At 50.6% G+C, this 57,671-nt stretch carries 46 protein-coding genes (1 of these 46 running past the window's edge); 29 read left to right on the plus strand and 17 right to left on the minus strand.

All coding sequences use genetic code 11. The annotated features are described in order from the left end of the window. The 3 genes from EXY25_RS10865 to EXY25_RS10875 all read left to right on the plus strand — a co-directional run. Positions 1 to 595, plus strand: a 595-nt coding sequence (locus tag EXY25_RS10865; protein ID WP_207232152.1) for a DUF6795 domain-containing protein, incomplete at its 5' end; no start/stop codon positions are given. 394 nt (positions 596 to 989) lie between these two features. Beyond that, the gene (locus EXY25_RS10870; protein WP_130566792.1) at positions 990 to 1,565 is read left to right on the plus strand and encodes a DUF6795 domain-containing protein; all 576 of its coding nucleotides are present in this window, start codon (positions 990 to 992) and stop codon (positions 1,563 to 1,565) included. Positions 1,566 to 1,590: 25 nt separating this feature from the next. Continuing rightward, positions 1,591 to 2,742, plus strand: a complete 1,152-nt coding sequence (locus EXY25_RS10875) for a lipase family protein (RefSeq protein ID WP_130566793.1) — start codon at positions 1,591 to 1,593, stop codon at positions 2,740 to 2,742. A gap of 69 nt (positions 2,743 to 2,811) precedes the next feature. On the opposite strand, the gene EXY25_RS10880 is transcribed toward EXY25_RS10875, so the two are convergent. Beyond that, positions 2,812 to 3,672: a putative selenate ABC transporter substrate-binding protein gene (locus tag EXY25_RS10880; protein WP_130566794.1), complete on the minus strand. Its 861-nt coding sequence runs from the start codon at positions 3,670 to 3,672 to the stop codon at positions 2,812 to 2,814. A 47-nt stretch (positions 3,673 to 3,719) separates the two neighbouring features. After that, positions 3,720 to 4,838: a tRNA 2-selenouridine(34) synthase MnmH gene (gene mnmH, locus EXY25_RS10885; RefSeq protein ID WP_246019543.1), complete on the minus strand. Its 1,119-nt coding sequence runs from the start codon at positions 4,836 to 4,838 to the stop codon at positions 3,720 to 3,722. A gap of 215 nt (positions 4,839 to 5,053) precedes the next feature. Between mnmH and EXY25_RS10890 the strand changes: the two genes are divergently transcribed. The 12 genes from EXY25_RS10890 to EXY25_RS10945 all read left to right on the plus strand — a co-directional run bounded on the left by EXY25_RS10890 (position 5,054) and on the right by EXY25_RS10945 (position 20,647). Beyond that, positions 5,054 to 5,326, plus strand: a complete 273-nt coding sequence (locus EXY25_RS10890; RefSeq protein WP_130566796.1) for a hypothetical protein — start codon at positions 5,054 to 5,056, stop codon at positions 5,324 to 5,326. A 195-nt stretch (positions 5,327 to 5,521) separates the two neighbouring features. Next, entirely contained in the window at positions 5,522 to 7,117 is a 1,596-nt protein-coding gene (locus EXY25_RS10895) for a phytoene desaturase family protein (RefSeq protein ID WP_130566797.1), read from the plus strand. Positions 7,118 to 7,328: 211 nt separating this feature from the next. Further along, positions 7,329 to 7,928, plus strand: a complete 600-nt coding sequence (locus tag EXY25_RS10900; RefSeq protein WP_130566798.1) for a glutathione S-transferase family protein — start codon at positions 7,329 to 7,331, stop codon at positions 7,926 to 7,928. Between the two features lie 94 nt (positions 7,929 to 8,022). After that, a complete protein-coding gene (locus EXY25_RS10905) occupies positions 8,023 to 9,294 on the plus strand; it encodes an O-acetylhomoserine aminocarboxypropyltransferase/cysteine synthase family protein (protein WP_130566799.1) in 1,272 nt (423 codons plus the stop codon). A gap of 115 nt (positions 9,295 to 9,409) precedes the next feature. Then, positions 9,410 to 9,991, plus strand: a complete 582-nt coding sequence (locus EXY25_RS10910) for an outer membrane beta-barrel protein (RefSeq protein ID WP_130566800.1) — start codon at positions 9,410 to 9,412, stop codon at positions 9,989 to 9,991. Positions 9,992 to 10,425: 434 nt separating this feature from the next. Next, a complete protein-coding gene (locus EXY25_RS10915) occupies positions 10,426 to 10,956 on the plus strand; it encodes a GNAT family N-acetyltransferase (protein WP_130566801.1) in 531 nt (176 codons plus the stop codon). A gap of 115 nt (positions 10,957 to 11,071) precedes the next feature. After that, a complete protein-coding gene (locus EXY25_RS10920; RefSeq protein ID WP_130566802.1) occupies positions 11,072 to 14,188 on the plus strand; it encodes an efflux RND transporter permease subunit in 3,117 nt (1,038 codons plus the stop codon). Between the two features lie 4 nt (positions 14,189 to 14,192). Next, entirely contained in the window at positions 14,193 to 15,266 is a 1,074-nt protein-coding gene (locus EXY25_RS10925; RefSeq protein WP_114337503.1) for an efflux RND transporter periplasmic adaptor subunit, read from the plus strand. Between the two features lie 112 nt (positions 15,267 to 15,378). Continuing rightward, the gene (fabV, locus tag EXY25_RS10930) at positions 15,379 to 16,563 is read left to right on the plus strand and encodes an enoyl-ACP reductase FabV (protein ID WP_114337504.1); all 1,185 of its coding nucleotides are present in this window, start codon (positions 15,379 to 15,381) and stop codon (positions 16,561 to 16,563) included. 152 nt (positions 16,564 to 16,715) lie between these two features. Beyond that, the gene (locus EXY25_RS10935; protein WP_130566803.1) at positions 16,716 to 18,029 is read left to right on the plus strand and encodes a coiled-coil domain-containing protein; all 1,314 of its coding nucleotides are present in this window, start codon (positions 16,716 to 16,718) and stop codon (positions 18,027 to 18,029) included. 29 nt (positions 18,030 to 18,058) lie between these two features. Next, the gene (locus EXY25_RS10940; RefSeq protein ID WP_165419336.1) at positions 18,059 to 18,724 is read left to right on the plus strand and encodes an SIMPL domain-containing protein; all 666 of its coding nucleotides are present in this window, start codon (positions 18,059 to 18,061) and stop codon (positions 18,722 to 18,724) included. Between the two features lie 240 nt (positions 18,725 to 18,964). Next, on the plus strand, positions 18,965 to 20,647 hold the full coding sequence (locus tag EXY25_RS10945; protein ID WP_130566972.1) for a dipeptidyl-peptidase 3 family protein: 1,683 nt from the start codon (positions 18,965 to 18,967) through the stop codon (positions 20,645 to 20,647). Positions 20,648 to 20,884: 237 nt separating this feature from the next. Here EXY25_RS10945 and EXY25_RS10950 read toward each other — a convergent pair whose 3' ends face one another. Continuing rightward, positions 20,885 to 21,934, minus strand: coding sequence for a metal-dependent hydrolase (locus EXY25_RS10950; protein ID WP_130566805.1), 1,050 nt, complete (start codon positions 21,932 to 21,934; stop codon positions 20,885 to 20,887). A gap of 173 nt (positions 21,935 to 22,107) precedes the next feature. Between EXY25_RS10950 and EXY25_RS10955 the strand changes: the two genes are divergently transcribed. Genes EXY25_RS10955 through EXY25_RS10970 form a run of 4 tightly spaced genes read left to right on the plus strand, consistent with a single transcriptional unit; the run spans position 22,108 to position 27,189 of the window. Next, positions 22,108 to 23,544, plus strand: coding sequence for a sigma-54-dependent transcriptional regulator (locus tag EXY25_RS10955; RefSeq protein ID WP_130566806.1), 1,437 nt, complete (start codon positions 22,108 to 22,110; stop codon positions 23,542 to 23,544). Beyond that, positions 23,522 to 23,869: an Hpt domain-containing protein gene (locus EXY25_RS10960; RefSeq protein WP_130566807.1), complete on the plus strand. Its 348-nt coding sequence runs from the start codon at positions 23,522 to 23,524 to the stop codon at positions 23,867 to 23,869. The genes EXY25_RS10955 and EXY25_RS10960 overlap by 23 nt, the downstream gene beginning before the upstream one ends. Then, positions 23,869 to 25,065 carry an FIST signal transduction protein gene (locus EXY25_RS10965; protein ID WP_130566808.1) on the plus strand — a complete coding sequence of 399 codons (1,197 nt, stop codon included), beginning with the start codon at positions 23,869 to 23,871 and terminating at the stop codon, positions 25,063 to 25,065. Before EXY25_RS10960 ends, EXY25_RS10965 begins: the two co-directional genes overlap by 1 nt. Beyond that, complete coding sequence (locus EXY25_RS10970; RefSeq protein WP_130566809.1) at positions 25,066 to 27,189, plus strand: PAS domain-containing sensor histidine kinase; 2,124 nt, start codon at positions 25,066 to 25,068, stop codon at positions 27,187 to 27,189. Between the two features lie 375 nt (positions 27,190 to 27,564). Here the strand turns inward: EXY25_RS10970 and EXY25_RS10980 are convergent, their stop codons facing one another. Next, positions 27,565 to 27,972, minus strand: coding sequence for a hypothetical protein (locus EXY25_RS10980; protein ID WP_130566811.1), 408 nt, complete (start codon positions 27,970 to 27,972; stop codon positions 27,565 to 27,567). 1 nt (position 27,973) lies between these two features. Next, the gene (locus tag EXY25_RS10985) at positions 27,974 to 28,792 is read right to left on the minus strand and encodes a DUF1194 domain-containing protein (RefSeq protein ID WP_130566812.1); all 819 of its coding nucleotides are present in this window, start codon (positions 28,790 to 28,792) and stop codon (positions 27,974 to 27,976) included. A 326-nt stretch (positions 28,793 to 29,118) separates the two neighbouring features. Between EXY25_RS10985 and EXY25_RS10990 the strand changes: the two genes are divergently transcribed. From EXY25_RS10990 to EXY25_RS11000, 3 genes are all read left to right on the plus strand, one after another. Then, positions 29,119 to 30,051 (plus strand): hypothetical protein, encoded by a 933-nt coding sequence (locus tag EXY25_RS10990; RefSeq protein ID WP_130566813.1) that lies wholly within the window; start codon positions 29,119 to 29,121, stop codon positions 30,049 to 30,051. Positions 30,052 to 30,660: 609 nt separating this feature from the next. Further along, complete coding sequence (locus EXY25_RS10995) at positions 30,661 to 31,869, plus strand: RtcB family protein (protein WP_130566814.1); 1,209 nt, start codon at positions 30,661 to 30,663, stop codon at positions 31,867 to 31,869. 60 nt (positions 31,870 to 31,929) lie between these two features. Next, positions 31,930 to 32,166, plus strand: a complete 237-nt coding sequence (locus tag EXY25_RS11000; protein WP_130566815.1) for a hypothetical protein — start codon at positions 31,930 to 31,932, stop codon at positions 32,164 to 32,166. 28 nt (positions 32,167 to 32,194) lie between these two features. Here the strand turns inward: EXY25_RS11000 and fabV (EXY25_RS11005) are convergent, their stop codons facing one another. Next, the gene (gene fabV, locus EXY25_RS11005) at positions 32,195 to 33,385 is read right to left on the minus strand and encodes an enoyl-ACP reductase FabV (protein WP_130566816.1); all 1,191 of its coding nucleotides are present in this window, start codon (positions 33,383 to 33,385) and stop codon (positions 32,195 to 32,197) included. A gap of 216 nt (positions 33,386 to 33,601) precedes the next feature. Here fabV (EXY25_RS11005) and ftnA point away from each other — a divergent pair, with 216 nt between their 5' ends. Further along, positions 33,602 to 34,129, plus strand: coding sequence for a non-heme ferritin (gene ftnA / locus EXY25_RS11010; RefSeq protein WP_114337760.1), 528 nt, complete (start codon positions 33,602 to 33,604; stop codon positions 34,127 to 34,129). Positions 34,130 to 34,202: 73 nt separating this feature from the next. Here ftnA and EXY25_RS11015 read toward each other — a convergent pair whose 3' ends face one another. From EXY25_RS11015 to EXY25_RS11055, 9 genes are all read right to left on the minus strand, one after another. Further along, positions 34,203 to 35,825, minus strand: coding sequence for a S1 family peptidase (locus EXY25_RS11015; protein WP_130566817.1), 1,623 nt, complete (start codon positions 35,823 to 35,825; stop codon positions 34,203 to 34,205). 223 nt (positions 35,826 to 36,048) lie between these two features. Then, complete coding sequence (locus EXY25_RS11020; RefSeq protein WP_130566818.1) at positions 36,049 to 36,975, minus strand: vWA domain-containing protein; 927 nt, start codon at positions 36,973 to 36,975, stop codon at positions 36,049 to 36,051. 6 nt (positions 36,976 to 36,981) lie between these two features. Then, positions 36,982 to 38,412: a trypsin-like peptidase domain-containing protein gene (locus tag EXY25_RS11025; protein WP_130566819.1), complete on the minus strand. Its 1,431-nt coding sequence runs from the start codon at positions 38,410 to 38,412 to the stop codon at positions 36,982 to 36,984. A gap of 4 nt (positions 38,413 to 38,416) precedes the next feature. Beyond that, a complete protein-coding gene (locus tag EXY25_RS11030; protein WP_130566820.1) occupies positions 38,417 to 39,967 on the minus strand; it encodes an FHA domain-containing protein in 1,551 nt (516 codons plus the stop codon). Positions 39,968 to 39,977: 10 nt separating this feature from the next. Next, positions 39,978 to 41,159 carry a PP2C family protein-serine/threonine phosphatase gene (locus EXY25_RS11035; RefSeq protein WP_130566821.1) on the minus strand — a complete coding sequence of 394 codons (1,182 nt, stop codon included), beginning with the start codon at positions 41,157 to 41,159 and terminating at the stop codon, positions 39,978 to 39,980. Positions 41,160 to 41,161: 2 nt separating this feature from the next. Next, entirely contained in the window at positions 41,162 to 41,896 is a 735-nt protein-coding gene (locus EXY25_RS18815) for an FHA domain-containing protein (protein WP_207232154.1), read from the minus strand. Position 41,897: 1 nt separating this feature from the next. After that, positions 41,898 to 42,656: a MotA/TolQ/ExbB proton channel family protein gene (locus tag EXY25_RS11045; RefSeq protein ID WP_114337521.1), complete on the minus strand. Its 759-nt coding sequence runs from the start codon at positions 42,654 to 42,656 to the stop codon at positions 41,898 to 41,900. Then, entirely contained in the window at positions 42,653 to 42,964 is a 312-nt protein-coding gene (locus tag EXY25_RS11050) for an FHA domain-containing protein (RefSeq protein ID WP_114337522.1), read from the minus strand. Before EXY25_RS11050 ends, EXY25_RS11045 begins: the two co-directional genes overlap by 4 nt. A 15-nt stretch (positions 42,965 to 42,979) precedes the next feature. Next, a complete protein-coding gene (locus tag EXY25_RS11055; RefSeq protein WP_130566822.1) occupies positions 42,980 to 45,697 on the minus strand; it encodes a protein kinase domain-containing protein in 2,718 nt (905 codons plus the stop codon). A 497-nt stretch (positions 45,698 to 46,194) separates the two neighbouring features. Here EXY25_RS11055 and EXY25_RS11060 point away from each other — a divergent pair, with 497 nt between their 5' ends. From EXY25_RS11060 to EXY25_RS18955, 3 genes are all read left to right on the plus strand, one after another. Further along, positions 46,195 to 47,379 (plus strand): BaiN/RdsA family NAD(P)/FAD-dependent oxidoreductase, encoded by a 1,185-nt coding sequence (locus EXY25_RS11060; protein ID WP_165419347.1) that lies wholly within the window; start codon positions 46,195 to 46,197, stop codon positions 47,377 to 47,379. A gap of 77 nt (positions 47,380 to 47,456) precedes the next feature. Then, positions 47,457 to 48,623 carry a DUF4124 domain-containing protein gene (locus tag EXY25_RS11065; protein WP_130566824.1) on the plus strand — a complete coding sequence of 389 codons (1,167 nt, stop codon included), beginning with the start codon at positions 47,457 to 47,459 and terminating at the stop codon, positions 48,621 to 48,623. Positions 48,624 to 48,762: 139 nt separating this feature from the next. Continuing rightward, a complete protein-coding gene (locus EXY25_RS18955) occupies positions 48,763 to 49,278 on the plus strand; it encodes a type II secretion system protein (RefSeq protein ID WP_130566825.1) in 516 nt (171 codons plus the stop codon). Between the two features lie 106 nt (positions 49,279 to 49,384). Here EXY25_RS18955 and EXY25_RS11075 read toward each other — a convergent pair whose 3' ends face one another. Then, positions 49,385 to 51,958 (minus strand): DUF294 nucleotidyltransferase-like domain-containing protein, encoded by a 2,574-nt coding sequence (locus tag EXY25_RS11075; RefSeq protein WP_130566826.1) that lies wholly within the window; start codon positions 51,956 to 51,958, stop codon positions 49,385 to 49,387. Positions 51,959 to 52,367: 409 nt separating this feature from the next. Here EXY25_RS11075 and EXY25_RS11080 point away from each other — a divergent pair, with 409 nt between their 5' ends. The 3 genes from EXY25_RS11080 to EXY25_RS11090 all read left to right on the plus strand — a co-directional run bounded on the left by EXY25_RS11080 (position 52,368) and on the right by EXY25_RS11090 (position 56,974). After that, positions 52,368 to 53,828, plus strand: coding sequence for a DUF3360 family protein (locus EXY25_RS11080; RefSeq protein WP_114337531.1), 1,461 nt, complete (start codon positions 52,368 to 52,370; stop codon positions 53,826 to 53,828). A 313-nt stretch (positions 53,829 to 54,141) separates the two neighbouring features. After that, on the plus strand, positions 54,142 to 55,170 hold the full coding sequence (locus tag EXY25_RS11085; RefSeq protein WP_130566827.1) for an ABC transporter substrate-binding protein: 1,029 nt from the start codon (positions 54,142 to 54,144) through the stop codon (positions 55,168 to 55,170). A 130-nt stretch (positions 55,171 to 55,300) separates the two neighbouring features. After that, a complete protein-coding gene (locus EXY25_RS11090) occupies positions 55,301 to 56,974 on the plus strand; it encodes a methyl-accepting chemotaxis protein (RefSeq protein WP_130566828.1) in 1,674 nt (557 codons plus the stop codon). A 69-nt stretch (positions 56,975 to 57,043) separates the two neighbouring features. On the opposite strand, the gene EXY25_RS11095 is transcribed toward EXY25_RS11090, so the two are convergent. Next, on the minus strand, positions 57,044 to 57,671 hold the 3' end of the coding sequence (locus EXY25_RS11095; protein ID WP_246019544.1) for a DUF885 domain-containing protein. The gene runs 1,190 nt beyond the window's last position; the window shows 628 of its 1,818 coding nt (coding positions 1,191-1,818); the start codon falls outside the window, past its right edge — the gene reads right to left on this strand; the stop codon is at positions 57,044 to 57,046.

Below are 57,671 nucleotides of genomic sequence, written 5' to 3' on the forward strand. Positions count from 1 at the left end.
TTTAAAGGAGCATTCAATGGCTGTTAACCCCACCCTGTTTACCCCTTTGCGCTTATCTTTTGCGGGCGTATTCGTTCTGCTGCTGTTTTGTTTTTCCACCATGGTCGAGGGCGATATGTTTGGACTGTTTAAAACTTATGACGTGCACCTGTGCCCGGAAGTGAAAGGACGGCTGACGCTGAAAGGTGAGCCAGTGGCGGGTGTGATGATCACCCGCAATTTGACGTTCTGGGACGAAGCACCGCGCGTAGACACCACGGTTAGCGATGAGAATGGTTATTTCTCTTTTTCTGACGTCGTTATCCAGTCAAAGAAACCTGGCGATATGTTTGTTCAGGAGTTCAGAGATCAAGAGATCTACGTAGAATTTCAGCAGCAAAAATATCTTCTTTGGTTTTCAAGTGTTAGAGGTTATGAGCCGCGTAGCGAGTATTCAAAGAAGTTATCTTCACTAAACTGCGCACTGGAACAGAGTCTTGCCAAGTTTGAATTTCAAGATAAGCAACAAGAAAACCTAAAGTTTACCGCTGTTAGTTTGTGTCGGTGGGACGAAGATTACTTATTATTTAAAGAGTACGACGAAAAGTATTTGTAAGAAAATTTTGGTAAAGGATGACCTATTTTGAATATGTGTGCCTTAACGCCCTCGTTGGCGTCTGAACCGGCAGATTTTGCCTATAGAATTCAAGATACACCTGCAAGTAATTTACTCCGAAGAGTACCCGTTAGTTTAGAGCGAGACTTTGATTTTCAGAATGGACTCGTAACTGGCATCAGTGGCACAGTGTTTGACCGCATGTTTGATCACCGAACAAGTCTTGCTGAGTTCGGTGAGGGTCGACCCAATACCCCCTATGAAGGCATCACTTGCCAATATATTAGTCAGTTATGCATTAGCGGTTGCCCTGTTGATAAACATTATCTGATGATCTAACCTATCCCGATTCATGGGAACGGATACCCAATAACGGCGCTTAAAGGAGCATTCAATGGCTGTTAACCCCACCCTGTTTACCCCTTTGCGCTTATCTTTTGCGGGCGTATTCGTTCTGCTGCTGTTTTGTTTTTCCACCATGGTCGAGGGCGATATGTTTGGACTGTTTAAAACTTATGATGTGCACCTGTGCCCGGAAGTGAAAGGACGGCTGACGCTGAAAGGTGAGCCAGTGGCGGGTGTGATGATCACCCGAAGTTTGACGTTCTGGGACGAAGCACCGCGCGTAGACACCACGGTTAGCGATGAGAATGGTCATTTCTCTTTTCCTGACGTCGTTATCCAGTCAAAGAAACCTGGCGATATGTTTGTTCAGGAGCGCACAGAGCAAGAGATATTTGCTGAATTGGATAACCAAAAATATAAGCTATGGTTTTCTACCCTTCCAGGCTTTAAGCCTCGGTTGGAGTATGAAAAGAAATTAGCTTCTCTTGATTGTGAACTTAATAACAAGCTTGCGACGTTTATGTTCAAGAATGATCAGGATAGTAATGTGAATTTTACCGCTGTGAGTCTATGTCAGTGGGATAATGACTATATCTTTGTATTGGATTACGAAGACAAATACTAGTTTCAACATGTAAAGGATTACGCTTATGACAATGTATCAACTGACTCCATTGTTGGCTGCTAGAGCTGCAGACTATTCGTATAGCTCACGCCAAGCTGATGCGAAACGCTTCCATCAAAATGTCCCTGGTGAGCTTCTCAGGGAGTTTGATTTTGAAGGCGGTTTGGTCTCCGGCATCAGTGGCACCGTGCTTGACCGTATGTTTGATCGCCGAACAGGTTTTGCTGTGATAGGGCAGGGTCGACCGAACACGCCCTACGATGGCCATCATATTGTGGCTATTCGCGGCACGGCGACATTGAAAGACGCCGTGACTGATGCCCATTGTGGTGTCACTAATGCACCGAACAACCATCCTTGTCATGCTGGCTTTTTCCGCACATTTGATAGTATGGCTGGGTCGTTGGAGGAATATTTCTTAGCAGCGAAAAGAAATACTGGGCCATTAAAAGTGCATTGTGTTGGGCATAGCCTCGGAGGCGCATTGGCTAACCTCACGGCCAATATGTTAACGCAACCGCCTTACTCTGCTGAAGTCAATTTATATACGTTTGGCTCACCTCGTGTAGGGGTCGCTGCTTATCCTGGCGCGACGGAATCTTCCACCAAGAAAATATATCGCAGCACCAATGGCTCGGATCCTGTGGCGTTAGTGCCTGTTTGGCCATTTCGGCATGCGGGCAGTGAGTTGTGCCTTGATGGTGCCTGCCTGATTAACCCGATGGCGCATAAGATGGCCCGTTATATCCAGAACGCGGCGGTTTATCAGGATTATGATCAGATCTCTAATTATTCTGCGGCATTGGATCCTGCGCCTCTGCGCCTTAAGGAGCAAGATAGGCATCAGGTGCAGTGTTCAACATTGTGGGAAAAGCGGCTGTTTCGTGCACTTCGTACCTACATTATTGATGCGGGTTTATCGCGGCTGCAAATGGGAGTTTCTGCAGCGTTGACCTTCTATGATGTGCTGGCGAAGCAGATGGAAGATACGGCCAAAACCTCGGATACGCTTGCGGCGCAGCAGCGTGGTTTATTAGCTTGCATGCTCAACTTTGTTGGCAAGTCTGCCGTTGCTGTCGGCGATCTCAGTTACAAGTTTATTCGTAGTGTTTTTCAAATGGTACTGGATAAATTGGCTTCGTTGGCTAAAACGGCCCTTGGCATGTTGAGCGATTAGCTTAAATCCAATCCCATAAAACACACCCGCTTGGTAGCGGGTGTGTTAGTTGCTTGTATAGCCTAGATTTTACTCTAGCAGTCCAATCGCTTTGCCAGTCTGCACGATCGGTTCATAGTCAGCATTGCTGGCTGGGACGAAAGATTGACGTGGGAAGCTTGCCAACAGCTCGGGATCTTTCATGTTCAGTAAGGCGGCTTTCACCTTAGCTTTGAAGCCTTCGCCATAGCGACCATCGACATCACCGCGGATGCTCCATTGATAGTCGGGGTAGGTGGGGGTTTCCCAGATCACGCTGACCTTGTTTGCATCGATTTTGCCTGCGGCCAACTCACTCTCCCACACTTTATAATTTACCGCACCAACTTGGTAAGCACCTGACTGTACCTGAGCGATGGTGCGACTGTGATCACCGGAGAAGCCGACGCGGCTAAACAGTTGCTCTGGCGACTTTTCGCTGAGCAGACGTAGGTAGAACTCAGGCATTAAGCGGCCAGAGGTAGAGCCTTTGGAGCCGAAGGTGAAGGTCTTACCCGCCACGTTGTGTGGAAACTCAGCCGCAGCAGTGAGTTCAGCTTGGTGATGGGCGATAAAGTAGGTTTTGAAGAATTGGTCTTCATAGCCTTGAGCAAGCGCTTCTGAATCAGGTACCAGTGCCCGTGCACGAACGCCAGATAAACCGCCAAACCAAGCCAGCTGCACTTGATCATTTCGAAAAGCTGTCACCGCTGCCGCGTAAGATTTCACCGGAATATAACGTACCTCGACACCGAGTTGTTCACTGAGATAGACCGCAACTTTGTTAAAGCGCTCCTGCAGGCGGCTTTCATCTTCATCGGGTATGGCGGTGAAGGTAAATACAGTGGCAAAGCTGCTACTGGTAGCGAGGAGGGCGGTTAGCGCCAGCAGGGATTTCCAAATGAACTTCATCTTGTTTTTGTCCTTAAAATAGTCGGTGTTGTCGAAAGTTAAAGTGGTTAGGTAAATGAAGGCAGCCGCTTGAGGGTGGCTTCATCTCTTAAGTAATCGTTGACTGCTTCCGTATCGCCACGAAACACAATACGGTGCTGCTTTTTGGTCAGCTGATAGTCGTACATGGGATCGTAATACTCAGCGAACAGCGGGGCGATCCAGGCTTTGTGACTTTCCGGTCGCCCCTGGAGGTGGTCATTGAAGCCATGCTCCAACAGAGCCAATAACTCCCGGTAGCGAAGATCACCCAAGCGGCGTTTTAATTTGCTCATCGCCAGGCGCAAGCCATCGGCAAAGTGGCTAAAGCCTTCCTCCTCTCCCCATTTTTGCTGAGACGCCGCCAAATTATCGAGAATATAGTCGCGATAGCTAGTCTCAATACGTTGTTCTAACGAGGTTTCTACCAATACTAGCGGTGCTTGTTGCATCTCATTTTGTAGGCATAGTGGCAGAGCACAGCGGCCAATCAGATGGCTTTCATCCTCTAGCACAAGCGGCTGGTAACCGTGCTGATGACGATATTTTAATAGGTCGATCGTCAGAGCATTTTCAAAGCCTATTTGTGCAGGCTGGCCACCGATACGTTTGCCAAAAGCGCTACCTCGATGATTTGCTAAACCTTCCAGATCGATAAAACGTGGTAAGCCGGTGAGCAAGTGAGTTTTAGCACAGCCGGTACGCCCCCCCAGAATGACCAGTGGTACCTTAGGTAATTGCTGCTCTAGCTCGTCGATTAAGAAGCGGCGCATTGCTTTATAGCCGCCGCTAATTCGGGGGTAGGGGGTGCCTGTTTCTGTCAGCCATTGTTGACTGATCTGCGAGCGCAAGCCGCCGCGAAAACAGTAGAGGTAACCCTCTGGATGTTGCTCGGCAAAGCGCTGCCAAGCGGCCACTCGCGCCTCTTTGGTAGCCCCTTTCACCAGTTGGTGGCCGAGCTTTATTGCGGCATCTTGGCCATGCTTTTTGTAGCAGGTGCCCACTTTGGCGCGCTCTTGATCTGTCATTAGGGGCAGATTAACTGCGGTAGGGAAGGCGCCTTTGGCAAACTCCAGTGGTGCACGAGTGTCGATCAGTGGCCTGTCATGGAGAAAAATATCGGTAAAATCGGCACTGTCTTTACGCACGTTTGCTATCCGGTTGTCACAATTGGGCGTCATTATAGCGAGTTAATTACTGAATGGATGTAGTTGGTTATCGACAAGCAGCCTGAATGGGGCGCTGTTTTTGATCACATTTTTTTAACAATGTGAGAGTGTTCGTTTTTTAATCGTAAATTCAGTGGCATTCTTCTTTGCTTAATTAGCAAAGTGATTGGTTGAAGTCACGGCAGAGGAACCCAATGACGTCCAGTATCAAACAAAACCTGATTGGCGCCGCAGTATTGGCATTTGCATACGCATCTTCGGCGACAGCGTCGGAATTGACACCTGAGCAGTGTCAGGAGTTTAAGCTGATCGCAGAGGTGTCGTTGACGGAATCACAACAGCAACAGGTGACCGACAGTTGTAAGCAACGCTATAACAGCCAGGATGGGTTAAGCCAGTGCGCTTATGAAGAGGGTGAAGCATTGCGAGTGAAGCTGATGGACGTCGCAACGACAGAGTGTCAGTAATTCCCTATTAGCTTCTGGTAAGTGCGTCTGTGTGGTTTAAGATGTGTACATGGCGAGTGTATTGTCGGTCGTCTTGTTACTGTATTTGATAATAAAACCCACACATTGATCGTGCACCTAGTAATTAATGTGTAGCTGTATATGTTGTGGTGACGCCTTTCCAAATAGATCGTTCACTAGGACATTTCAGACAACATGGTAGTTGCAAACAAGGCATTAATAGACAAGTTGCAAACGTATGACGTTCACGTCATCGGCTCAGGCATTGGTGGTCTCTGTGTCGCCTTGTTGTTGGCAAAGGTGTTTGCTAAAAAAGTTTGTCTATTAGAACAGCATTGGACTGCGGGTGGTCAAACGCATACCTTTGGGCGCAAAGGTGGCCAATATGAATGGGACGTAGGTATCCACTATGTTGGTAACCCTGAAGATGAAAAATTGCCTTCTAGGTTGTTACGTTTTCTGTCAAACGACCGACTGAAGTGGCGAAAGCTTGATCAGGCCTATGATCGTATTCGTTATCAAGATCTCAGTTTTGATTTCATCGCTGGAAAGGCAGAGTTGATCGCCAGCTTGGTGGATAAATTTCCTCACGAAGAAAAGGCGATCAAGGGCTACTTCAAAGATATTCAGAAGGCCAGCCAATGGCTGATCAAAAAAAACATTATAAATATTGTTCCATCGCTAATTGCCTATCCTCTGCGTTGGCTGCGCCACCTCAATAACAAGCTGGGAAGGCAGACCACTGCTGAGTATTTGGCGTGTCACTTTAAAGATAAGGCGCTGCGTAACTTGCTCGCGAGTCAGTGGGGCGATTATGGCTTGCCACCTGAACAGAGTATGTTCGCGATACATGCGCTGGTGATGAACAGTTATCTTGACGGTGGTTGGTACCCCGAGGGGGGAAGCGGCCAGATTGCCCAGGTGTTACTTGATGAGCTGGAAAAGTGTGACGGCACCTGCCTGACCAATGTGAAGATAGAGAAAATCATTACCGGCAAAGAACAGGGAGCAGCTCAGGTTGTTGCGCTGGATGTCACCATAGATCACCATAAGCCTAGCGCGTATTCCTTTACGTTACCTATCAAACAGCTGTTCTCGAGTTCAGGGGCTTACAATACCTATCGTAAACTTTTAGATAAGCCGATATATCCAGATTTAGAAAAGATCCCTTGGCGCACTAGTCTTATGACGCTGTACTTTTCGCTGAATAGAGACCCTCGTGAGCTGGGCTTTACCAGCAGCAATTATTGGCTATTTGATCAAAAAGCCGATGGGCCATTTTTGACTCAGGAAAGTCGTGGCGTATTTCTTTCATTTCCGACATTAAAGCAGGGCGAGAATAGCAATTTTTGCGGTGAGATTGTCGCACATATTGACCCCGCACGGTTTAGCCAGTGGCGAGATACTGTTTGGAAAAAGCGCGGTAAGGATTACCGAGCGATGAAAGATGAGTTGATTAGTCAGCTTATCGATGCCGTCAGTCAGCATTATCCAGAGTTGAGAGCAGCGATTGACTATAAAGAGTTATCCACACCGCTCAGCTTGGCCTTTTTTACCCAGCATCCTCACGGCAATATGTACGGTGTCCCCTTTATTGCTGGCCGCGATAGCTTTGAATTCTGTCAAGCCAAGACACCCTACAGTAATCTATATTTATGTGGCCAAGATGTGCTCAGTATGGGATTTTTTGGTGCGCTGTCGGGCAGTATGTTTAGTGCTTTGGAAAGTCAGGGAAGTAAAGGCTTTCCCACTATGATGGGGGCAATTAAGGTGTTTGAAAAAGTTAACTAGCTTACCGTTTTAGGCTGCTGTCTATCTATGGCTATTCTATTTGTTAAGTCACTGATTTAGTTGCTTTGGGTGGCGATGGTTGGTTAATTTGATCAGTGGCTTATTTTGCTGGTATTTATCCGTCTTTAGCTGGTATTGCTCGCCTGCCCCTGCCATGCTTATCGACCGATTGGCTGCCTATTTAATCATGGCTGAGTTCATAGGAGGAACCATGTACCGCCTCTTCGAAATGCCAGCTTCTGGTAACTGCTATAAAGTGCGCTTAATGATGTCTCATCTGGATATTCCCTATGAGCGGTATTCTATTGACATTATTCGCGGTGAATCGCGAACTCCTGAGTTTTTGAATTTAAACTGCAATGGCAAGGTGCCGGTATTGCAGCTTCCAGATGGGCGTACATTGCCGGAATCAAATGCGATACTGTGGTTCCTGGCAGAGAATACTGCTTACCTGCCGCAGGACTCGTTCGAGCGGGCGCAGGTCTTACAGTGGATGTTCTTCGAACAATACAGTCATGAGCCCTATATCGCGACCAGTCGATTCTGGCGGGTGTTTGCTGATCCGAGTAAACATGAGTCAGAACTGGCGGCGGCTCATCCGAAAGGGGAAAAAGCGCTGCGCGTATTGGAACGCCACCTGAGCACCCGGCGTTTTATGGTGGCAGATAGCTATACCATTGCTGACATTGCGCTCTATGCCTATACCCATGTGGCCGATGAAGGCGGTTTTAATCTGGAATGCTATCCGGCTATCAGGCGCTGGTTGCAGGAAGTTGCCAGCCAACCTGGTCATGTCACTATCTGTGGATGACCCCAATTCGGTACTGATAACAAAATTGTTGTTAACCCACTTCAAAACCTAATTCGGCGTAGTTTTCACGTCTAATGACAAAGGATCGATCTGAATGAAAGATGCAACCAAGGCGATACATGCTGGTTATCAAACTGACCCGACGACCAAATCGGTTGCCGTGCCTATTTATCAAACTGTGGCGTATGAATTTGATAACGCTCAGCATGGCGCCGATCTATTTAATCTGGAAGTGCCTGGGAATATCTACACCCGTATTATGAATCCGACCACAGATGTGTTGGAGCAGCGCTGCGCTGCGTTGGAAGGAGGCGTTGCGGCGCTTGCTTTATCAGCCGGTAGTTCAGCTATTCATTATGCGATTATTACCTTGGCCAGTGCTGGCGCGAATATCGTATCGCCGCCACAACTGTACGGTGGCACGTATACCCTGTTTGCTCACATGCTGCCGTCGATGGGAATTGAGGTTAAGTTCGCAGCGGATGATAGCGCTGAGGCGATCGCTGCCTGTATTGATGAGAATACCCGTGCGGTATTCTGCGAGACGATTGGCAACCCCGCAGGCAACATTATTGATCTGGAGGCTGTTGCGAAAGTGGCCCATGACGGCGGAGTACCGTTGGTGGTCGATAACACGGTGGCAACCCCGGTATTGTGTAAACCGATCGAGCATGGTGCTGATATTGTGGTGCACTCATTGACTAAATATATGGGTGGACACGGCACTGCGCTAGGCGGTGTGATTGTGGATGGCGGCACTTTCCCCTGGGCCGACTATCCGGAAAAATACCCTATGCTGACCCAACCGGAGCCGGCTTATCATGGTGTGGTGTATACCGAAGCGTTTGGTCCTGCGGCCTTCGCCGGCCGTGCCCGTACGGTGCCGCTACGTAATACCGGTGCGGCAATATCACCAATGAATGCTTTTTTAATCCTGCAAGGGATAGAAACCTTAGCGTTGCGGATGGAGCGTCATTGCGACAACGCCCTCGCGGTGGCGAGTTATCTGAAACAGCATGAAAAAGTCGAGTGGGTTAGCTTTGCCGGCTTGGAGGAGGACCCTCGCTATCCCTTAGCGCAGAAGTACTTTAATGGTAAACCTTCATCACTGCTCACCTTCGGTATTAAAGGCGGTTTGGAAGCGGGAGTGAAGTTTTACGATGCGCTTGGTTTGTTTAAGCGTTTGGTGAATATTGGTGATGCGAAATCACTGGCGTGCCATCCGGCCAGTACCACTCACCGTCAACTCTCTGGTGAGGAGCTGGCAGCCGCTGGCGTGACTCCTGAGATGCTCCGTCTATGTGTCGGTATCGAACATATCGACGACATTCTCGCCGACCTGGAACAGGCGTTGGCACTTGCCTAACGGGGATCGGTTGCGTTAGCGCAAACAATGATTGGCCACCGCTTTGTCGGTGGCTTTTTTTATTGTATATTCAGATGGTTACTATAACTCAGTATTTGCTTAAGGATGAGTGGCTATGAAAGCTTCCGCGGTTGTTCTCTCTGCCTTTTTACTTGCCTGTTCCACGTCCGTTTTCGCTGAAAGCGAAGGCCCGAGTTTCTCCATTGGCGCTACGGGTGTAAAAACCTATTTTGATGAAAGCTGGGATTTATGTCTCTATGATTGCGGCTTCCAACCGAATCTTGATGACGATACCGATGCCGGTTTTGAGCTGTTTGCTAAGGTCCAATACAGTCCGTTATGGACCTGGAAAGTAGGCTATATGGATCAGGGGGAGTTTAGTTTTAAGGGACGCAACAGCAATGAGTTCGTGACCGGTACAGGCGACGTGAGTATTGCTTATGCGGCGTGGGCACCTCAATGGTTGGTTACCGAGAGTTTCTCATTGACAGCAGGTCTGGGCTTGGGTATTCAAAATATTGACCTGGATGTTCAAGGTGGTGAGGCCGATATTGATGACGGCAGCGTATTTTATAGCTCTCTAGGCGCTGAATATCGTTTCACCGAGCAGTTTGCGATGCACGCTGAGGCGGGTTATAGCTTGGGTGATGATATCGATGTTGGTTGGATTGGCCTCGGCGGTAGCTACTTCTTCTAGTCACACACCAAGACAAGTTAAGTGTTCTCAAACGCTTAACTTGTCTAATGCATAGCCTCAGTTTCATTTAGGCGCTCTACCCGCCCCAGTAAATATAAGCACATCTAAGCTTTGCAATCGCCATGGTTGTGCCGGTTGGCGTAGTCATATGAGTGGCTCTCTTCCCTACAGATCAGCAGCACAAAGCGCACTGTTTAGGTGTCTAGGCGTCGCAAAGACTTTAATAACGAGGGCGGGTTTGTTGCTTCTATTGTTTTGGCGTGAACTGTCCGGTGTTGCGTGGCTTCACATGCATTGTTGAAGGAGTTGCAGCTCAACTACTTAGGGACTATATCTACTTTGCATTGGCGTTTTCTTTCGCGGTCAAGCTGCATCATTCCACTAAGGCAAAGCTCATGGCAGAGGCTAGGGCTGAAGTCGAGTAGGGAGTCATCATGGGTACCTTATGTTGCTCAACACGCATCAATTATCACCCTGCGAATGAGCAGCATCTGCATGCTTTGGTCGCTCTGGACAGTGACCCTGAAGTGATGCGTTATATCAACGGTGGTAATCCGACGCCAGCTCAGCACTATCGTGAGCGGGTGTTGCCCCGTTGGCAGGCATTGGCTGAAAGAGCATCGCATCTGGGCTTCTTTGTGATGGAGCATCAGGAGGATGGACGGATATTGGGCTGGGTACATAATCGCCCGTTTGTTGATGCTAAGGGGGATGAGACCGGCGAACTTGAGTTGGGCTACCGGTTGTTTCGTTGTGAATGGGGGCAGGGTTACGCTAAAGAGGCTGCCGCCTGGGTGTTGAACAATAGTAAGCAGCGTAAAGAAGCCAGCAAATTAGTGGCCATTGCTATGCCTGATAACCTCGCATCGATTGCTGTGATGCGTCATGTCGGTATGTCTAAAGAACATAGCTACACCCATGCCACGGGGGTTGAAGTGGTTAAGTACAGTTGTCAGCTCGATTGAGATTTGCACAGACAAACAGATCAGCATTAATGTTAATAATTTGTAACCCTTTGCCTAGGCGTTAACCTCTTTTCCCTCATATACTCATTGTCAATATTATCAGTGTGACAAGGTTATGGTCCTTACTTCCAGTTCATTGAAGAACCCCGCCGGTGTTTTAATCATGGTTGCCATGGTGGCTTTGCTAGGACTATACAGCCTGCATCAGCTGCCAGTACAACTCTTCCCCTCGATTGAGCGTCCGCAAATCTCGGTGATGACCAGTTGGCGCGCGGCTTCACCGCGGGAGATTGAATCGGAGATCCTTGAGCCACAAGAAGAGGTGTTGCAGGGGCTGCCGGGTGTTGAAGAGATGTCCGCCTGGGCGAATCGCGGTACCAGCTGGATCAATCTGACATTCGGTTTAGAAACCGATATGCAGAAGACGCTGATTGAGGTGATTGCGCGGATGAACCGCTTGCCATTGATGCCTCGCGATTCTGATCCACCCACCATCATGTTGGGCGGTTGGGGTGGAGACACTCCTGCGTTGACCTACTTCTTCATTCAGGCGTTGCCGGAGAATGAACACCCAGTTAGTGACTACCTGACTTTCTTTGAAGATGTGGTGCGCCCCCGTTTGGAGTCTGTGCCCGGTGTCAGTCGTGCGCGTTTAGAAAGTGGGGGCGGTTCGCCGGAAGAGTTACAGGTTCGTTTCGATCCGTTTCTTGCTGCCGATCTGGGAATCGATCTGAGTGCTATCGGTAGCTTGCTCGGCAGTGGCAATGACATATCTGGCGGTTTTGTCGATGTGGGGCGGCGTCAGTACACCTTGCGCTTTGCTGGGCGTTACCAGCCGGAGCAGTTGGGTGAGTTAATTCTTGAATGGCGTGATGGTCGGCCGGTGTATCTGCGGGACATCGCAGAGATCACGGTGAAACGTGGCGATCGCCAGGGGTTGGCGATCCAGAATGGCAATCCAGCGATATCGGTGCGTATCGATCGCCAAAGTGGCGCAAATGTTTTGGCAACCTTGTCGTTAGTGAAAGCGGAAGTAGAGAAACTGCGGCAGACGGTATTGGCAGAAAAACAGCTCACCATGGAGCAGTCTTTTGATGCGTCGATTTTCATTCTGCGAGCGATCAACCTGCTCACAGGCAATTTGAGTATTGGCATCTTGCTCGCCATTGGCGTGTTGTGGTGGTTTATGCGCCAGACTCGCGCCACCTTGCTGGTGGCATTGGCGATCCCGATCTCGCTGCTGTCCACTTTTGTGGTACTTAAGCTCACTGGGCGCTCACTGAATGTGATCTCTTTGGCCGGTTTGGCCTTTGCGGTGGGTATGGTGTTGGATGCGGCCATTGTTGTGCTGGAAAATATCGTTCGTCATCGCCAACAAGGCGAGACCGGCTTGCGAGCTGCGGAAGTCGGTGCCACTGAGGTATGGGGGGCGCTGTTGGCGTCCACAGCTACCACGGTGGCCATTTTCATCCCGGTGATTTTCCTTAAGGATGTCGAAGGTCAACTGTTTGCTGATTTGGCGCTGACCATCGCCATCGCAGTGTCCATCTCTTTACTTGTTGCGGTCACTATTTTACCCGCTGCTGCCAGCCGCTGGTTGGTACGTGATGCGATCCCAGATCGGTTGGCAGGTTTATGGCTCCGCATTACCGAGAGAATTATGCGAATAACGGCATCCGCTAAGCGGCGCTGGCTTTTAATTGTCAGCATGATGACAGTGCCGATTGCAGTGACTGTATTGATGTTGCCATCGATCGATTATCTGCCGCCAGTGAAACGGGATGCGGTTGATGCCTGGTTTAATTTTCCCCCAGGTGCATCTATCGATACGTTAGATAAAGAGATCGTGCAGACCATAGTTCAACGCTTAGATCCTTACATGAAGGGCGAGCAGCAACCCGCCTTGAAAAACTACTACATCATCCTCTGGCCCAACGGTGGCACCATGGGCGTCAGGGTGAAAGAGCAAGAGCAAGTCGGAGAGATGGAAACCTTGATGCGGGAGCAGATCTTGGTAGGTCTGCCAGACACCATGGCTTTTGCCCGGCAAGGCAACCTGTTTGGTGGTTTTGGGGGGGGACGCCATATTGCTGTGCACCTGAAATCGCGAGACACCGACGCTCTGCTACAAGTGGCACGTTTTGGTGTCGAGCGGCTAAATGAAGTGATGCCGGAAGCGAATGTACGGCCAAATCCCGGCTTAGAGATGGCGGAACCAGAACTCCGGGTGGTGCCAAATGACAGACGGATGTTGGAAGTGGGTTGGGATCGCAGCGATCTTGGCAGGCTGATACGGTCGTTTGGTGATGGCCTTTACGTTGGCGAGTACTTTGATGGTGATAAGCGGATGAATATTATCTTCCGCAGTGACCAATGGCAGTCACCTGAGCAGCTTTCCGCCATGCCGTTGGCAACGCCTCAAGGTGGTCAGGTGACCTTGGGCGAACTCGTAGATATTGAGCGTACCGTAGGGCCCAGTCAGGTTCAGCGCATTGATCGCCGCCGTACCATTACGTTAGGTGTAACGCCCCCTGAGGGGATGACGCTGCAGCAAGCGATTGATCTGATAAAAACTGAGGTTGAGCCGCAATTGCAAGCGCGTATGCCTGCCGATGGTGCCATCGGTTATGGCGGAAGTGCAGATAGTCTAAAGAGCGCACTGAGTAACATGGCGGAGAACTTCGTTGTTGCTTTACTGCTGTTGTTTTTGCTCATGGCCGGACTGTTTCGCTCAGCCAAGGACAGCTTGCTGGTGGTGCTATCAATACCGTTAGCGACGGTGGGTGGCGTGTTAGCGTTACGTTTATTGCATCTAGTCAGCTTTCAGCCGCTGGATCTATTGACCATGATCGGCTTTGTGATCTTACTGGGTTTGGTGGTGAACAACGCGATCCTGTTAGTGCACCAGACCCGTTCCGCAGAGCGCCATGGCGAAGATCGTGCTGAAGCTGTCCGGCAGGCATTGTTGTTGCGGATGCGGCCTATCTTTATGAGTACCTTGACCAGTATTTTCGGCATGTTGCCGCTGGTGCTGATGCCTGGTACGGGCAGTGTTATCTATCGTGGCCTGGCGACGGTCATTGTCGGCGGCATGTCGGTGAGTACGTTATTTACCCTGCTGTTGTTACCGGCATTACTGCGCCTAGGTGAAGGTCAACAGAGGCAAGCCGAAGTCGTGGATATGCCGGAGCGTTTTCCAATGGCCAGTGGCAACAAAGGCAACCGGAGTTAGTGAGATGAGATTTGTGAAGTGGTTTATCAGTGTTGGCCTAGTCTGCCTATCATCTAGCGCTGTTGCGGAAACGCCACCGGCGTCGGTGTGGGTGGCCACCTCCGTAAGCCAACAGATGCAGGCGCAGCTGTGGTTGCCCGGCACCGTAGCCTCGCGCCATGATGCAGAGATTGCCGCAGAGATCAGTGGCCGTTTGACCTGGATCGCGGAAGTGGGGACGCAGGTTGCAGCCGGAGATGTGTTGGCGCGTATTGATGATAGCTATTTGGCGTTGGAGCTAGCCGCGGCTGAGTCGGCCATCGTGCGTTTGCAGGCGCAACTGACCTTTTTGGATAAGAAACTGGAGCGCTTCACCGAAGTGGCTCGCAGTCAGGGTACATCCCAGAATGAATTGGATGAGTTAACCTCGTCGCGGGACATGGCCGTACAGGAGTTGGTGGAGGCCAATATTAGCCGGGAGCAAATTAAGCATCGACTGGCACGCACGCAGGTGAAAGCCCCTTACGATGGTTTGGTGGTGAGTCGGGTACAGCAGCCCGGTGAATATACGGAGATTGGTGAAGATCTTCTGCGCTTAGTGCAGATCTCTACGCGCGAGGTGCGCATACAGGCACCATTGAGTGTGGCTGCCTACCTCAAAGTTGGCGATCAGGTGGAGGTTTCCTATCTCAACCAATCCGCAATGTTTGCTGTACGAACCTTGATCCCTGTGGGCGACCAGCGCTCTCGTACCATGGAGTTGAGGTTGCAGATGAACGACACGGATTGGCCGGTGGGCGCTGCGGTCAAAGTCGCGCTGCCCAACAGTCAACCGATGCAGGTGATCGCCGTGCCTCGTGATGCATTGGTATTGCGCGGCAAGCAGCGCTATGTCTTTAGCATCGATGAAGAGGGTGCTGCTAGCCGTATTGAGGTAAGCACAGGTATTGCCCAAGGCGATCTGATCCAGGTGGTCGGTGAGCTATCCGCAGGGCAGGCGGTGGTGGTTCGAGGTGCTGAGCGTTTGCAGCCTGGGCAGAAGGTAAAAGTAGAGAATCGACTGGCACAAGCGGAAAAGGTTGCCAATATAGAAGGTTAACCAACTCCGACCACTGCGTGTTGGTTTGGTCAACGCTCACTATTCGGACATAATAGGCGCAGCTTATCATTGGGCTAGCGTTTATTTGCTCGCCAACAGACAGGAATGACTCATGGTTATCAAGCCAAAAATTCGCGGTTTTATCTGTACCAATTCCCATCCCGCTGGCTGTGCGGCCAACGTGCAGGAGCAGATCGCCTTTACCAAAGCACAGGGTGCTATCGCTAATGGTCCCAAGAAGGTGTTAGTGATCGGTGCCTCTACTGGATATGGCATGGCGTCGCGTATCACTGCCGCGTTTGGTTGCGGTGCTGCCACCCTCGGTATTTTCTTTGAAAAGCCAGGTACGGTGAAGCGGACGGCCAGTGCGGGTTGGTATAACTCTGCGGCGTTCCAAAGTGCTGCTGATGAAGCTGGCTTGTATAGCAAGAACATCAATGGCGATGCTTTTTCTGATGAGATTAAGCAGAAGACCATTGAGGTGATTAAGCAAGATCTTGGTCAGGTTGATATGGTGGTTTACAGCTTGGCATCGCCTCGCCGTACGGATCCTAAAACTGGCGAAACTTTCACTTCAACATTGAAGCCGATCGGTCAGGCGTATACCGCGCGTACGTTGAATACAGACAAGCTTGAAGTGCATGAGATGACGCTGGAGCCAGCGACCGAGCAAGAGATCGCCGATACCGTGAAAGTGATGGGCGGTGAAGATTGGGAGCTATGGCTTGATGCACTGAGTGAAGCGGGTGTGTTAGCAGAAAACGTGGAAACAGTTGCCTACAGCTACATCGGTAAAGAATTGACCTGGCCTATTTATGGCAAAGCGACCATTGGTAAAGCGAAAGAAGATCTTGATCGTGCTGCTGCCGCGATCACAGGCAAGTTAAGTGGGCTCAAGGGTCAGGCCCGTGTGAGCGTGTTAAAGGCGTTGGTGACGCAAGCAAGTTCCGCCATTCCAATTATGCCGCTGTATATTTCATTGCTATATAAAGTGATGAAGGAAGAGGGCAGCCACGAAGGTTGTATCGAACAGATCCAACGTTTGTTCCAACAGGTCTATGTCGGCCCTGAAAACCTAGATGAAGATAATCGTTTGCGTGTTGATGACAAAGAGCTTGCGCCTCATGTTCAGGCTGCTGTTGCCGATGTTTGGCCGGAAGTCACCACTGAGAACTATAACGAGTTAACAGATTATCGCGGCTACCACGCCGACTTCCTGAAGCTGTTTGGTTTCGGGGTGACGGGCGTGGATTACGAAGCGGATGCGGATCCAGAAGTGGAAATGCCGTTGGCTTAATATCGCATATATCTAAGAAAGGGCGCCTGATTGGCGCCTTTTTACGTTGTAGATAGTGGATTTTTTGACTCTTGCCGCTGACACCGCCGTGACAACCCCATAAACTCTGTCAGGTTTGATTGATTGTTTTCTTCGAAATGGATCCCGTGGGTATGGTAAATAAATTACTTGTTCTAATGTTTGGCAGTCTGTTGTTAATGACGGGCTGTAGTGATGCCCCCGATTCAGCTGAAGTGCAAAAGGCGATTGAGCGCCATATCGTTTGGCAACCATGGCAGGTTGGCTCGGTAAAGCTGGACAGTGAATCTGTAGTCGGCGATAGCGCAGTGCAATATCGTTTTACGGCGAAACTCTCGCCGAAAGAGGATCTTTATCAACCACTGTTTGTTCTCGGTGACGTTCAAGTGGTCGCCGTTGGACGCCAGCGTGGAGAAAGTAAAGCCGTGCTGGGCGTGGCCGATGCGAAGAAGGGCGGTCATGGCTGGGAGATAGAGATTGCATTTGAGAACGATCCGTTCACTGATGAGGGGATGCCACAGAAAGACAATGATGTGGTGATCAGTTCTGCAGAATTTAACAGTGCGTTGAAACTTGCCAGTGCGGAGCTCTCACAGGTCAATATTGAAGTCGCAGAGTTGACAGAGAAGCTTAGCGGTTCGCGGGTGCGCCATCAGGAAGTACTGGTGCAATTGAGTGCCCTGAGGGATTCTAACCGATACAAGGTGGACCGGCTCAAGCAACAGTTTGAAAGCCAACGCCAAGCAGTTGAAGAACGTTATGCTGCTAAGTCTCGGCAAAGTCAGGCCAACTTGAATGAGCAGCGTAAACAGCAGCTCATCGCCTTGAATGTAAAGTTTGAAGACCGTTTTACTCGGGCCGAGCACGCGTTTGCCAGTAAACGTCGCGCTTTGGATAAAGCCATGGTCGACAACGATCGTAACTACAATATCTTGGTACAGGATGTGCACAAGGCGTACAAGGCTGATATCAGCGGCCTGGATCCCGATTCCATTTCGTCCGATGAATATCGTGCCTATCTTGATGCCCGCGTGAAAGCGCGTGATAAAGCGCTGGAGCAGACCAAAGAGGAGCATCAGCAGATGCGAGAGCAACTGCGGGTCGAAAAAGAGGAGTTGGTGGTCAACCATCGAAGCAATATGGATCTGCTAAGGCAGGAGAAGCGTAGCACGCTTGAAGAAGCCCGACGTCAGCAAACAGATCAGAAGCAATCTATGTTTGGCGAAGTGCAGGTACAGATGGATGCCGCTTTAGCTGAGCTTGATAAAAGCTATGAAGCACGCCGTGCAGAGCTGCTGGCAGAAGAGAAAGCGTTGAACCGAGAACTGAAAGATTTAGCGCAGAGCTTGAATGAACTGGAGACGTTAAACGCCAGTAAATTGAATCGGCGAGATGCGTTGACCAAGGGGATCGAAGCGGCTGGAGCTGCGGGCGCTACAATCAGCTAGCTGTTTGAATCATGACAAGGAGAGGAAAGATGCAGAGAGTATTGATGCTTGTTGGCCTCTATCTGATGTTGTTGATGGGGTCGGCCACGGCTGGCACCATCAGCGTGATGGGAACGGCGACGCTGGAACAGATACCCGATCAGGTGCTGGTACGGCTGCAGGTGGTGAAAACTGCGACCACGGCAACACAGGCTAAAAGTGCAGCAGATGAGTCGGTTACCGCAATTTTGGACAGCGTTAGAGGTTTGGGGTTGGCAGATAACCAGATCGACGCAGCTGATCTGCGATTATCCCCCCGTTACGATTATCAAAATCGCGTGCGTACCTATATCGGTATTGAAGCTTCTCGTCAGATCGTCCTGATCTTAAAGGACCCAACGCTGCTAGCGCCGCTGCTGGATAAAGTGGTGAGTGCGGGTGCTGATGAGGTGCAGGGCGTTAATTGGCACTTCAGCCAGTTAAAGTCGTTACAACATCAGGCGCGTATCGCCGCATTAAAAGATGCCCGTAAGCAGGCGCAAGAGCTTGCCGCTGTTTATGGTGCCAAACTAGGCGAGGTTGAGCGTATCGACACCGTCAACCAGGCGTCTCCGATGCCCCGGTTGCGGATGGCGATGGCGGATGAAAGTGCAGGTTATCAAGCACCGACGCAGCAGATCAGTGTGCAGGTCTGGGTAGAATTTGAACTGGACTAAGTGATGCGTTGCATTTGGCTGCGGTGATTGTTATCGCGGCAGCTGGCATCGCAGCAGGCGTTCTTGCCGTTGTAAATTATTTCGTAAATAAATATGTACAAAAAGCTGACATAGCTGCTTCTACTATTTTGATCTTCACTTTGGTTTTTTTATACCACTTCAGTATTACTATACGCAGCGCAGGGCAGGTAGTATTCCTGCCCATACTAAAACAAACAATATAATAATGAGGATCCTATGATGACCCTCTCCCCCATCTCCAGAGGGGTTGTACTCGGAGTGTCGTTAGGACTGGTTGCTTGCCAACCAGCCGAGCAAAAGGCACCCGAGTCATCTGCACAAACCAAAAAACAACAAGTGCAGCTTAAAGCCGACTTCAATAGAAGTCGGCTTTCTATTTATCAACCCGTGTCGCTGACCGCTGATCTATCTGCTTATTCTGAACAGCAAAAACAGATGCTTGCGCTTCTGATTGATGCCTCAGAAATTATGGATGATCTGTTTTGGCGCCAAGCATTTGGTGAGGACAAAACCACCTTTCTTCAAGCTATCGAAGATCCTGAAGTTCGCCATTTTGCCGCCATCAACTACGGTCCATGGGACAGGCTAAATGGTGACAAGCCGTTTTTGACCGGATATGACGACAAGCCTCTCGGTGCGGAGTTCTATCCCCATGATATGACAAAGGTCGAGTTTGAAGCGGCTAGCTTTGCAGATAAGGATGGACTCTATTCCGTCGTGGTTCGTGAAAGCGATGGTGGTTTTAAAGCGGTTGACTATGCCTCGCACTACCAAACTGAACTGACTCAAGCCGCCGATTTGCTGCGTCAGGCGTCAGCGCTTGCGAAAGACGGTGAGTTTGCCAATTACCTTAAGCTGCGAGCCGACGCGCTATTAAGCAACGATTATTATCCTTCCGACATGGCGTGGATGGATATGAAGAATAATCCGATTGATCTGGTTTTTGGGCCCATTGAGACTTATGAAGACCAGCTCTATGGCTATCGTGCGGCATTTGAATCTTATGTGCTGTTAAAGGATATGGCGTGGAGCGAGCGCTTAGCACGTTTTGCGCAGTTTTTGCCTGAGCTACAAACCGGTTTACCGGTAGATGCAGCATATAAAGCTGAAGTGCCTGGTTCCGATGCGGATCTTAATGCCTATGAGGTGATCTACTATGCCGGTCACTCCAATGCAGGCAGCAAGACCATCGCGATTAACTTGCCCAATGATGAACGGGTGCAGTTGGAAAAAGGTACGCGTCGTCTGCAGTTGAAGAACGCGATGCGGGCGAAGTTTGATCAGATCTTGTTGCCCATCGCTGATGTGCTGATTGCGCCAGACCAACGTCAACACATCACCTTTGATGCTTTCTTTGCCAACACCATGTTCCATGAAGTGGCCCATGGTTTAGGTATCAAGAATACCCTGAACGGCAATGGCACTGTACGGCATGCCTTGAAAGAACATGCCTCGCCATTGGAAGAGGGTAAAGCAGATATCTTGGGCCTGTATATGGTGCGAGAACTGTTTAATAAAGGTGAGATCACCGAAGGTGTGCTGGAAGATTATTACACCACCTTCCTCGCGGGTATTTTCCGTAGTGTGCGCTTTGGTGCCTCCAGTGCCCACGGTAAAGCCAATATGATGCGTTTTAACTACTTTGCCGAGCAAGGCGCGTTTAGCCGTGACAGCGAAGGGTTTTATCGAGTGAATTTCGACAAGTTCACCCAAGCCACTAACGATCTCTCCAAGTTGATCCTCACTCTGCAAGGTGACGGTGACTATGCGGGGGTTGATCAGTTGTTGGCTACGAAAGGGGTGATTGGCGAACAGTTAGCCGCTGACCTGGCTAGATTGGAAGCTGCAAAGATCCCAGTCGACGTAGAGTTCAAACAGGGCAAGCAGATCCTGGGTTTATAACTGCTGACTCTGAACTCGAGAAAACGGCACCTTCGGGTGCCGTTTTTTTATACCCACAACGCTACGCGGGGCACGCTGTGTACAGGATGTACGGTACACCCACTACGCTACGCGGGGTGAGCTTTGTCGCGGGTGCATGGCACCCAAGGCACTTCGTGGGGTGTGCTAATGCACAAGAGCGACGATGCCCACAACGCTGGGCGGAGTGAGCTTATTCGCCGCCCGCCAGTATCGCCTTCAAGGGGCGTTACTTGCAGCAGGTGTTGCTGGAATATCAATGGCATATTGTGTTGAATGTGCCACCGCTTGTCCTTTGATTAGCTGTAGTAACTCGGGTAAAAGCTCCAATCCTGCTGGGTTCGCCGGCAGCAAAACAGCCGGTATCGCCTGCCATCCTGCCGTTGTATGCTCGGCAAGGATATATCTGAAGGGCAGGTAAGGTTCGACTCCGAGCCTTAAATCAACAAATTTCAGCTGGCCGTTGGCTTCTTGTAGTTGGTAGAAGCCCTGAGTAAACCAATCCAGACGCTTAAGGTTGTCTAGCTGCGCGGCATCAGCCAGTTGGTGCCCATTGGGATAACTGACAAAGACCGGCGTTTTGGGGTTTAGCCAACTGTAATAGCCGATCATTGTATTGTCGTGGTGATTTGCGACGATACGCCAGCTCAAAATATTGAATGGTGTGGGCGAGAGGAAGGTGTTGGCTTCTATCCCTTGCCGTCTTAGTTCAGCAGTTGCTTCGCTTTTCGCTCCAAGCATCAGCACCACACTTAGCGCTAGATAGAGTTGACTGACCAGCAGTCCACCATAGGTAGGTCTCAGGGCTGATGAATCCTGTCTGCGCCTTAACAGCCAAAGGCTAACGCCGATGCCAATCAACAAGGGTAAGGTATATAGCGGATCGATGATAAAGATGGTTGACCAAGCGATCGGCGGTGAGGCTAACGGCCAAAACAGCTGGGTGCCGTAACTGGTGAAGCAGTCAAGCAGTGGATGAGTCACTAAGCACAACCAAGCCATCAAAGTGGCGCCCCAAAACCGCCATCGGTGTAGTTTGGCAATCAGCAGGCCTAGCACAGGTGAGAGCGCCGTCAGTACAAAGATCGAGTGGCTAAAACCACGGTGCTTAGTGACTTGGTCGACGGCGTCGGGGTAATGGATGAAGACATCCATATCGGGGAGTGTGCCTAAGCCCGCGCCCCAGACGAACGCGCGCCAGCCTAACTGTCGCCCCCCGATAGCACCGCCGACAGCGGCACCGAGTGCGGCTTGGGTAACTGAGTCCAAATTTGTACCTCGATAAATGGCAGATAATAGTAAAGGCTAATAATCTTTACTCTTTACTGCTGTTTTGCGTTATTCATTTCTAGTTGTGCCTCATAATCAAGTCAAACAGCTTGAATTAGCAAGGTATTACGACTAGCTGTAAGGGTTAGACCAGTGTTTTTTAAGGAGGTTTGATGGCTAGCATAATGATCGTTGAAGATAGCCAGTCTTTGGCGCTCGTCTATCAAAGCTACTTAAAGCAAGAGGGTTATCGCGTCAGCCATCATGCCAGTGGTAAGTCAGCCTTGGCTGCGCTCGATCGTCAGGTGCCCGACTTGATGTTGCTGGATCTAAAACTGCCGGACATGGATGGTCAGAGTATCCTCGAATTTGTCGCTGAACAGAAACTTAATGTCGCCGTGGTGGTGATCACAGCGCATGGCTCTCTGGAAAATGCGATCGAGGCGATGCGACTTGGGGCAAGAGATTTTCTGCTGAAACCTGTCTCAAAAGCGCGCCTGCTGGTGACAGTAGAGAACACCCTTCGTTTGTCTGAGCTCGGAGCCCTCGTTGAGTCACTACACCAAACTTTTGTTGTTGAAAGTTTCGAAGGCTTAATCGGAAAGTCACTGCCGATGCAGCAGATTTACCGGATCATTGAAAGTGCCGCAACCAGTAAGGCCACGGTATTTATCACTGGAGAAAGTGGTACAGGTAAAGAGCTGTGTGCCCAAGCACTGCATCAACGTAGTCCTCGGAGTAAAGCGCCTTTTGTCGCTATAAACTGTGCCGCTATCCCTCGAGAACTGATGGAAAGTGAGATCTTTGGTCACGTGAAAGGGGCGTTCACCGGTGCAGTTACACACCGAGAGGGCGCAGCTGAACAGGCGCAAGGTGGAACGCTGTTTCTTGACGAGCTGTGTGAGATGGATCTGGATCTGCAGAGCAAGCTGTTACGATTTTTACAAACGGGACAATTTTCTCGTGTGGGAAGTGGCAAGCTGCAGACCGCGGATGTTCGTATCGTGTGTGCGACTAATCGCGATCCTCTAACGGAAGTGGGTGCGGGGCGTTTTCGGGAAGACCTTTACTATCGGCTGCACGTTATTCCCTTGGTGTTACCGCCGTTGCGTGACCGCGGCGACGATGTTTTGCTGATAGCTGATGCTCTGTTGGCAAAAATCTGTGCGGAGGAGCAGCGCAGATTCAGTGGATTCAGTGCCGAAGTGCAAGTCTGGATGCGCCAATATCCCTGGCCGGGCAATGTCCGCGAGTTGGAAAACGTACTGCGAAATGTGGCGGTACTCCACGATGGTGATCTGGTTGAACTGTCAATGTTACCTGATATTCAAGCGCGTTCTGAGCGAGCCTTTGCTGAGCCTGAAATTGACATATCCCACCATCCCGTTAGTCGGCACGCACAGCCAGGAAGCGGAGATGGCTGGTTACCCAATTCGGTCGAGGCCGTTAACGCTTACGAGGTCTATGAGCGATGCTTGATTGAGCATGTGGTTGAGTTGCATCAGGGTAAAGTTGGTGAGGCGGCGAAGAAGCTAGGGCTTAATCCTTCGACGCTATACCGCAAAATTAAGCAATGGAAGGGGCAGGATGAACAACAGCTGCTTGTCTGAGGAGACATTGGAGAAACTATTAGCAGATACGGGCATCGCGCTTTGGCCGCAGCTGCGAACCTGTTTTATTGATGAAGCGCAATCCCGTGTAGAAGCGCTGTCGAATTGCTCAAATGACCGCCAATTGCTGTTACGTGAAAGCCATACGCTCTGCACTAGTGGCGCAACATTTGGGGCAATAGTGTTAAGTGAGTGTGCTGGTCGGATAGAGGGTTTGGCGCTTGCGGGTAGTCCGGAAGAGATCAATGAATTGATTGCCCAGCTCAAACGGCTTTGGCAACAAACCCAGTCTGAGTTATTAGCTTACCAGCCGAAGGAGCCGTAATGCAGATCGCAACCGCGTTTAGCACGCAACCTAATTCCCTTAAGGCGGTCGATGAAACGGTTGAACAGCTATCGGCGAGGCTCGATGCTAACCCTGACCTGATACTGATATACGTCACTAGCGATATGGACGTGAAGCTGGTGCAGAGCGAACTGCTTGCGCATTATCCGGATACACAACAGATGTTGTGCACATCATGTCAGGGGGCAATGACAGAGCTTGGCTACCACGGTGTTAGCGGCTATGGCTTGGTGGTATGGGCGTGTCAGGACGCCCATGGCAGCTTTGGTTGTGCTGTCGAGCCCTTCGTTGGCAATGTTGATGCGTCTGTAAAGGCTGCTTTGTATCAGGCGATGTTGGCTGCAGATCGCGTCGGTGAACTTCCTGCTCTGGTGTGGCTGCACGGTACACCGGGACAAGAGGAGCGGATACTGCACACTATTGAGGGGGTGTTTGGTCGTTCCACGCCGGTTATTGGTGGGAGCGCTGCCGATAACAAGGTGGCGCAGCAATGGCTGATAGGGGCCAATGGCACCCTGTGCGATGACGGCATCGCATTCACTCTGTTTTATCCCTCCTGTGAATTAGGCTTTAGCTTTCATTCTGGCTACCTACCAACGTCACTGAAAGCAACCGTAACCGCTGCCAGTAGTCGTCATCTGGAGCGGTTAGATGATCTGCCTGCTGCTCAGCTTTACAACCGTTGGACTGAGGGGCTGATCCAGTCTCATATCAAACGAGACGACAGTATTCTGGCCGCAACGACGCTCAGCCCTTTAGGCCGTTACGTTGGGCAGGTTAACGGTGTGCCCTATTACAAATTGGCGCACCCCGAACATGTTTCCGATCAGGGAGGGTTGAATCTTTTTGCCGAAGTTCAGGTAGGTGAAGAGATTGTTCTGATGCAAGGTACAACGGAGAGCCTGATTGGTCGGGCTGGCCGCGTGGCGCAGGAAGCAAAGGAGACGTTAGACGCAGAGCGGTACCGGATTATTGGTGGCTTAAATATCTATTGTGCCGGTTGTATGTTGACGGTGCAGCGCCAGATGCCTGATGTGGTTGCGTCTATTAATCAGGTATTAAAGGGTGCCCCATTTGCTGGCGCATTTACATTTGGCGAACAGGGCCAGTTTATTGGTGGGGAATTCGCTCATGGTAATTTGATGATCGCCAGTGTGCTATTCATGGAGGGCTAAGTGAACCAAGACGATAAGCTGGAGCAGGCTGAATCTTCCCATGAGTTAGCGCAGCAATTGGTTAGAGCCAGAAGTCAGGCGCATAAATTACAAGCGGAGAATGACGCTCTGTTGCAGGGGTTGCAGCGACTGTCTGCCGCCGCCGATCCGGCAAAACTTATTGACGCATTAATCGAGATGCTTAAGCCCTTCACGGCGTTAGAGCATGCACTTATCGTTGAGTTTGAGAGCGGTGAGTATGCGCCGCTGGTTGCCAGTAGTGAGGTACTGATGGCTGCGCGCTGGCCCGCAGCGACGTCATTTAGCCGGGCACTTTCCGGAGATACGTTACTGCTGTTTGATACCACCTTATTGCCTGAATGGCAGGCTTTGCCCGAACAGGTTCGGGGCATGGCACACAGTGCTATCATCACTTCCATTGCAGATAACCGACGTCAGGTGTTGTTGATCTGCCTCCACAGTCGGCCCCATGTTTTTGATCATGAAGCGCGTCGGTTAGTCTCCCGTTTTCGACCTTTCCTGTCGCAATTGATGATTAACTTGGGGTTCCGACATCATCTGGAAACCCTGGTAGAGCAGCGCACGCAAGCCCACAAAGAGAGTGAACTCCGATTCAAAGCGTTTGCCAGCAGTGCCAGTGACTGGTTTTGGGAAACCGATGATCGTCTGCGACTAACCTATTTAACTCAGCCAGATCGCATTGCTAAGCAGACTTCGGAGTTCGATCTTTTGAGTCGGCGCTGGCTGCGATTACGTAGCCCCAATGAGCAGAAACAGGGGCGCTGGCGTAGCTTGCTGAAACAGTTGTCTGCCAGATCGCCGTTTCAGAAGCTGCGCTTCGAAATAGAGCCTGTGCCAGGCAAACTGCGCTGGATTGAAGTCAGTGGCGAGCCTCGATTTGAAGCCGAATGTTTCATTGGCTATCGCGGTACCGCACGGGATATCACGGATATTAAGCGTAAGCAGTTAGCGCTTGAGCAAGCATGGCGAGACGCCGAGCAGGCAGCAGAAGCGAAAAGCGCATTCTTGGCGATGATGCAGCATGAGTTGATGACACCGATTAATGGCATTGTTGGTGGTTTGGAGTTATTGAGTAACGAGCCGATGACGCCATCGCAAAAAGAGCATCTCGCCATGACATCCCAATCATCAGCTTTGCTTGAATCTCTGTTAAGAGATCTACTAACGCTGAGTCAGGTGCGGGGTGATCTGAATGAGTCGATGGCGTTGCCAGCGTCCAACAGCGCTTCAATTCATACGGTCACGGCACTGACTACCCATGCATTGGAGCTTTGGCGTTCACAAGCGACGTCGAAGGGGCTGAAGTTAGACTGCGTTGTTGCCACTACGCTGGCGAATCTATCATTAGTGCAGGGCGATCTCATTGCTCAGGTGCTGTTTCACTTGCTAGGTAATGCGGTGAAATTTAGTGATTCAGGAACGATTCGGCTAGAGGTTTCTGCGGATGATAGCCATATTACTTTTGCGATCCTGGATCAGGGGCCGGGGTTTGACGAAAACGAATCATCACAGCTGTTTGGGCTATTTGAACAGCGCGACAACAGCCAGACCCGTACTCATCAAGGCAGTGGTTTGGGTTTGACATTAAGTCAGCGCATTGTTGAGTCGATGGCGGGCACAATTGGTATCGAGTCAAAGCAAAAGGCACAGCCGTGGAGTGCAAAGGTTTGGTTCAGCCTGCCGTTGGTGAGCGTGCCTGAAGATAACTACATACCGGAATTGGATACGGCTAATCAATCACTGCAAGTGCTGGTAGCTGAAGACAGCAAAAGCAATCAGATGGTGATGAAGTTGATGCTGCAGCAACTTGGGCACGATGTCAGCCTAGTTGATAATGGTGCGGAAGCCGTGCAGGCTGTCAGCAGCAGCCAGTTTGACCTGGTGCTGATGGACTTGCGGATGCCTGTCATGGATGGCCTAGAAGCCAGTCGTCGGATCCGTGAGTTAGCAACGCCTATGTGTGACGTGCCAATTTTTGCGCTAACTGCGAATAGCGGGCTGAAAGAAGCGCAACAATTTGCCGCGATTGGGGTCAATAAGGTGCTGGTAAAACCATTGCGGTCGGAGCAGCTTCAAGACAGTCTGAGTGACCTTCGCGGCTGAGCTGGGGCACCTTGGTGGGCTCGAGTTGGTTTGATGCCTGCGATCAGCCGCTGCAGTAAGGCTGTGTGGTCCACTAATTTTGCACCGCAATAGAAGCTGCTTCCTACCTGATCGACGCGGACAATACGCACATGGCATTGTTGTTGGTCACCAACCCCGAGGATCATGGCGTAGCATGTACCGACGATAAACATGTGGCGACTTTTGAAGCCAATACCGTCATTCGAGATATTTAGCAGGGTCGTGTGTTGCCAACCGCTCAGCAAATAACGCCAGCCCTTTGGTTTCAGTCGCAGCCTGAGTCTCTGTACACGCATCGAGACGCGTGGATGGACTCGACTATTATGTTCGTCAGGATGATATTTACTCATCAGCTTAGTGTACCTTATACAACTCATATTCGATGGTGGTTACCAGGCGCAGATCGACGTAAACCTCCATCATGTATATCCCCGTAGGATCGTCTTGTAGCGGTTTGAGCCACACGGCGCTGCTACCGATTGCTTCGACCATGCGACTAGCGACCTTATTGAACTCACCGCTACCATCCTGTCGAGGGATGAAATGGATAGTGCTTAAAGTAAAAGGGGTGGCGGAAGGCTTTTCAACAACCAGGCCGTAGAGTGTCTCAGGAGTAATGGCGAATCGGTTTTGTTCTAAAAATACCGGTTTGGTGCCAGGGCTTTCTGCCAGAACTTCTCCAAAACGTATCTTGGGTTGTTCATCGGCGATGGCGTATCCAATCAGCAGTGCGGATAGGCAAAGCAGGAGAATTAATCGCATTTTAGTGCTCCTTTCGACGTTTTAGACTGATCGCCAGAAATAGTAAGCCGAGGGCGCTTAAGGATAACGAACCCGTGACTGGCACGATGACGCGAGTGGCCTCAGGTGGGATGCCATCGCCACTGATTTCATAACTGAGTTTTTGCTGGATCGCATCGCCAAACTGTTCGAATCGATCGACCTGCATCAGGAAAGCATTCTCACCGCCGACCACCTCATCCATGTAGAAGTCGTTAACTGATTGGTAGGGGCTGATTACAATGCCGTTGATAGTATCGACTTTGGTCAGGGCATCGCCGCGGGCCTGTAGCGTATCTCTGCCACTATTTTCTATGCCGTCACCTGACACATCAATGATTTGGCGTGTGCCATTAAAGCCATTGTCTTCGAACTGCGCTACACCGAAGTCGATGGCGTCGCCAACCCCTGTCATGTGCCAAAAAGGGCGAGCTAGCTCGGCAAGAGACGCTGAAAAATCCAGTGCCGAAGTGACTGAATCGATCAGTGTCCAATCGGCCATCACGCTCTGTTGGTTTTGGCCGCTCCACATAACCAACTGCACCGCTACCTTACCGAGTTCACCCTGTAAAATTGATTGTTGCACTTGATCATTGCTAAATGCCTGAGCGTAGCCATCCCGTTGCAGTAGGTATTCCTGATGGTTGACGCTACCTGATATATCCATTAACAACTGCAGCTCTACATCGACATCTAATTCGACTATCTCTATGGCATGACTTTGCGCCGATAAAGCAATCCAACTGCTCAAAGTAAAACTGACACTCTTCATAAAGAAAGCGACTTTTCTTCTGTTTTGCATTCTTCCGCTCCTTAACCCGAATTTGGCAAGTAACGACCTGCCACGTCAGTTGATACGTTTTCAAAACCTGTGCCGAACTCGTTGAGAGAGAATTTACCTATTAATTATCAATTAGATAGATAGTTCTTGAGCGCTGGGGAAGTCGATTGGTTGAGGATTGCAAAATGCGAACAGTTGCATTTTGCAACTCTATCCTTGTTGCATTATGCGACTAGATGCCGCGATACATCAGCCGACAATTAGGGCTAACCTTTTGATAAAAATGAAGTAAATCCTTGTGGCATAACAATTGATTCAGTTGGATTAGTCGGACGGAGGAGTTTGCAATGGCTAATCTAAATAGCAATAAACGTCGCAGCCAGAGCGCTGCCAAATATGTGGTGTCACTTTCAGTAATTAGTTTAGTACTCGTATTCCTGGGGGGAACCTGGGCCTGTATGCGCTATCAACAGGTAAAGAAACAGGTCAATCAACTCAATACTAACTTTCAGCAGCTGCAGGGTGAGGTTGATGTGCTCCGAACCTTGGAGCCAGGTGCCCGCAGTGACAATCTGTTTTCCCATGCGGCTAGCAGCATGCGATTACAGCCCGGTTGGGTGGTGCGAGTGCACAAGAGCCCTGATTTCAGAAAGGCTGTACCTGAACTGGTCGGTTCAGATTTAGGTAGCTTTGTGATGGACGAATCGCGTTTCCATTTAGCGCGCCACCGCTATAACCAGATAGAACGCCCACCCGTGGGGGCGTATCAAATGAATGGTGTTTATCCCAGTCTACATAAAGGTCGTCACCAATTTGTGTTGTCATTCAATGTTAACCGTTTGTCGATGCAGCGCAGCAATGAGCCTAAAGTGGCCACACGTTGTTTTGCATCGTTACGCGTTAATGGCCGAGAGTTGTTTTCTGACAGCGTTAATCTCTATCAGGGGTTTCGTGATGAAGCCCTGCTAAATGGCGAGATCTCGCTGGAAAAAGGGATGCATCCTATCGCTGCGGTCATCTTTTGCGACATCTCAGCTTCACTGCGCGGTGAAGATGTTGAAGTGGTCTTCAAGAGTCGTGCCCCCGGTGACGCTACGGCACAGATCAATCGAAATTCAGTCTTTCATGTGGCAAGACCCCAGCATGAACTGGCTAGACTGATGCAGCTAATGGAGTCGCAGCGTGACGATTCTCTTGAAACAGAGTTGTCGCAGCATCGTGAGCCGAAGGAGCTGATTACACCTAGCATAACGCCTGCCTCAATTAACTCAGCATTGTAGGTAGGGGGCGGTATGGTCGAGCAGTTTCAGGCGTTCCGGATGGTTATTTGGCTTTTACTGATCGTGGTGGGGGCTGCCATTTTCCTCTGAGCTTTGCTTAAACACACTTTTCATCTCCACCCGAAGCAAGGACGCGTTGCCGACAAAGAGGGCCCAGATGGGCCCTCTTTTATTTTAATTCCGAATGCTAGGCATTAGTTTTGTGATCTAATTTATTGGTTAATAAATTAATTGTTATATTGTGAATGAAAATTCATTTTTTATGTAATATGTCGAGATTCTATTTACTTTGGATATGATGTAAGGCTTTTACATTATAAAAATTATGTTTTATTTGTTTTTCATTATTTCTTGACAAAAAAATATTAGTCACTAATATCTCCACAGCTTATCCATTCATCAATTTAGAGGAGTACTTGAAATGACAGAGGTTACCTATATCAGCCATTAACTATGGTCTTTCAAGTACTTGTGCTTGCAAGGCCTTTGTTGGGGACTTGCAAGCCAGGAAGCATAAACACTAGCCCTGGCCATACGCCGGGGCTTTTAGTATCTGGCAGTCTCCCAAAGAATAATATATTCGCGATTTATATTGCGAAGGGGATTTTTATGCCTGTTAAAATAGAATTAAATAGCGGCGAAAAAAATAAAGATATGCCAGTGAAGATATTCACTGATGACATAGACCATGCTGCTATTAATCAATTAAAAAATATAGCTAAGTTGCCTATTATTCATCGTCATATAGCGGCGATGCCAGATGTGCATATGGGGATCGGTGCTACTGTTGGCGCGGTTATTCCGACCCATAAAGCGATTATTCCTGCCGCTGTGGGTGTGGATATCGGCTGTGGTATGAATGCGCTGCGGCTGTCGCTTAAGGCATCACAGTTACCGGATAACTTAAAGCCGGTACGTGAAGCGATTGAGCGCGCCGTGCCGGTGGGTGCCGCCTGCCATAAGCAGGTGTCAGTGCGCAGCCAGGCATGTGCGGGGCTACAAGCTGGCATTGACCAGTTGTTTGAGCGCCATCCGACGCTGCTGAAAATGCTGAAAAACCCACAACAAACATGGGCGACTCAGATGGGGACGTTGGGCTCGGGTAACCACTTTGTTGAGCTGTGTGTCGATGACAGTGGCGATGTTTGGGTCATGCTGCACTCTGGCAGTCGTGGGATCGGTAATGCCATTGGCCGCTACTTTATCCAGCAAGCCAAGCGAGATATGGAGGGGCATATGCATCACCTACCAGACAAAGACCTGGCTTACTTTAGTGAGGGCAGCGATCATTTTGCTGCGTATGTGGGGGCGGTGGATTGGGCGCAGGAGTATGCGCGTATCAATCGTCAGGAGATGATGGCGTTGGTGCTGCGAGCGATTGCACCTTTGCTGCCAAGGTTTGAAATAACCCAGGAAGCGATTAACTGTCATCATAACTACGTGCAGCAGGAGCATCATTTTGGTGCCGATGTATTTGTGACCCGCAAGGGCGCGATATCAGCCCGTGCCGGTGAGCTGGGCATTATTCCTGGCTCGATGGGAACTCGTTCTTACATTGTTCGCGGTAAGGGCAGTGCGGAAAGCTTTTGCTCATGCTCCCACGGAGCGGGGAGAAAGATGAGTCGTGCCAAAGCCAAGCAACGCTTTAGTCGTGCAGATCTGGAGCAGCAAACCCGCGGCGTTGAGTGCCGCAAGGACAAAGGGGTGATCGATGAGATCCCCGGCGCCTATAAGGATATTGACCAAGTGATGGCACACCAAAGCGATTTGGTGGAGGTGGTACATACCTTGAAGCAATTGGTTTGTGTGAAGGGGTAACAGAGCCCGCCGTGTTGGCAACGGCGGGTTCATATATAAGTAAGCTAACGGAGCATTAGGATGAAAACAAAACGGCAGCACAAGCCACGTAATTTACATGCGATATCACCGCTGATGAATAAAGGCGGTGCCCATGGTAAAAGCCAAAAGGCTCAGCGTTCGGCGGATAAGTTGTCTTATCAGCAAGAATGGTTAGATTGGGAAACGGAACGGCTATCTGAACAGTGTTTGGGGAGTCTAAAAGAGACCGAGGGTGATACACCCTCGGATCACTATTGTTGTCGTTTGGCGAGCTAAGTCATGGCCGTTTTGCTATCGCTATTGATTAAGGCTTGAGTGCCGCCATCTCCGTCATATCGACCTCTGCAGAATAATCTACACCCGCCAAATCAAAACCATTCAGTGCCATGAAGTCATGCAGGTAGCCGTCAAAATCGGTTAACGCTTTAAAGTTATCTCCATTAATTGTTGGATAGATCTTGGCAATCTCTGCTTGCAGTGATGGTGCCAGTTCATAGTCATCCAAGCGTAATTGGCGATCTTCATCTAATACAGGCTGTTGTCCGGCACCTTTAGTGGCGAACAGGCGATAACATTGTTCGATACAACCCTCATGGGTGCCGTTGGCTTTCATCTGTTTCATCAGAAGTGCCAAGTACACGGACATGACCGGAATAAACACACTTGCTTTGGTAACCAGTGCTTTCGCCACCACAGGGTAGGCTATGCCGCCGACCGTCTGCTGTAACTGTTCATTGAGATGATTGGCGGTGGCATGCAGGTGTTCTTTGGCGACGCCGATGGTGCCAAAACGATACACTGGTGCCGACAGTTCGGGGCCGAGATAGCTAAATGCCAGCGTCTGTGCGCCGGGTGCAAGTAGATCGGCAGCCAGCAAGGCCTCAATCCATTCTTGCCACCCTTCACCGCCCATCACTTTGGTGGTGTGAGTGATCTCTTCGCTGGTGGCGGTTGGGATGGAGGTCCATTCTAACGCTTGGGCTTCAAGATTGATGGTGTTGCCTTCGACCGGTGCGCCTGTGGTTTTCAATACTGAGCGGAAGCTTTCTCCTGTGGCAGGAATATCTCGGCGTCCAGTGGCGAGTGAGTAGATAACCATATCTATCTGGCCAAAGTCCGCTTTCAGATCGGCGATCACTTTCTCCTGCACTTTGGGACTAAAGGCATCACCAATGGTGTTGGCCGCTTGCAGACCCGCGGCTTCGGCAGCCTGGCGGAAATAGCAGTTGTTATACCAACCTGCGGAACCAACGCCTTTTTCTGACGGCCCACGTTCAAAGGATACGCCATAGGTATCCGCGCCACCGCCAAAAGCTAATGCAACACGGGCTGCTAAGCCAAAACCAGAGGAGGCACCGAGGATTAATACTCGCTTGGGCGTGGTGATCGCTCCTTGGGCTCGCACATAATCGATCTGTGCCTGCAGTGCTTGCTGACAGCCAATAGGGTGACAGCTACGGGCAACGTTACCTGCAAGTTGTGGGGTGATAATCATGGTTATCTCCGGCATTAAAAGCTGATCCAAGCATATGCGGGCTTTGCTTATTTCGCCTAATTTAAACGGCGGGTGGGTCATCGAACCGCAATGCGAGCTATTCGTATTATCAAGGATTTGAATTATAAGAAAATATTATTACAGCGCATTGATCTGAAAAGCTATCCACCGGAGAATAAGACTATAGCGGTACAGAATAATGACAGGAGCTTAGCTGTGTTAGCGAAACCGATGATCGAAAAGCTGAACGAACAGATTAATCTGGAATTCTTTTCTTCTAACCTCTATCTGCAGATGAGTGCATGGTGTGAAGATAAGGGCTTTGAGGGTGCTGCTGAGTTTCTGCGGGAGCATGCTACCGAAGAGATGGAGCACATGAACCGTCTGTTTACCTATGTGAGTGAAACAGGTGCCATGCCTATCATTGGCGGCATTGCTTCACCGGCCCATGAGTTTGAATCGCTGAAAGATCTGTTTGAGAAGATCTATGAGCATGAGTGTTTAGTCACGAGCGCTATTAACGAGCTGGCTCACGTGGCCTTTACCAGTCATGACTACAGCACCTTTAACTTCCTGCAGTGGTATGTGGCAGAGCAGCATGAAGAAGAGAAGCTGTTTAAAGGTATTCTGGATAAAATCGATCTGCTGGATAACGATCGTAAGCTACTGTTCTTTATTGATAAAGATCTTCAGGCGATGGCCCGCGGTGGTAAGCCGGGTTCAATTATGGAACCGGGTGCTTAAACCGTATTTTGCGAAGAATGACGGAATGAAAAAAAGGAGCCATTGGGCTCCTTTTTTATGTTGGGGAATGTTCTTATCGACGTCTTAGCAAACGCATGACAAAGAGTGGCAACAGTGATAACCACCCTAAACTACTACTGCCACCAGAGTTTTCGATGACGATATCATCTTCACTTACTGGGAAATATTCTGGCTTCACGTAATGGCATGTCAGGGAGCCTGTTGCGGATGCCTGATCGTTAAATACCAAGTCGGAGAGGACAATACTTCCATTGTTCATGAACTGGTTGGTACCCTCATAATCAAAGGTGATCTGATGCGTACCTTCTGGCACCGCTACTGCTATTTGTTCAGCTTGGCATTCACCGTTCATTTGTAATACCACTGCGTCATCAAGCCGCACCTGAAGTCGACCATCGCCGCTGGCGGTTAAGCTTTGTGATGAAAATTGCAGTACGCCCGGCCCGGTTAGCTCGCCCTGAAGAAATTGAAAAGTTTCGATAATTTCAGGCACCATGATCCCGCGATCTTCGAATGCGCTCCAAGGGTACTTGCCGCCTGCTAACCAGCTTTGAAATTCACTCTGCCAATTCGCTATGCCTGGGATGTCGCCCATGGCAACGGTTGTGAGGCGAACGCCGGTATATGTGATACCTGAACTTAGTTCGATATCTAAAAAAGCGTTGCCGTAGCTGTTTTCGGGCTGTTGCGCCGCGATGGATACTTCACAACTCTTATTGGGGTTAAGCGTGCCGCAGTTATGGGAGATCAGTGTGACTGACGCATCGCCGCGGATCTCAATGGCGACAATATCTACCGCTTCAGTGGAGATATTGGTAATCAATTGTTGATGCTCTATCGTCGGTTGTTGTGCACTCAGTAACCATTGCTGGTCATCACCAACATCTAATATCCTATTTGGTGTCAGTTCCTCGCGAGTACTGTTTATCCAGTCCAGATGTAAGCCAAGGCGGGTAAACACACCCATGTAGTTGTAGCCGTGAGACACGAGGGCCGTGTAAATCATACCCTGATCCATCTCGATAAAGGCAGGTGTGCCGCTATCCCCTGGTGCAGGCCCTTTGGTTTGCTCTCCGCCACAGATGAAATTGCTGGCATCAAATCCTGCGGGTGCCTGGACGGCAGTCTGCTCATTGCAATCTGCTTCGCTAGCGATTGCGATCTCAGCGCCTTGCAGTTGATAGGCTGGGTCATAGCTTTCGTATCGAGTAGAGCCCAGCCCTAGTATGTGTAATGTCTCACCTGCGGTGATCAGGGCATCTTGTTCTGCCGTGATGATTTTGGCTGCGGGATAATTGTCAGGGGAACTAAACCAAGCAAGCTTATAGATGGCGAGATCGGCGGTGTAAAATTCTGATTCAAAGTCTGGATGAATTCTCACATCGGCCAGTCGGTAGCAGTTGTTTTCACTAGCATCACCTGATCCGCCGATACAAGCGACAGAATTTTCTACAGGTGCCAACGCCACACAGTGCGCTGCGGTTAGGATTAAGCCTTCGCCGATATAGGCGCCACCGCAGCGATGGTTAGAAAGAGAGTCGCTTTCTGTGCCTTCGATTTGGCGCAGGCTAACGGTATAAGGCCAATCTTGATCGCTCACCGTCTGGCCGCCAACCACGGCATGGCTATTGACACTGATCATGGCCAGTGCCGCCGGAATAATGTAGCGGAACATATATTTTACTTCCTTGTTTTCAACTAATTACAAGAGGTTCAGGGTAACATCTGAGTAGTGATAATTAATTTTTCTAATGATAATGTGTGATGGTCGTTCCCGCTTTTTACACTTACTCACATTTCTTATGCGTATGTCGGTTTTGAGCCTGTTTTAGGGCAGCCAACACAATGGGAGTTGATGCACCTGAGTGAATTTGATGACTCAATCGAACAGGCTGGGCTCAGTCAATAAGGATCGCTTGCAATATACCTGAGGTGAGGGAGGTGCCACCTTCGACCACATTGCCTTTGCCTTCTCTGGCGAGCTCCTTTAGATCCAAGGGCACTGACTCGTCGGTGTCGACAAACAGCACAGAGATACGGCTCTTTTTACTGCTGATGAAATTACGCGCCAGCTTCAATGTCGCCATACGCTCTTCTGGATAGCCAGGGGCATCGGTGATAATAACAATCATCCGCTGCTCCACTTCTTTGCGCCAGCGGCTGTTAACCGCCTGCTTTAATCCTGCAAAAAGCGCTTCGGGGGTATCGTCATTGCGGCCTTTACCGATGCCATGTCTTAGCTCAAGGGCATCCACGAAGCGTTTCAGCCGCTTGAAGTTGGCCGGTGAGTCAGAAATTTTTAGTAACGGCTGTACGGTCACGGGCGTACGGTATTGCCTGTCGCCATAAGCGACGATGCCAATGCCGATAGAAGAAGAAAGTTTGTCTGTGACCCTGACGAAGCTGACTATCTCACGTTTCAGCGCATTTAGCGCGCTGCCCATACTGCCAGTGACATCCAGCACCAGTACCAGATCGATATCCGGGAATTGGGTTTTTGCGCCGGGCAGAGGTTTTGGCTCTGGAACAGGAATTGGTGCGGGGGGTACAGGTGTGGGTGGTGTCGGTTCCGGTTTTTCCGCAAGCAGCCGGAGCGCTTCGGCTAACTGGGCTTGCAAGGCTTCTACGGCAGCCGCTTGTTCCTCCGTCGCGGCATTGGCATCGTCCAGTGCGACTTTCAGCGCTTCGGTGTCGGCGCTGTCACCAGTATGAGGGAAGTAGGGGAACAGCAGAATGGCGATGAGGATAAATGCCCCCATACCGGAGGCAAACAGATCCAGCGCCGACATACTGAAGATATTGATCTCGCGATTGCGGCGCTGCATTTGTGATTATCCCAGTGAGACCAGGAGTTTGACGTCCCCTATCTGTAACTGGCTATCGACTGCAACTGGCACTGGCTTGAAGGGTTGCAGCGGCTGGCCATTTACCCGTGTACCGTTGGTTGAGTTGAGATCTTCGACCATAAAGCCATTACTTTCACGGCTTATCCGCAGATGGCGACGGGATACGGAACTGTCGTCCAGTAGCAGGTCAACCAGCTGTGGATGACGGCCAATACTGCAACCTTTGCTGCCGTCAGCCAACAGTGATGAGGTCACCTGCAGGCAAACGCTATCGGAGTGGCCTTTGAAACCAGAGAGTACCAGACCACCACCATTGTTTGGTGTTGCGACTGCGGAGTGCTGGGCAATCTGCGTCGGCCCAGGTTGGTGGCTTGGCGTCGCTGCTGGTCGTTGTGGGGCAGAACCTCGAAAGCGTTGACTTAATGGCTCTACCACCTGATGTACAACCTGTGCCGCTTTCTGGCGATTACCTTTGACGGCGAGTAACAAAGTGATCACTAACAGCCCAGCCATAATAGACCCGGCCAACAACACGTTATCGATCAGCCAGTTGAGTTGTTTATCCCGTTCTCCTAGCTGTTCATCCATCTGCGTGCGAAGCTCTGCGGCCTTTAATTCCGCTTCTTTAGCGCGTTGCTCTGCCAGTTGTGCCGCTGACTTTGCGCTAAGAGCATCTTCTCTCGCTTTGGTATCAGTACCTGCACCACCACTGGTGTCACAGGTTGAAGTATCACGGGTAAAGCTGATCCCTTTGTTATTGAGAATGGCTGTTAGTTCAGAGGCATGGGAGGCCCAAAACGCGCCATGACCGGCTTGCGCTTTGATCGCCATGGTATTGGTACCGACCATTCGACCACAAGCATCTAATAATGGACCGCCACTGTTCCCTGGGTTTACCGCAGCGTCGTGCTGGACGATCTTTAAAGCGCGAGATCCGCCCCAAGAACCGGTGTAGACACGACTCACAGTGCCTTCGGTAGCGGTAGCTTGTACGGCAGCGTGTCCCCCTGGTGCTTGATCCGAGATCCCTGGATAGCCGAAGGCATACACCTGACTGGTTTTACCTAAGCTGCCATCATTGATCGCCACCGGATTACCCTGGATCCCACGAACTCGGATCACGGCCAGATCGAGCTGGGGTGAGTCGATGATCACCTCGGCTTCGATACGTTGTTCATCATTATGGGTGATGATGAACAGCTCGTCGTAATCTTCGATAACGTGGTGGTTAGTGGCGATGTAACCGTCATTATTCAGTAATGAGCCGGTACCTGTGGAGGTGCCATCACTCATCAAGTTGACGATCCGCACGACACCTCGTTCCAGCTCTTCAACACGCTTTAATGCGGCATTACTTGGCAGTGCTAATAGGCTTAACACGCTGGCTAAGAGCAAGGGAACTCGTAACTTCTGCATTTGGTTACGCCTTTCTTAATTCAAAAACCAACGTACCGAGCTGCACGCGATCACCGACATGAACCATGTGCGGTTGATGTGCGGTCAACGGGACACCGTTGACGCAAACGCCGTTGGTGGATGCCAGATCTTCCAGCATCAGTTGCTGGCTCACCCAGATTAAACGGGCATGTTGGCGTGAAACCTCACTATGGGTGACGACCAGTTCACTGGAGTTAGGGCTGCGACCGATCACCAGACCATCGACAGCCGCCCCAAGGCTGCTGCCTTGGATCCTGACAGCGAAACTGGCGGCTTCACCTTCGAGGCCAACCAACAATAGGTCAGGGACGCTGGCAAGTGCTTGTTCATGTGCAGCCTTTGCGGCCAGATTTTGTTGCGCCTGTTGTAACTCTTCCGCTGTCATCTGCTGCTGTTGCACCAGTTGGTTTGATTTACGCTTACGTAGCTGCAGCATGATGATCAGTGCCAACACGATGACACCGGCAACAATACCGCCGTAGATCAACCAAAGTTGTTGTTCTGCTTGTTTCGCAATGGCGGCGTCTAATGCCGCTTGTTGTTCGGTGAGTTGCACTTCTAGCTGTGCAGCGCGCTCGGCCGTTTCTGCAACGACCGCTTTTTGTGCGTCAATCTCAGCTCCTAATGCCGCCTTCTCTTCCGCGGTGGCATCTTTTAGTTGCTTCTGCTTCTCTTCCAGCTGAGCAAGTAGCTTCTTCGCTTCGGCGGCCTTTTTCGCTTCGGCTTCGCGCTGTTTTTGCAGGTCATTGCGCTCAGTTTCCAAAGCATCGAGCTCGGCACCTAAACTCTTTTCGGTTTCAGCCAGTTTCGATTCGGTGTCGGCCAGAGCTTCCGCGGCAAGCCGGGCTTGTTCCGCAGCCGACAAACAGATCTCTTTGGCTACCGTGGTGGTGGCGTAAGCTTTGCTCATCGCTTGTACTTGGGCGAGGGGAACACTAAAGCCGATCCCCTCTTTGCTGGTGAAAATACTGGCATCGGGATCAGGTACGTTGATGCCGATCAGTTCACCACAGTTGTTGACCAATGCACCGCCGTGAGAGTAATCAGTAAGTTTGACGTTGTGGCTGATATAACGCTGGCCACTGTCTTTGTCACTCACCAGTTCGGTGATACTGCCAATGCCAAAGTGAAAACTTGTTGGCTGTTCACGTTTGTCACTGCTTAGGCTTAAGGCGCCAACGGCTCTGCCCTGCTCTGATTGCTGGCGGGCAACAACCAATGCCGGCGCATTCAACCCCTCAACCTTGAGCAGCGTCAGTGCCAATTTGTCATCTTGATTGACGCGCACTGCCGCCAGTTCGGCACCACTGCTGTCCACCACAGCGAACCGCTGGCCTTTCTCCAGTGCATCGCTGCTGGTTACCACGTAGCCGGTCGCTAATACCACGGCAGTGGCTTCGGCTCTGGGCTCATCATGAAGATAAACTTTCAGTTTTAAGCTGCTATCTAACAGACCTTGGTGGGGAATGTCGGCACTCCAAGCCGCTGTTGACAGGAGAGAGATAAACATCGCGGTGAGCAGTCGTTTCATCATTATGCTTCCATTACTCGTTATTCTTCTTAGGCGCGTTCTCTTTTGGAGGCACGCTGTTGCTGGGCACCTTGAGGACGGCTTGTGGCTTATCTAGCGGGATCGCGTCATCAGCATCTTCCGGTACGGCTTGTTCCATTGCCTTATCTTCGAGCCCTTTTTCAGGGACGATCTCTGGCACTTCTGGTGCAACTTCGGGTGTGATTTCGATAGTTTCTGGCGCCACTAGCTCGGTGTCGGCTGCTGTTTCAGGTTCTATTATTGCCGGTGCTGTTAGCTGTGTTTCACTGGCTGGATCAGCGCAGATACCGTCAGAGGCATCACAATCTGGGGTGGGGGTCAGTAGCCACCAACCAAGTACAGCGGCAACAATCACCGCACCGACAGCGGGGAGAATTTTACTGCTGCTAGCTTGTTTATGTTGGTGTGGCGTGTTGGCACTGGCGGGGATCTCAGCGAGCACTGCCGTGGCATTGTCTTGTCCCGGCGCGTTGGCGGCATCAACAGCCGCCAGTAACCGGCGTACTCCGGCTGCTGGATCACTGCTTTGGGCAGACAACTGTTCGGCAATCGCCTTGTCCGACAGTGTTTGTACGCCATCGCTGGCCAACAATATCTGATCACCGGCTTGCAGCGGAACTGGCATTTTGGGTTGGTCGATGAGCGACAATTGATCGCCACATAAGGCGGATCGCAATGCGTTACGTCGACTGTCTTTGGCCAGCTCCTCTTCGGTCATTCGCCCCAGCTCTACTAAGCCTTGAAGCACGGGTAACATCGAATGATCTTCATTAAGCCGTTTTAACTCACCGTGACGAAGTAGCCACATCGGAGAGTCACCGACACTGACCCAGGTGATTGCTTGCTCGCTGATTAAAGCTGCCAGTAAGGTACACCCCATCCCTTCGTGACCTGGGTTGTTCGCGATATGCTCGGTGATCGCGCCATTGGCGGCATTGAGCGCATCCCGCAACATTACACTTGCGGGCGCGGGGGTTGAATTCTGATAGTGATTGAGAAAAGTCTCTTTCGCTAACAAGCTGGCGGTGTCGCCTGCGGCGTGACCGCCCATGCCGTCGGCTACCAACAGCAACATGTCGCCATCATCGTTAACCAACCAGTGACCGAAACTGTCTTCCTGGTAGTCTCGTGCGCCCTGTATCTGGGCGCCAGCCATCAAGGGCGTCAGCGCCATGGTTAAGCCTTCTCTTGCCAATCGAAGTCAGGGCCACACAGTGGCATGAATCGTAGCTCGGTAGCACCGATGATCAGTTCTACACCAGCAGTTAACTCGGTCGGTGTCAGCACGGGTGCTTCATTCATGTAGACCAAATTGGTGCCGCCACCATGCTGCAAATAGAACTTACGCCCTTTCGGATCGTAAGTGACCAGCGCATGTTGCTTACGGGAGATCTGGTCATCGCCAAAATCTAAGACAATCCGCTGATCGGCGTCGCGGCCAATAGCATTCACGCCATAACCCAGGCGCAACGCATTGCCCATGCCTGGACCGCCGGTGATCACTAGCCAACCGGCTAAGGGATCTGCCATGGCATCACTGCTTTGTTCTGCCGTTGCCGCAGCAGCTGCGGGTTGGGCTTCACCTGTTGATACCGGCGCGGCGGTGGTTGCACGACCAGGACGAAAGACACGGGTCTTAGGATCGCCGTCGGATGGGCTGGCTGCGGGTGGCACTTGCCCTTGAGGTGTGCGAGATGTCGGCGTATCCACATGTTGCCCTGCTAATGGTGCGGCGGGGGTGACGCCTGGTCGATTGACAGTGGTTGCCGCATCTAACGGACTGGCAGGGGTCGCTTGTGCTGGTTTGGGTGTTGAGCCTCTGACGACCTGAGTAGGCTGCTCTAGCGGATTGCTGGCCTGTTGGGTTGGGCTATCGATAATGCGACCATTTTGATCTCTGTAGACGGGCATGTTATTCCCCCTGACGTTCGTAAAGTCGGTTAATGAGGTTGTCCAGACAGTATTGTCCAGATAGGTTCAGAGCGCGCTCTTCGCGCCCTTGTGCAATGTGTGTTAACAGTACCAGCACGGCAGACATCACCAGAGCCAGTAACGTGGTGTAAAAAGCTAAACCTAAGCTAAGGGTCACCTGTTTCAGCAGCTCAGGGTCGTCAAACTTGGGCGCTGCACCGGCATCACTGAGGGCAAGCGCGATACCGACTACGGTACCGATAAAACCCAGCGTCGGGATCAGCCAACTGATGTAACGAACCACGTTGTATCTCAGGTCAATTTCATGTTGATAAAGTTCGAGGCTCGAATTGAAAATGGTGTTGGCTTGCGCCAGCGAACCGCTGCTTTGAAATTGCAAAATAACGCGGCGCAATAGTCGCGGCAAAAAACAGTGGGGGGCAATGGTTTGCAGGCGTTGATAGAGCGCGCCTAAATCGCGAGCTAACAACATCGTTTGCTGGTCTTCCGGTAACAACTTCATGACCAGCTGCTGCTGTTCTTCATTGGCAGCGGTTAAGCGGAACCAAAGCTCGGCAATGCCGATGGCAAACACGAGCCACATCACCACCGGGATGGTGAACGGAAACGGCAGTACTCTGCTTTCACGATCAAGCAACAGTGCCGCTGCATTACTGCCTGTTGGCAAGGCAAAGGAGAGCAGTAGTATAAGAACTACCGCTGCACACAGGCAGTAGAGCCAATACTCCTTGCGGTTCAAGAGTAAACTTCTCCGGTACCGGGGTGACGCTTAGGCCCACTGCCATTGAGTTGCTGTAACAACTGCTGCGCTGTGATGGTGATATTCCCCAAGCGTAGTGTTTGTTGCGGTTCAATAAAGCTTTGGACCAGCGGCTGCCACTGGCCATTATTATCAACGAAACTGCCGTTGGTGCTTTGGCAATCGGAAAGGTACAGTCGACCATCTGCGGCCTGTACCAATTCGGCGTGGCGTCCAGACACTGACGCGTCATTAACAACGATGTCGTTGTGAGCACTGCGGCCAATGCTATAGGCTCGAATCGCCATGGTTAAGCTCCTAAATCAATAGTTGTCGTAGACGTTAGCTTTCTTACCCGCTTCGTAGACTTCCTGGGAACCGCCTTTAAAGAAGCGGTTGCCGTTGACGGTGGGTGACGCTTCTTCATGAACATAGACACTGGGGTATGAGTTGTCGTCATCGTAGCCGACGTTATAGAACTTGTTGCCACGGTAGATGCCCTGAGCCTCTTCGCGAATGTTTATACCATTCCCGCCGATATTGCGCAGAGTGTTGTTTACGATGACCGGACTCGAGGTGTCGTATATCGTGAGTCCGAAGCCATCCACCTCATTCTCTTCAAACCGTGGACTGGCCGTGCCTTCGACCCAGAGTCCCCAGTCCGATAGCCCGGTCAAGCTACTCTTGCGAATAGTTGGTTGCGCTTGTTCTTTCACCAAAAACACGCGACCACCAGGGCTTTTCACATCGGTGCTAATAAAGGTCGGTGTTGATGTGCCAGCAATGGAGATGGCAAAGGATTCACCCGTGCCGCGGAGTACGTTGCCTTCGAAGCTGCCTTTTGCGGCATCACGAAGCAGGAAGTTATTGCTTTTATTGTCGGTAAAACGGTTGTTTTGTACCTTAGGGCTTGCGCGATCTTTGACCACAAACACGGGCTGCTCAAGGCCTTTAAAGTGGTTGTTGCGATAGAGTCCGCGGGTGTCACCGTAAGTGTTGACGGCATTCCATGGTGTGCCATGGAAGTAGTTGTCTGTGACCGTTGGATTGGCCGTGCCCTTCGCTGCCAAAATAGTAGAATGGCCGTTACTTAGGTCACAATTGGTGATCGTCGGCGAGCCACCAGTGATCCAGAGGGCATTTTGGTTATCTACTTTACCGGTATAACGTATGGTCAGATTGTCCAGAGTGGCATCGCCAGAGATGGTAAAGGTGTTGTCCGTGGTTGATGTCACCACGATCTGACTACGGTTACCGTCGCCTTTGAGCTTGATTTTTTTGCTTAAATTAAACGCGCCAGTGTAGGTGCCTGGGCGGATTAAGAGCGTGTCTCCGGATTTGGCTGCGGCAATGGCGGAAGCCAGGTTGCTGTAATCGCCTTTGCCGGAAGCATCTACGATGAAGCCGCCACGTTTTAGGGTGACTGTTGGCCCTGTATCCCCAGCTTTCGGCGTAAATTCATGCCAACCCGTATGTGTACGGTAGCCGGCTTTTTTCACTTCAACGCGGTATTTACCGGGCGCAAGCAACATACCATCGCTATAGGCTGGGCCAATATTTAAAATGCGCACCCTGGCATCAGCAGGCTGGCGTTTTACGGTAAAGGCGAATTCTGAAATTGCCGCGCTTAAGTTCACTGATGGTGAGCCATGCTCCTGATGATCTAGGGTCAGTGTGCTGCTTTCATAGCCGTCGGCTGACACCTTCACTTCATATTTGCCGTAGGGTAGCGTCATCCCTTTGCTGTATAAGCGACCGGTGCCTGTGAACACTACCTTGGCTGAGCTAGGATTTAGCGTGATCTGCAGCGGCCCTTTGTCGGCGGTCACTTTGGTTTTGCTTTCTTTGCCTGCGGTTTTGGTGTCAACGATTTGGCTTCCACCACCATTCACAATTGGTTTGAGCTGGCTTTGAGCAATGAAGTAACCACCGACGCCAACACTGATACCTACTAACAGGATCAGCAATGTTTTCATGGTGCCACCACTATTGCCAGGCGCGGGCTCAGGAGCCGGAGGCGGCGTTGGTTTGGCTGGCGATGGCTGGGCCGGTTGCGATGGTGTCGGAGACGCTGAGGGTGAACCCATGACCACGGTTGCCGCTGGATCTGATGGCTGCCCGTTGGGTTGGCCATAGGATGATGCTGGTTCACCGACTAAGCCCAATTTATGCTGCCAGAGTTCGACAGCTTGCGGACGCTGGTTCTCATTTACCTCGATCGCCCAATCGATACCGTCTAATAGTTCTGCCGGATATTCCCCTCGGCTAAGGGAGGTCGCTGATGGCATTCCTGGGCCACCCCGTGACGCGGTCAGTGAGCGACTCACAGCATCCATTAATTTGTCATCACCGAACCCGGTAACAGCGCGATAAGCAACCATGCCCAATGCGTAGATATCTGTCCATGGCCCCAACTGATCCATCGACTCGGCATACTGCTCAATAGGCGCATAGCCGGGGGTTAAGATCTGGGTAACACGGCCGGAGCGATTACCGATCGCTTGTCGGGCGGCACCAAAGTCGAGTAATACGGCACTGCCATCAGGGCGGATAATGATATTGCCCGGTTTGATGTCGCGGTGGATCATACCGGCTTGGTGTACCTGGCGCAGACCGCTGGTGAGGTCGGACAGCAGGCGTTGGATCTCGGCAGTGCTGAGCTTAGGCGTGGCTTGCAGCTTGTGGGAAAGGGTATCGCCCTCTTCATAATTCAGCACCATGTAAGCGGTGCCGTGCGCCTGGAAAAAGCGGTGTACATGGTTGACGTTAGGGTGAGTAAAGCGCGCCAATACCTGGGCTTCTTGCAGAAAGCGATCTAAGCCCCACTGGAAATCATCGGCATCTTGTTGGCTTTTGGGCGCAACAGTGTCGCCCGCACGGACAGCAAATTCGTTTGGCAAAAACTCTTTGATGGCAAAGATTTTATTAAGATAAACATCAACGGCTTTGTAGGTAATACCAAAACCACCGTGGCCAAGTATGCCTTCAATACGATAGTTATCGAGCTGGAAGCCATTGGGTAAGGCGTGAATATGATCCATGCTGTCGCGCAACCTTAACTTTAAAAATGATGAAAATCTGGATTAACTTTTCACTCAACGCATGTGACATGAGTATGGCCACTGACGGAATTGAAAAGGTTAATGTGATGTTAAATTGTTTGTATTTTGCGCTATCTATCACCGCTTTCCAATCGTTGGCGTTAGTTTTTTCTAACATTCAGCTTTTGCGCCACATCAATTATTTATAACCTGATTAGATATCAAGACGTTAGTCGATGCGTAATTTTGTGATCCCAACAGGCTGATTCGTAATGAATTGCCAATCAGCCTGGCGCTGACTTTGCCACTTAGCGTTTAACGACAGCCTGCGCCAACCGGGGCAATGCCGACGTCTTTTGACTTTCTGTCGGTTCTATCTGGCCGTTGGTGTCTGCAGTGAACCATTACCGCTCAGTGCAAAAGCTGCGTAAAATACGCGTTGAACAGCGTGCAGCGGCTTAACCTGCCCCTATGGCGATAATCGAGCAAACCCGATGATAGAGAATGTAGATGTAGTAGTAATTGGCGCTGGTGCGGCAGGCTTAATGTGCGCTGCCGAGACCGGCAAGCGTGGTCGCAGCGTGCGTTTGCTTGATCATGGCAAAAAAGCAGGGCGTAAGATCATTATCTCCGGCGGGGGGCGTTGTAATTTCACCAATATGTATGCTGAACCAGCCAACTACCTCAGCCAGAACCCTCATTTTTGTAAGTCTGCATTGGCGCAGTATACCCAATGGGATTTTATCGCCATGGTAGATAAGCACGGTATCGCCTACCACGAGAAAACTCTGGGGCAGCTGTTTTGCGATGATAGCGCCCATCAAATCGTCGATATGTTGCTAAAAGAGTGTGATGACGCCGGCGTGAAGGTGCAGCTGCGTACCGAGATCCTAGGCGTGGAAAAGTTGGATAACGGCTTTCTGGTGAAAACCAGCCAAGGAGAGTTGGCTTGCACATCGCTGGTGGTGGCCTGCGGTGGCCTGTCGATGCCTAAGTTAGGTGCCACGCCACTGGGTTATCAAATCGCTGAGCAATTTGGCCTTAACGTGTTGCCTACCCGGGCGGGCTTGGTGCCTTTCACCCTGCAACCAGAGCAGAAAGAGGTGTTGGCGGAATTAAGTGGTGTCAGTGTCGACAGCTATGCCACGGCTAAAGATGGCACCGGCTTTAAAGAAGCTCTGCTATTTACTCATCGCGGATTGTCTGGCCCTGCCGTGTTGCAGGTCAGCTCCTACTGGCAACCGGGCGAAGCGGTCACTTTTGATCTGTCGCCGCAAGAATCGCTGATTGATTGGCTATTGGAGCAGGCGAAAACTCAGCCGCAACTCACCCTCAAAAATGCGCTGGCGCGGAAATTCCCCAAAAGCATGGTCGAAGCCTGGATCAAACTGCATCAACTGCCGAACCCTGCCATCGGCCAACTCAGTAATAAACTGCGCGAACAATTAAACACCGTGCTGCATCAATGGCAGGTGATCCCCAGCGGCACCGAAGGCTATCGTACTGCCGAAGTCACCTTGGGCGGTGTGGATACCAACGGTTTGAGCTCCAAAACTATGGCAGCAAAAAACGTCGACGGCTTGTATTTTATCGGTGAAGTGGTGGATGTGACGGGCTGGCTCGGGGGCTTTAACTTCCAATGGGCATGGAGCTCCGGCTGGCTGGCGGGGCAGTATGCATAATTGTACGCAGGCCATAGTCTCTGGCATGGACAGCAAGTTGGCAGGCATACCATTGAATCAGATATTGTTTTAGCTGAATGAAGCCTAAGTACTCTTTAAGCCTTCTATTGCTATGTGCCCTCCTTGTCGGGGCGCTGGCTGTTGCATTGAAGCCGGACAGGTATCGTCATATCTTGCCTGATCAAGTCGTTCATTCGCTGCGCACTACCTACGAACTATTGATAGCTCAACTTCCCGTCGAAGAAGCGATTGAAGCGCCACAACCTGAGTTAATTGGGCAAACCGTATCGGCACCGGAACGAACCTTTTTAGGCCGAGGCGAAACGCGCCAAATTCCTTATCAGCGCCGTGGTGAATGTATTGATCAGACATTGGGAGAGGTGGCAAAGAAACCCACGCTAAGTGTATTTACCTGGGTGGATGACAATGGTGTGACTCACTATTCCGATAAGCGTGCTGGTGGTGGCGAAGCCAAACAGATCAAGTTGTCGACGGGTGATGAGATGGACTATTACCTGTTAGATCTCAAAACCCACGGTGTTCATAAGATGTTTAACGATCAGCTGCGGGCGCGTATCAAAAAGAGCTTTTTGTTTTATCGTTCGCTATTGGGTCAAGGCGAGTTGCGAAAGATCGCTGTGAATATGCAAGTGTTTGCCAACTCGGCGCACTATGCCGACTACCGTCGCTCTATCCAAGCCACTGTTGCCGCCGATGCGCCGGGGTTTTATTCGCCCAGCCGCAACGAGTCAGTCTTACTCTATTTAGGTGAGCAACAAACCACAGTAACGGCGGTGCATGAAGCCGTGCACTCCATCACTTCCGGGCTGATTGGCGAAACCGGGCCATGGTTAACGGAAGGGCTATCAGAATACTTGGAAAACTTGCAGGTTAAAATGCAGTATGCCGAGGTGAGCCCAAGCCCTGATTGGCGTTCGGAGCAGGTGCTCAGATTTAGTCCTGTGCCTCTGCATATTTTGCTAAACACAGCGCATCAAGAGTTTTACGGCAGCAGCAGTAAAGATTTCTATGGGACTAGCTGGGCATTTATCTACTTTCTGATGGACGATCCCACACGGGAGCAATGGCTTGCGCAACTGTTGCTGCAGGAAAAAGCGGATCGATGCGATGTCACGCTGGATATCGCGCAGCTTGAGCGAGTCACCGGGGTGCCGATCAGCCAGCTGCAACGCACTTTCAATCACTGGTTGAGAACGAACACGTTAACAGCACACCGTTATTGAGAGCCCTTTGCTTTTGCAATCTGTTTTGTCGTTCGACAGGTCACTTCGTTCTCATTACTTATCGTCACATTTGAGCGTCTATCTATTCCGCGCGAAGGTTCATCTAATGAAATCATTTGAATGGTAGGAGCTTTGTAAAATGGTGAGTTTTGGTAGTCCGCGTCAGACTGGTTTCACCTTGATAGAGTTGGTGGTGGTGATCATCATTCTGGGTATTCTTGCGGTTACGGCGGCGCCAAAATTTATCGCCCTGCAAGGTGACGCAAAAGCGAGTGCGGTGCAGGGGATAAAAGCAGCCATTGAGTCCTCTGCAGATTTCGTCTATTCGAAAGCGGCTATCGATAACGTCGAAAAAGAACTGCGAGATGTCACTATCGAATACAGTGGCACCGACATCGAAATTAAAGTCGGTTATCCGGAAGCGTATGGTGATAATGATGGTGGTCTTATCGACACGCTGGATTTAGATCCTGATCTGGAAGTCTGCTACGGCAGTGGCGACACCTGCAACCTGGACTCTAACTCCTCCAATGTTCGTATCGGTTATAACCTAGAAGACGACGCTAACCCTTGCTTTGTCCGTTATATAGAACCCCGAGGTACCGACGGTGTCGCCGACACCTACACCATCGTGGTGGATACCAGCGGCTGCTGATCTTAGTTCTGGTCTAACACGCCTCGAAGAAGGGCATCGAAAGGCTTAAAGGGCGCAATCTCTTTGAGTCTCTGCGAAAGTCACCTCCTTTGTTCCCCTTAAATAATTAACCCCCGCCGCCAAAAAAGTCATGATTAATTTTGTCGTGGAACAGGGATATTCGTATCAGTACATTACGCAGATTTTGCTGCTCTAATTCGGTGAGGTCGTTAATCGCTAATACGTCGTTGACCTTACGCAGGTCGGTGTATTCAACGATTTGATTCATAAAGCGCAGGTGCCAGATATGGTCGAAGATATAGACCATTTCGCGAAAAGTGTTTTGGTCTATCTCTTGTTTCGTGGCCAGCTGTTTTAGCCGGGTCATGGTGTTGGCTTCGCGGATATCGTGTTTTAACGCGTAGATGCGGCAGAAGATCTCCATCGGCCGCAGGCACTCTTTCAGGTTGACCGATGCCACGCCGTCATAGTTTTCTGTTTTGATCTGTTGCGAGGCGTTCAGCGGGACTTTGTAGGAGAGGCAGTTTTTGGCGTAGTTCGGCAGAAATGCATCGTTGCCGTGGCACTGCTCAACAATATGTTGCTGGATCTGATCGACCAGTGCGGCTTTGCCATAGGTGGCACGAATATCGAAGAACACATTCAGCTCCAGGATGGTGCTGGGGGTGGCGTTCTCTATCCACTCACTGAAGTTGGCCTGCCACTCCTCTACGGTTAAACACCATTGGTGGTTAGTGGCCATGATCAACCCTTCGCAATAGCTGTAGCCCGCCTGATTCAGTAAGCCACACACCCGTTCTGCCAGATGCAGAAAATATCGGCGCACCTGCTTTAGGCTGTCATTGTCATCCGGTGCCTCAAATACGATGCCGTTGTCTTGATCTGAAAACAGCGTCATGTCGTGGCGGGCGTTACTACCAAATGAGATAAAGGAGAAGGGCACTGGCGGCTCTCCCAACTCGATGATGGAGAGGTCGATAAAGCGGCAGATCGCGGCGTCATAAGCGCTGCCGATGGCACGGCGCAGATTGTCGGGGCGCGACCCTGCATCAATCATCTCTCGGACCAGTTCTGGCAACTGATTCAGCGATTCGACGACATGGCCCTGACTGTCGCTTTGTTCAATATCTTCGACGATACGGCTGGCTAGGCCCTGATAGTCGTTGACCTGTTTCACCAAGCCATAGGCGCCGCCATAGATTTTGCGGGTGATGGGACGAAACGAGATCACATGGCCATGTTTCTCGGAGAAAAACAGTTTGGTTGAGCTGAGAATAATATCGAGCGGCTTACCGCTTTTGGTTTGTAGCTGTGCTTCAAATTCGCCGGGCTCGGCGGCATGGCTAAATAACAGCGACAGGTGCTGTAATACGCGGGCGTTTTGTTGGTTGTCAGGAAAAAGTTGATGCCAGATATTGTCTGATTTTAGTTCGGCGTCGGTATAACCCACCATGCGATGCAGGCGGTTGTTTGAGTAGAGAATGTCGCCGTCAGCTTCGAGGATATAACCTTCGTTGGATGATTCGACTAATGCACGGTAGCGATCTTTGGCTTCATGCAGGGCGATCTCGGCGCGTCTTTTGCGGTTATCGATGGTACGGCTCTGGGTGATGATATACCCCATAAACGCGGTGAGTCCGAGGGTGATAAGGAAGAAGGTGGAGAACAGCGCGCGTTCAAGTTTATCGATCGCCTTTTGTACGTCATCAAAGTACACCCCGGTGCCGACTATCCATTGCCACTCTTCTACGCCATGGACATAACTGAGTTTCTTCGCGGTTTTGTCGGGATCATCTTTCCACTGCCAAAGGTACTTCAGGTAACCTTCCTGTTCCGCTTCGACTAGCTTGGTAAATTCAACAAAGATCTGCTTGCCGTTGGTGCTTTCGCTGTCGGTATAGTGGGTAAGATCCTGGCCTTTAAGATCTTGACGGTAGGGGTGCATCACCATGCGCGGGTGCATGTCGGTGATAAAGAAGTAGTCTTTATTCTGATCGCCGTAGCGCATTGCTTCAATTTCACTAGCGGCTTTACTTTGTGCCTGTGCCAAACTTAATTCCCCTTGTTGCTCAAGGGCGACATAGCTATCGACAATGCTCACGGCGGATGAGGTCAGCTCTTTGATCATCTGCCGTTTTTGCCCCTCCATCGAGTCCTCAACCAGCGGTACGATGAAAAATATAATGGCGGTGACAAACAGCAGAATGGCCAAGATGGTGGGCATGACGATGCGAAAACCAAAACTACTGACAAAGCTTTTACCGGGCAGGTCGTCATCGCGGATGCCGTTAAAGTAGTCGGCTAACTCATTGGCATCGAGTATCGCGCTTAGCTCTTCGGCATGGATCGCATCGTGATATTTTGCGGTGAAGGTGCCGTTTTCAAAGTCAGCACGAGAGGGCAGGTAGCCGTCGTAATCATCCTTGATGTGGGTTTCCACCACGTTCTTAATTTGGCTACGGGAGTACTTATCGCCAAACTCCTGATAGGCCTCTGCCAGTGCTTCTTTGCAGTGGCGAAAGCGGCGGTGATCGTAGGGGTCGTAATTCATTATCTTGCCTTGGCGCAGATAATGGTCAAAGCCATCATGATCGAAAAAGCCGTCGATCCATTTATGGATATCTTCCGCTCTGATACCAAACAGTTGCTCGGTGTGATCCGCATGTTCGGAAATTTTCATATCAATCCACTACTCAAGTCACTACGCATTCAGGTCAATAGCCCTTGGGTTGTCAGTATAACCACCACATGGGAAATGTGCGCGGCTTAGCATCTCGGCCAAGCCCCTTTCAAAATACAGAATTCAACTGCCCACAAAACAACCTAAATCAAAGTAGTTTCTTTTAGCACTCGTACACTGTGACAAATTTTTAACATTACAAGTTACATAGGGTTCACATTGCACCCTTTATCCCCAGCGGGGATAGCCAAGTAGCCATGAATTTCCTCCTTTAAAGCGAACAGGTTTTAAAGGTGTTCTGTAGCGTCTGGGATGTCGTCTCGTGCCGGTTGAAGATCGGCATACAGAGCGTAATTGGAGTATTTATGCGCCGCTCTACAGCCCCGCAAAAAGCATAGGAAGAAAGTAGATGTCGAAAGATAAACAGAAATTTTATCGGGACATGCGCCGCAAAGCGCAGGATTTCGAAAGCCGTGAAGAGTTTTTGAATCACGATCTTAAAATTATGAGCTTTCGTCGCTGGGGCATTCATTTGCCATTCCGCGACTACAGTATCGAGATTGAAGATTGGGTGCCTGCATTAGCGGCCACCATTGGTAAAGTTGTTATGGTGGCGGCCATGGTTGCCGCATTTGCTGCTGAGTTTGGTTTGTCGCCGGAGTTTGTGGCTGAAAACGTGCGCTATGAACTGCTTATCGCAGGTGCACTGTTCGTTATTCTGTTCTCTGCCATCCTGAACCCAAATGCCAACCTGGCGGGTACCCATGGCCCGATGATCCCGCTTATCCCGCTTATCGCAGCGGCCGGAGGGCATCCACTGGCACTGGGTATTATGGTGTGCGTGTTTGGTCTGATACTCGCCTATACCAAGGGGGGCTCGAAATTAATGACCCTCACCGGGGTCGGGGTCCGAGGGGGTCTGTTGATCTATCTCGGGGCATTTGGCCTGATGGGCCAGATTAACAAGACTGAGGCGTGGGCATCGTCGACGGATCAGGGCTATATCGGTTTCGCGGTGATTGGCGTAACCGTACTTGTTTATGCCTACCTGGCGAAAATTGGTAAGCGTTGGTTGGCGATCCCGCTGTGTTCTGCATTGGCTGGTATTGTTGCCTTTGGCCTTGGCGCAGACTTCGCGTTCTCTTCAGAGCCGGGTTTGCCCCACTTTAGTCCGCTCTACTGGTGGGGTGAAGATACCGGTTGGCAGTTGGGCTGGCCTTCCCTGAACCATTTTATTGCGGTAATGCCCTTTGCATTGCTGGCTGTGGCTATGTGGTCGCCGGACTATCTCGGTCACCGAGTGTTTCAGGAACTTAACTATCCAAAAGAAGCAAAAGGCGTACTGATGGATGTCGATGACACCATGGTCGGCGCTTCGATCCGTCAGGGTGTGGGTTCTTTCCTTGGAGGCGGTAATCTGGCGTCATCATGGGGTACCTATATGATCCCAGCGGCTATCGCCAAACGCCCCATTCCTGGCGGTGCGCTGTTGACCGGTATTCTGTGTATTCTTGCAGCAGTGCTGGGTTACCCAATGGATTTGGCAATGTGGGAGCCGGTACTGCGTGTGGCACTGATTGTGGGCGTATTCCTGCCGTTGCTGGAAGCGGGTATGCAGATGATCCACAAACATAAAGATTCTTTGAGTGCAGGTATCTGTATTTTCGCTTGTGCCTTTGTTAACCCGGTATTCGGTTGGGCGACCACCATGCTGTTGGACAACATGGGGCTGATTGGTGATCACGAGCGTGCCAAAGAGCTGTCAGCGAAAGATAAGTATCTGATCCCTGGTTTGGCCTTTGTGGTTTGTGTTGGCTCTCTGGCCGTCGTTGGTCAGTTGCCAGGTATTCCGGCGCTGATTGGTAACTAGAGCGCAATATTAATGCGTTAACTAGTTCACTTTGAATGGTGACCTTGAGGGCAGTCTTTGACTGCCCTTTTTTATGGTGCGCCGAACATGGCGCTGATGTTTAATCCTTGCCTGATGTTCGGCGAATTAAGCCATCAAATACTGAGCTGGTCATTTGCATCTCTCAGTCACTTCCTGCTTCAGTGGAAGGTTGACGAACATCATCTTGCGAGTAAAAAAACTGGCTGATTTATTGGTTTGTGACGTCACTTCTATTTCTACCCTTGTTCGCTCACTAAACTAAACGGCCATATACGTATTATGTAGAACGCTAATGCGGCGCTTTTTCATCAGTGATACCGAGCATTTCTCTCTCTTAAAACTCAGTCGCCAATTGCTCTGTGTATTGCTGTGTTGTGTCAGTTTCAGCGTCATCGCCAAAAGACCTGTGGTGTTAGTGATTGATAGTTATCACCAAGGCTACGGTTGGGTTGACCATTATCAACAGGGGATCACAGAAGCTTTAGCTAAAAGAGCACAACTGCATTTTTATCAATTAGATGCCAAGCGCTTGCCTGTCGATGCGTATGAGAATAGAGCCGAACAGGCGTGGCAAACTTACCTTGCACTGAAACCTGATGTGGTGATCTTGTGTGATGATGAAGCGGTGGCCTTGCTAACTATAAGGATCTCCAACCACGGTACGCCGGTGGTCTATTTTGGCGTCAATAGTGATGCCAGGGATCACGGCTTGCTGAAATTGGAGAATGTTTCCGGATTGGTTGAGCGGCCATTGTTTAAGCGTTCGCTGGCATACCTACGAGAACTGCTGCCGTTGCCGCCGAAAAAGGTGTTGGTGTTATGGGATGATAGCCCGACAGCGCAGCGTACTTTAGTAGAGTCCTTTGATGGTGGGGGGACAACGACAGTCTATGGTATTCAGGTGGAACATCGACAGGTCAGTCATGTCAGTGCGTGGCAGCAATCTATAGTGACGAGTCAACAACAGGGCTTTGACGCCGTGGTGGTGGGTTTGTATCAAAAACTATTAGATGAGCAAGATCTGCAGGTGGATGATAGCGCCTTACTGGCGTGGACATCGCAACACACACCTTTACCTATTTTCTCTTTTTGGGACTTCGCAGTCGGCAAGCGTGGCACTATTGGCGGCTTGGTCATGTCAGGAAAAGAGCAGGGGCGGGCTGCGGCAAAACGGGCTGAGTTGTTTATCCACAAAATACCTATGAGCAGCTTCCCCTCTACCGAAAATTCGGGCTATTTCATCTTTAGTCGTGAGCAGTTAAAGCGCTGGCAGATTGTCTTGCCTGAACAGATAGAAGAGATTGCGACTTTAGTCGAGTAACGGCTGTTTTGACTGTCTTTTTTGACTGCACGGTGCTAAAAAAAGTAGACAGGTATTTAATGCTTTAGCGTTATGGATGGCGTTAACCATTACTTTTGATGCATGAAGCATCTGCCAAAAGGATCCTTTCATGAGTATGCGTAAGAAAATGCTGCTGTTGGCGTTATTGCCAACGCTAGCGATGTTTTTAATCACCTCTTTTTTGACTGTGTATCAGTTGAACCAAGTCTCTCAAGTGAGTATCGACTCCTCCAGACTGACCTTGTTAGAGGCGGAAAAATTAAAGCTGAAGAATCTGATTGAATCTGCCAAGTCGTCGGTGCAACCGATACTCGGTGACAGTAGTCTTAGTCGTGATGAAAAGGCCTTGCGGGTAAAAGAGCTGCTTAGTCATATCAAATTTGGTGATGATGGTTACCTTTTTGGTTATGACGGCCAGGGCGTGCGCCGCCTGCTTGGCAGTTCAGATAAAGGTCTCGGGGATTCCTTTATCGGCTTAAAGGATGCTGATGGCGTATTTTTTGTGAAGGATCTGATCAGCAAAGCGCAGGGTGGGGGAGGCTATGTGTTTTATAGCTTTCCGAAACCGGGTTCGAGCGACCCTAAACCGAAAGTAAGTTACGCCGCTTCGTTGCCAGAATTAGATTGGATGATTGGCGTTGGCACCTATATCGATTTCATCGATGAGAAAGCCGCAGAGCTTGAAGCGCAGCAGGATGAAACACTGAATAGCATCTTGGCGCTTTATCTCACCGTCGCCATTGTTGTCTTCGCTATCGCTTTGGGCTTTGTATTGATAGTGTCCCAGCGTTTAACTCAGCGCCTAACCACGGTGAAAGATCGTCTGTTAGAGATCTCGCAAGGTGACGGTGATTTGACTCAGCGGCTGGTGATTAAAGCTGATGATGAGATTGGTGCGCTTGCTGCTGCATTCAACGATTTTGTTGATAAGGTGCATAAGACGGTTGCGCAGATTGGCAGCGCTGTATCGGAGTTAACTGATACCAGTATCGAAATGGCAGATTTAGCCCATGGCACTAAATCCACGATCCAGGCGCAGCGTGAAGAGACCGACTTGGTGGCGACCGCAATGAATGAGATGAGTGCGTCGTCAGCGGAAGTGGCACGTTCGGCGGAAGATGCGGCGAGAGCCGCCTCGTCAGCGGATGAAGGTGGGGCGGAAGCACAGCATGTGGTGGCGCAAACGGCTGATGCGATCAATCAATTGGAATCAGAGATCGGCCACAGTGCCAGTGCCATCGAGACCTTGGCCAATGATGTGGAATCGATTGTTACCGTTCTGGATGTGATCCGTAGTATCGCAGAGCAAACCAACCTGTTGGCATTGAATGCTGCGATTGAAGCGGCGCGGGCTGGTGAGCAGGGGCGCGGCTTTGCCGTGGTGGCGGATGAAGTGCGCTCATTGGCGAAACGGACGCAGGAGAGTACTGCAGAGATCCAGCAGATGATTGAGCGCTTACAAAGTGGATCCAGGGAAGCGATCACGACGATGAGCAATAGCCGTGAAGCGGGAGAAACTGCAGTGGAGAGAGCGACTGCAGCTACGGCAGCGCTGCAAGCGATTGCCGATGCCATCGGTCTGATCAGCAATATGAATGAGCAGATCGCCAGCGCTTCAGAAGAGCAGAGCACGGTGGGAGAATCCATTAATCAGAGCGTTATCAAGATTGCAGATAACGCCACTGAAGCCGAAGGCTCAGCGGTGAATGCGCAGGGTGTCAGTGAAAAGCTGGCAGAGTTAGGGGATCGCTTAAAGGGGCTAGTTGGCCAGTTTAAGTTCTGATCGCCTACTGTTTGCTTACTGAGATAAGGCCCCGCGATTCGGGGCCTTTTTTATCGGCTTGTGGGTGAACTAGATGCTGTTCTCTGCGATATAGTTATCCACTAGACGTTCGAGGATATCCAAGGGTACAGCGCCATTTTTCAGTACCACATCGTGGAAGTCCCGTAGATCAAATCTATCACCTAGCTGCTGCTGCGCGCGTTGGCGCAACTCGAGGATCTTGATCATCCCTACTTTATAGGCCGTTGCCTGACCAGGCATGACGATATAGCGTTCAATCTCTGCTACGACATCGCTTTCTGCCATACCGGTATTGGCCAACATATAGTCGATGGCCTGTTCGCGAGTCCAGCGTTTATGGTGAATACCGGTATCCACGACCAGGCGCACTGCGCGGAACAGCTCAGCACCTAGCCGACCGATGTTGTCGTAGGGATCATCCTGAAAGCCAAGTTCCCAGGCTAGTTGCTCGGCATAGAGTGCCCAGCCTTCGGTATAAGCGGTAAAGGGTGCCATGCGGCGGACGAAAGGCATTCCTTCCAGCTCCATGGCGATGGCTATTTGGAAGTGATGACCAGGAATGCCTTCGTGGTAGGCAAGGGTACGCATACCATATTTAGGGGTTGCTTTGACGTCGTATAGATTGGCGAAGAATCGACCGGGGCGGCTGCCGTCAATGGCGGGCTGCTGGTAGTAC

Source organism: Corallincola spongiicola, from assembly GCF_004284785.1.
GTDB lineage: Bacteria > Pseudomonadota > Gammaproteobacteria > Enterobacterales > Neiellaceae > Corallincola > Corallincola holothuriorum.

What these genes read in the sequence shown, in the direction of transcription:
- EXY25_RS10990 (WP_130566813.1), top strand. Translation starts at nt 29,119, where the DNA reads ATGGCTAATCTAAATAGCAATAAACGTCGCAGCCAGAGCGCTGCCAAA.
- EXY25_RS10925 (WP_114337503.1), top strand. Translation starts at nt 14,193, where the DNA reads ATGAGATTTGTGAAGTGGTTTATCAGTGTTGGCCTAGTCTGCCTATCA.
- EXY25_RS10945 (WP_130566972.1), top strand. Translation starts at nt 18,965, where the DNA reads ATGACCCTCTCCCCCATCTCCAGAGGGGTTGTACTCGGAGTGTCGTTA.
- fabV (WP_130566816.1), bottom strand. Translation starts at nt 33,385, where the DNA reads ATGATTATCACCCCACAACTTGCAGGTAACGTTGCCCGTAGCTGTCAC.
- EXY25_RS10895 (WP_130566797.1), top strand. Translation starts at nt 5,522, where the DNA reads ATGGTAGTTGCAAACAAGGCATTAATAGACAAGTTGCAAACGTATGAC.
- fabV (WP_114337504.1), top strand. Translation starts at nt 15,379, where the DNA reads ATGGTTATCAAGCCAAAAATTCGCGGTTTTATCTGTACCAATTCCCAT.
- EXY25_RS11065 (WP_130566824.1), top strand. Translation starts at nt 47,457, where the DNA reads ATGAAGCCTAAGTACTCTTTAAGCCTTCTATTGCTATGTGCCCTCCTT.
- EXY25_RS10940 (WP_165419336.1), top strand. Translation starts at nt 18,059, where the DNA reads ATGCAGAGAGTATTGATGCTTGTTGGCCTCTATCTGATGTTGTTGATG.
- EXY25_RS10995 (WP_130566814.1), top strand. Translation starts at nt 30,661, where the DNA reads ATGCCTGTTAAAATAGAATTAAATAGCGGCGAAAAAAATAAAGATATG.
- EXY25_RS10965 (WP_130566808.1), top strand. Translation starts at nt 23,869, where the DNA reads ATGCAGATCGCAACCGCGTTTAGCACGCAACCTAATTCCCTTAAGGCG.
- EXY25_RS11000 (WP_130566815.1), top strand. Translation starts at nt 31,930, where the DNA reads ATGAAAACAAAACGGCAGCACAAGCCACGTAATTTACATGCGATATCA.
- EXY25_RS11025 (WP_130566819.1), bottom strand. Translation starts at nt 38,412, where the DNA reads ATGCAGAAGTTACGAGTTCCCTTGCTCTTAGCCAGCGTGTTAAGCCTA.
- EXY25_RS11055 (WP_130566822.1), bottom strand. Translation starts at nt 45,697, where the DNA reads ATGGATCATATTCACGCCTTACCCAATGGCTTCCAGCTCGATAACTAT.
- EXY25_RS10960 (WP_130566807.1), top strand. Translation starts at nt 23,522, where the DNA reads ATGAACAACAGCTGCTTGTCTGAGGAGACATTGGAGAAACTATTAGCA.
- EXY25_RS10875 (WP_130566793.1), top strand. Translation starts at nt 1,591, where the DNA reads ATGACAATGTATCAACTGACTCCATTGTTGGCTGCTAGAGCTGCAGAC.
- EXY25_RS10870 (WP_130566792.1), top strand. Translation starts at nt 990, where the DNA reads ATGGCTGTTAACCCCACCCTGTTTACCCCTTTGCGCTTATCTTTTGCG.
- EXY25_RS11075 (WP_130566826.1), bottom strand. Translation starts at nt 51,958, where the DNA reads ATGAAAATTTCCGAACATGCGGATCACACCGAGCAACTGTTTGGTATC.
- EXY25_RS10910 (WP_130566800.1), top strand. Translation starts at nt 9,410, where the DNA reads ATGAAAGCTTCCGCGGTTGTTCTCTCTGCCTTTTTACTTGCCTGTTCC.
- EXY25_RS10915 (WP_130566801.1), top strand. Translation starts at nt 10,426, where the DNA reads ATGGGTACCTTATGTTGCTCAACACGCATCAATTATCACCCTGCGAAT.
- EXY25_RS10935 (WP_130566803.1), top strand. Translation starts at nt 16,716, where the DNA reads ATGGTAAATAAATTACTTGTTCTAATGTTTGGCAGTCTGTTGTTAATG.
- EXY25_RS11035 (WP_130566821.1), bottom strand. Translation starts at nt 41,159, where the DNA reads ATGGCGCTGACGCCCTTGATGGCTGGCGCCCAGATACAGGGCGCACGA.
- EXY25_RS10985 (WP_130566812.1), bottom strand. Translation starts at nt 28,792, where the DNA reads ATGCAAAACAGAAGAAAAGTCGCTTTCTTTATGAAGAGTGTCAGTTTT.
- EXY25_RS10980 (WP_130566811.1), bottom strand. Translation starts at nt 27,972, where the DNA reads ATGCGATTAATTCTCCTGCTTTGCCTATCCGCACTGCTGATTGGATAC.
- EXY25_RS10905 (WP_130566799.1), top strand. Translation starts at nt 8,023, where the DNA reads ATGAAAGATGCAACCAAGGCGATACATGCTGGTTATCAAACTGACCCG.
- EXY25_RS10880 (WP_130566794.1), bottom strand. Translation starts at nt 3,672, where the DNA reads ATGAAGTTCATTTGGAAATCCCTGCTGGCGCTAACCGCCCTCCTCGCT.
- EXY25_RS18955 (WP_130566825.1), top strand. Translation starts at nt 48,763, where the DNA reads ATGGTGAGTTTTGGTAGTCCGCGTCAGACTGGTTTCACCTTGATAGAG.
- EXY25_RS10955 (WP_130566806.1), top strand. Translation starts at nt 22,108, where the DNA reads ATGGCTAGCATAATGATCGTTGAAGATAGCCAGTCTTTGGCGCTCGTC.
- EXY25_RS11050 (WP_114337522.1), bottom strand. Translation starts at nt 42,964, where the DNA reads ATGGCGATTCGAGCCTATAGCATTGGCCGCAGTGCTCACAACGACATC.
- EXY25_RS11085 (WP_130566827.1), top strand. Translation starts at nt 54,142, where the DNA reads ATGCGGCGCTTTTTCATCAGTGATACCGAGCATTTCTCTCTCTTAAAA.
- EXY25_RS10920 (WP_130566802.1), top strand. Translation starts at nt 11,072, where the DNA reads ATGGTCCTTACTTCCAGTTCATTGAAGAACCCCGCCGGTGTTTTAATC.
- EXY25_RS11015 (WP_130566817.1), bottom strand. Translation starts at nt 35,825, where the DNA reads ATGTTCCGCTACATTATTCCGGCGGCACTGGCCATGATCAGTGTCAAT.
- EXY25_RS18815 (WP_207232154.1), bottom strand. Translation starts at nt 41,896, where the DNA reads ATGCCCGTCTACAGAGATCAAAATGGTCGCATTATCGATAGCCCAACC.
- EXY25_RS11020 (WP_130566818.1), bottom strand. Translation starts at nt 36,975, where the DNA reads ATGCAGCGCCGCAATCGCGAGATCAATATCTTCAGTATGTCGGCGCTG.
- EXY25_RS10890 (WP_130566796.1), top strand. Translation starts at nt 5,054, where the DNA reads ATGACGTCCAGTATCAAACAAAACCTGATTGGCGCCGCAGTATTGGCA.
- EXY25_RS11030 (WP_130566820.1), bottom strand. Translation starts at nt 39,967, where the DNA reads ATGATGAAACGACTGCTCACCGCGATGTTTATCTCTCTCCTGTCAACA.
- EXY25_RS10900 (WP_130566798.1), top strand. Translation starts at nt 7,329, where the DNA reads ATGTACCGCCTCTTCGAAATGCCAGCTTCTGGTAACTGCTATAAAGTG.
- EXY25_RS11090 (WP_130566828.1), top strand. Translation starts at nt 55,301, where the DNA reads ATGAGTATGCGTAAGAAAATGCTGCTGTTGGCGTTATTGCCAACGCTA.
- EXY25_RS11080 (WP_114337531.1), top strand. Translation starts at nt 52,368, where the DNA reads ATGTCGAAAGATAAACAGAAATTTTATCGGGACATGCGCCGCAAAGCG.